58 protein-coding genes and 1 tRNA gene (2 of these 59 cut by a window edge) are annotated in these 56,128 nt (G+C 65.3%); 36 read left to right on the top strand and 23 right to left on the bottom strand.

Annotation, left to right across the window (positions count from 1 at the left end):
- From ASG79_RS09155 to ASG79_RS09170, 4 genes are all read right to left on the bottom strand, one after another.
- Nucleotides 1–59: the 5' portion of a serine hydrolase domain-containing protein gene (locus ASG79_RS09155; protein ID WP_056390324.1), read on the bottom strand. It extends 1,051 nt beyond the left edge of the window; 59 of the gene's 1,110 nt are visible here — the first part of the coding sequence; the start codon lies at nt 57–59; the stop codon falls past the left edge of the window.
- 44 nt (nt 60–103) lie between these two features.
- The gene (locus tag ASG79_RS09160; RefSeq protein WP_056390326.1) at nt 104–1,156 is read right to left on the bottom strand and encodes a glutathione S-transferase family protein; all 1,053 of its coding nucleotides are present in this window, start codon (nt 1,154–1,156) and stop codon (nt 104–106) included.
- 20 nt (nt 1,157–1,176) lie between these two features.
- Nucleotides 1,177–1,929 (bottom strand): M50 family metallopeptidase, encoded by a 753-nt coding sequence (locus ASG79_RS09165; RefSeq protein WP_018771140.1) that lies wholly within the window; start codon nt 1,927–1,929, stop codon nt 1,177–1,179.
- A 150-nt stretch (nt 1,930–2,079) separates the two neighbouring features.
- Nucleotides 2,080–2,382 (bottom strand): DUF4193 domain-containing protein, encoded by a 303-nt coding sequence (locus ASG79_RS09170; protein WP_018761323.1) that lies wholly within the window; start codon nt 2,380–2,382, stop codon nt 2,080–2,082.
- A gap of 204 nt (nt 2,383–2,586) precedes the next feature.
- On the opposite strand from ASG79_RS09170, the gene ASG79_RS09175 reads away from it, so the two are divergent.
- The 4 genes from ASG79_RS09175 (at nt 2,587) to ASG79_RS09190 (ending at nt 5,340) form a co-directional block, all read left to right on the top strand.
- A complete protein-coding gene (locus ASG79_RS09175) occupies nt 2,587–3,729 on the top strand; it encodes a glycosyltransferase family 9 protein (protein WP_056390331.1) in 1,143 nt (380 codons plus the stop codon).
- Entirely contained in the window at nt 3,726–4,697 is a 972-nt protein-coding gene (locus ASG79_RS09180) for a glycosyltransferase family 9 protein (protein WP_056390334.1), read from the top strand. Before ASG79_RS09175 ends, ASG79_RS09180 begins: the two co-directional genes overlap by 4 nt.
- A gap of 74 nt (nt 4,698–4,771) precedes the next feature.
- Entirely contained in the window at nt 4,772–4,996 is a 225-nt protein-coding gene (locus ASG79_RS09185; protein ID WP_018771137.1) for a hypothetical protein, read from the top strand.
- A gap of 152 nt (nt 4,997–5,148) precedes the next feature.
- Complete coding sequence (locus ASG79_RS09190) at nt 5,149–5,340, top strand: three-helix bundle dimerization domain-containing protein (protein ID WP_018771136.1); 192 nt, start codon at nt 5,149–5,151, stop codon at nt 5,338–5,340.
- A 14-nt stretch (nt 5,341–5,354) separates the two neighbouring features.
- Here the strand turns inward: ASG79_RS09190 and ASG79_RS09195 are convergent, their stop codons facing one another.
- On the bottom strand, nt 5,355–6,380 hold the full coding sequence (locus tag ASG79_RS09195; RefSeq protein WP_056390820.1) for an NADPH:quinone reductase: 1,026 nt from the start codon (nt 6,378–6,380) through the stop codon (nt 5,355–5,357).
- Between the two features lie 49 nt (nt 6,381–6,429).
- Nucleotides 6,430–8,028 (bottom strand): phospholipase D family protein, encoded by a 1,599-nt coding sequence (locus tag ASG79_RS09200; protein WP_056390822.1) that lies wholly within the window; start codon nt 8,026–8,028, stop codon nt 6,430–6,432.
- Between the two features lie 299 nt (nt 8,029–8,327).
- On the opposite strand from ASG79_RS09200, the gene ASG79_RS09205 reads away from it, so the two are divergent.
- Nucleotides 8,328–8,789: a GatB/YqeY domain-containing protein gene (locus tag ASG79_RS09205; RefSeq protein WP_056390337.1), complete on the top strand. Its 462-nt coding sequence runs from the start codon at nt 8,328–8,330 to the stop codon at nt 8,787–8,789.
- Between the two features lie 427 nt (nt 8,790–9,216).
- Here the strand turns inward: ASG79_RS09205 and ASG79_RS09210 are convergent.
- A tRNA-Leu gene (locus ASG79_RS09210) sits at nt 9,217–9,299 on the bottom strand.
- Between the two features lie 169 nt (nt 9,300–9,468).
- On the opposite strand from ASG79_RS09210, the gene ASG79_RS09215 reads away from it, so the two are divergent.
- Together ASG79_RS09215 and ASG79_RS09220 are read left to right on the top strand one after the other, a co-directional pair.
- Nucleotides 9,469–10,773: a M20/M25/M40 family metallo-hydrolase gene (locus tag ASG79_RS09215; protein ID WP_056390340.1), complete on the top strand. Its 1,305-nt coding sequence runs from the start codon at nt 9,469–9,471 to the stop codon at nt 10,771–10,773.
- Between the two features lie 11 nt (nt 10,774–10,784).
- A complete protein-coding gene (locus tag ASG79_RS09220; protein WP_056390344.1) occupies nt 10,785–11,945 on the top strand; it encodes an acyl-CoA dehydrogenase family protein in 1,161 nt (386 codons plus the stop codon).
- Between the two features lie 24 nt (nt 11,946–11,969).
- Here ASG79_RS09220 and ASG79_RS09225 read toward each other — a convergent pair whose 3' ends face one another.
- Entirely contained in the window at nt 11,970–12,203 is a 234-nt protein-coding gene (locus tag ASG79_RS09225; protein ID WP_018771130.1) for a DUF5703 family protein, read from the bottom strand.
- A 40-nt stretch (nt 12,204–12,243) separates the two neighbouring features.
- On the opposite strand from ASG79_RS09225, the gene ASG79_RS09230 reads away from it, so the two are divergent.
- Nucleotides 12,244–12,510 (top strand): hypothetical protein, encoded by a 267-nt coding sequence (locus ASG79_RS09230; protein WP_018771129.1) that lies wholly within the window; start codon nt 12,244–12,246, stop codon nt 12,508–12,510.
- 18 nt (nt 12,511–12,528) lie between these two features.
- On the opposite strand, the gene ASG79_RS09235 is transcribed toward ASG79_RS09230, so the two are convergent.
- Complete coding sequence (locus ASG79_RS09235) at nt 12,529–13,464, bottom strand: aldo/keto reductase (RefSeq protein WP_018771128.1); 936 nt, start codon at nt 13,462–13,464, stop codon at nt 12,529–12,531.
- Between the two features lie 51 nt (nt 13,465–13,515).
- Here ASG79_RS09235 and ASG79_RS09240 point away from each other — a divergent pair, with 51 nt between their 5' ends.
- Both ASG79_RS09240 and mshC read left to right on the top strand, forming a co-directional pair.
- Nucleotides 13,516–14,349: an undecaprenyl-diphosphate phosphatase gene (locus ASG79_RS09240; RefSeq protein ID WP_018771127.1), complete on the top strand. Its 834-nt coding sequence runs from the start codon at nt 13,516–13,518 to the stop codon at nt 14,347–14,349.
- A gap of 15 nt (nt 14,350–14,364) precedes the next feature.
- On the top strand, nt 14,365–15,642 hold the full coding sequence (gene mshC, locus ASG79_RS09245; protein WP_056390347.1) for a cysteine--1-D-myo-inosityl 2-amino-2-deoxy-alpha-D-glucopyranoside ligase: 1,278 nt from the start codon (nt 14,365–14,367) through the stop codon (nt 15,640–15,642).
- A 76-nt stretch (nt 15,643–15,718) separates the two neighbouring features.
- Here the strand turns inward: mshC and ASG79_RS09250 are convergent, their stop codons facing one another.
- Nucleotides 15,719–16,624, bottom strand: coding sequence for a PAC2 family protein (locus tag ASG79_RS09250; RefSeq protein ID WP_018771125.1), 906 nt, complete (start codon nt 16,622–16,624; stop codon nt 15,719–15,721).
- A 151-nt stretch (nt 16,625–16,775) separates the two neighbouring features.
- On the opposite strand from ASG79_RS09250, the gene ASG79_RS09255 reads away from it, so the two are divergent.
- From ASG79_RS09255 to ASG79_RS09340, 18 genes are all read left to right on the top strand, one after another.
- Nucleotides 16,776–17,507, top strand: a complete 732-nt coding sequence (locus ASG79_RS09255; protein WP_056390350.1) for an HAD family hydrolase — start codon at nt 16,776–16,778, stop codon at nt 17,505–17,507.
- On the top strand, nt 17,500–18,705 hold the full coding sequence (locus ASG79_RS09260; protein WP_018771123.1) for a site-2 protease family protein: 1,206 nt from the start codon (nt 17,500–17,502) through the stop codon (nt 18,703–18,705). The genes ASG79_RS09255 and ASG79_RS09260 overlap by 8 nt, the downstream gene beginning before the upstream one ends.
- 96 nt (nt 18,706–18,801) lie before the next feature.
- On the top strand, nt 18,802–19,866 hold the full coding sequence (locus ASG79_RS09265) for a tRNA (adenine-N1)-methyltransferase (RefSeq protein ID WP_018771122.1): 1,065 nt from the start codon (nt 18,802–18,804) through the stop codon (nt 19,864–19,866).
- 82 nt (nt 19,867–19,948) lie between these two features.
- Entirely contained in the window at nt 19,949–21,700 is a 1,752-nt protein-coding gene (arc, locus tag ASG79_RS09270) for a proteasome ATPase (RefSeq protein WP_018771121.1), read from the top strand.
- Nucleotides 21,697–23,370 carry a depupylase/deamidase Dop gene (dop, locus tag ASG79_RS09275; protein ID WP_018771120.1) on the top strand — a complete coding sequence of 558 codons (1,674 nt, stop codon included), beginning with the start codon at nt 21,697–21,699 and terminating at the stop codon, nt 23,368–23,370. Before arc ends, dop begins: the two co-directional genes overlap by 4 nt.
- Before the next feature lie 84 nt (nt 23,371–23,454).
- Complete coding sequence (locus tag ASG79_RS09280) at nt 23,455–23,658, top strand: ubiquitin-like protein Pup (protein WP_018761343.1); 204 nt, start codon at nt 23,455–23,457, stop codon at nt 23,656–23,658.
- 80 nt (nt 23,659–23,738) lie between these two features.
- On the top strand, nt 23,739–24,560 hold the full coding sequence (prcB, locus tag ASG79_RS09285) for a proteasome subunit beta (protein ID WP_018771119.1): 822 nt from the start codon (nt 23,739–23,741) through the stop codon (nt 24,558–24,560).
- A 1-nt stretch (nt 24,561) separates the two neighbouring features.
- Nucleotides 24,562–25,272 (top strand): proteasome subunit alpha, encoded by a 711-nt coding sequence (gene prcA, locus ASG79_RS09290; RefSeq protein WP_018771118.1) that lies wholly within the window; start codon nt 24,562–24,564, stop codon nt 25,270–25,272.
- A 9-nt stretch (nt 25,273–25,281) separates the two neighbouring features.
- The gene (gene pafA / locus ASG79_RS09295) at nt 25,282–26,646 is read left to right on the top strand and encodes a Pup--protein ligase (RefSeq protein ID WP_056390354.1); all 1,365 of its coding nucleotides are present in this window, start codon (nt 25,282–25,284) and stop codon (nt 26,644–26,646) included.
- A gap of 115 nt (nt 26,647–26,761) precedes the next feature.
- Nucleotides 26,762–27,730: an FKBP-type peptidyl-prolyl cis-trans isomerase gene (locus ASG79_RS09300; RefSeq protein ID WP_018771116.1), complete on the top strand. Its 969-nt coding sequence runs from the start codon at nt 26,762–26,764 to the stop codon at nt 27,728–27,730.
- 64 nt (nt 27,731–27,794) lie between these two features.
- Entirely contained in the window at nt 27,795–28,190 is a 396-nt protein-coding gene (locus ASG79_RS09305; RefSeq protein ID WP_018771115.1) for an FKBP-type peptidyl-prolyl cis-trans isomerase, read from the top strand.
- Nucleotides 28,191–28,293: 103 nt separating this feature from the next.
- On the top strand, nt 28,294–30,279 hold the full coding sequence (locus ASG79_RS09310; RefSeq protein ID WP_056390357.1) for a helix-turn-helix transcriptional regulator: 1,986 nt from the start codon (nt 28,294–28,296) through the stop codon (nt 30,277–30,279).
- 10 nt (nt 30,280–30,289) lie between these two features.
- Nucleotides 30,290–30,637, top strand: a complete 348-nt coding sequence (locus ASG79_RS09315; RefSeq protein WP_026266053.1) for a hypothetical protein — start codon at nt 30,290–30,292, stop codon at nt 30,635–30,637.
- Nucleotides 30,638–30,669: 32 nt separating this feature from the next.
- On the top strand, nt 30,670–30,942 hold the full coding sequence (tatA, locus tag ASG79_RS09320) for a Sec-independent protein translocase subunit TatA (RefSeq protein ID WP_018771112.1): 273 nt from the start codon (nt 30,670–30,672) through the stop codon (nt 30,940–30,942).
- Nucleotides 30,943–30,990: 48 nt separating this feature from the next.
- The gene (gene tatC, locus ASG79_RS09325) at nt 30,991–31,785 is read left to right on the top strand and encodes a twin-arginine translocase subunit TatC (RefSeq protein ID WP_018771111.1); all 795 of its coding nucleotides are present in this window, start codon (nt 30,991–30,993) and stop codon (nt 31,783–31,785) included.
- Nucleotides 31,786–31,805: 20 nt separating this feature from the next.
- The gene (locus ASG79_RS09330; RefSeq protein ID WP_056390361.1) at nt 31,806–34,730 is read left to right on the top strand and encodes a DEAD/DEAH box helicase; all 2,925 of its coding nucleotides are present in this window, start codon (nt 31,806–31,808) and stop codon (nt 34,728–34,730) included.
- A gap of 58 nt (nt 34,731–34,788) precedes the next feature.
- Entirely contained in the window at nt 34,789–36,456 is a 1,668-nt protein-coding gene (locus ASG79_RS09335; RefSeq protein ID WP_056390364.1) for an amidohydrolase, read from the top strand.
- A 94-nt stretch (nt 36,457–36,550) separates the two neighbouring features.
- Entirely contained in the window at nt 36,551–37,294 is a 744-nt protein-coding gene (locus ASG79_RS09340; RefSeq protein ID WP_056390366.1) for a polyprenol monophosphomannose synthase, read from the top strand.
- Nucleotides 37,295–37,394: 100 nt separating this feature from the next.
- Here the strand turns inward: ASG79_RS09340 and ASG79_RS09345 are convergent, their stop codons facing one another.
- From ASG79_RS09345 to ASG79_RS09365, 5 genes are all read right to left on the bottom strand, one after another.
- Nucleotides 37,395–37,742 carry an RNA polymerase-binding protein RbpA gene (locus tag ASG79_RS09345; protein ID WP_026266052.1) on the bottom strand — a complete coding sequence of 116 codons (348 nt, stop codon included), beginning with the start codon at nt 37,740–37,742 and terminating at the stop codon, nt 37,395–37,397.
- A 243-nt stretch (nt 37,743–37,985) separates the two neighbouring features.
- The gene (locus ASG79_RS09350) at nt 37,986–38,927 is read right to left on the bottom strand and encodes an SPFH domain-containing protein (protein ID WP_018771106.1); all 942 of its coding nucleotides are present in this window, start codon (nt 38,925–38,927) and stop codon (nt 37,986–37,988) included.
- Between the two features lie 22 nt (nt 38,928–38,949).
- Complete coding sequence (locus tag ASG79_RS09355; RefSeq protein ID WP_056390368.1) at nt 38,950–39,423, bottom strand: NfeD family protein; 474 nt, start codon at nt 39,421–39,423, stop codon at nt 38,950–38,952.
- A 129-nt stretch (nt 39,424–39,552) separates the two neighbouring features.
- Nucleotides 39,553–40,434 carry a putative RNA methyltransferase gene (locus ASG79_RS09360; protein WP_056390825.1) on the bottom strand — a complete coding sequence of 294 codons (882 nt, stop codon included), beginning with the start codon at nt 40,432–40,434 and terminating at the stop codon, nt 39,553–39,555.
- Nucleotides 40,435–40,502: 68 nt separating this feature from the next.
- Nucleotides 40,503–41,183 (bottom strand): peptide deformylase, encoded by a 681-nt coding sequence (locus ASG79_RS09365; protein ID WP_056390370.1) that lies wholly within the window; start codon nt 41,181–41,183, stop codon nt 40,503–40,505.
- Nucleotides 41,184–41,236: 53 nt separating this feature from the next.
- Here ASG79_RS09365 and ASG79_RS09370 point away from each other — a divergent pair, with 53 nt between their 5' ends.
- Nucleotides 41,237–41,650 (top strand): nuclear transport factor 2 family protein, encoded by a 414-nt coding sequence (locus tag ASG79_RS09370; protein WP_018771102.1) that lies wholly within the window; start codon nt 41,237–41,239, stop codon nt 41,648–41,650.
- 34 nt (nt 41,651–41,684) lie between these two features.
- Here ASG79_RS09370 and ASG79_RS09375 read toward each other — a convergent pair whose 3' ends face one another.
- From ASG79_RS09375 to ASG79_RS09390, 4 genes are all read right to left on the bottom strand, one after another.
- Nucleotides 41,685–42,848, bottom strand: a complete 1,164-nt coding sequence (locus ASG79_RS09375; protein WP_056390373.1) for an FAD-dependent oxidoreductase — start codon at nt 42,846–42,848, stop codon at nt 41,685–41,687.
- Nucleotides 42,849–42,850: 2 nt separating this feature from the next.
- A complete protein-coding gene (locus ASG79_RS09380; protein WP_056390375.1) occupies nt 42,851–43,546 on the bottom strand; it encodes a class I SAM-dependent methyltransferase in 696 nt (231 codons plus the stop codon).
- Between the two features lie 14 nt (nt 43,547–43,560).
- Complete coding sequence (locus ASG79_RS09385) at nt 43,561–44,793, bottom strand: type III polyketide synthase (protein ID WP_056390377.1); 1,233 nt, start codon at nt 44,791–44,793, stop codon at nt 43,561–43,563.
- Nucleotides 44,794–45,025: 232 nt separating this feature from the next.
- The gene (locus tag ASG79_RS09390) at nt 45,026–47,203 is read right to left on the bottom strand and encodes a S8 family serine peptidase (RefSeq protein ID WP_162256823.1); all 2,178 of its coding nucleotides are present in this window, start codon (nt 47,201–47,203) and stop codon (nt 45,026–45,028) included.
- 514 nt (nt 47,204–47,717) lie between these two features.
- On the opposite strand from ASG79_RS09390, the gene ASG79_RS09395 reads away from it, so the two are divergent.
- Both ASG79_RS09395 and ASG79_RS09400 read left to right on the top strand, forming a co-directional pair.
- A complete protein-coding gene (locus ASG79_RS09395) occupies nt 47,718–48,119 on the top strand; it encodes a DUF3054 domain-containing protein (protein WP_043425344.1) in 402 nt (133 codons plus the stop codon).
- A 115-nt stretch (nt 48,120–48,234) separates the two neighbouring features.
- Nucleotides 48,235–48,516, top strand: a complete 282-nt coding sequence (locus ASG79_RS09400) for an Lrp/AsnC family transcriptional regulator (RefSeq protein WP_043456257.1) — start codon at nt 48,235–48,237, stop codon at nt 48,514–48,516.
- Nucleotides 48,517–48,531: 15 nt separating this feature from the next.
- Here the strand turns inward: ASG79_RS09400 and trpD are convergent, their stop codons facing one another.
- A complete protein-coding gene (gene trpD, locus ASG79_RS09405; RefSeq protein ID WP_018771095.1) occupies nt 48,532–49,587 on the bottom strand; it encodes an anthranilate phosphoribosyltransferase in 1,056 nt (351 codons plus the stop codon).
- A 112-nt stretch (nt 49,588–49,699) separates the two neighbouring features.
- On the opposite strand from trpD, the gene ASG79_RS09410 reads away from it, so the two are divergent.
- The 4 genes from ASG79_RS09410 (at nt 49,700) to ASG79_RS09425 (ending at nt 54,069) form a co-directional block, all read left to right on the top strand.
- Nucleotides 49,700–50,374 carry a heme-copper oxidase subunit III gene (locus tag ASG79_RS09410; protein ID WP_223991571.1) on the top strand — a complete coding sequence of 225 codons (675 nt, stop codon included), beginning with the start codon at nt 49,700–49,702 and terminating at the stop codon, nt 50,372–50,374.
- An 86-nt stretch (nt 50,375–50,460) separates the two neighbouring features.
- Nucleotides 50,461–51,249, top strand: a complete 789-nt coding sequence (locus tag ASG79_RS09415) for a c-type cytochrome (protein ID WP_056390383.1) — start codon at nt 50,461–50,463, stop codon at nt 51,247–51,249.
- A 101-nt stretch (nt 51,250–51,350) separates the two neighbouring features.
- Entirely contained in the window at nt 51,351–52,421 is a 1,071-nt protein-coding gene (locus ASG79_RS09420) for a ubiquinol-cytochrome c reductase iron-sulfur subunit (RefSeq protein WP_026266047.1), read from the top strand.
- Nucleotides 52,399–54,069 (top strand): cytochrome b, encoded by a 1,671-nt coding sequence (locus ASG79_RS09425; RefSeq protein ID WP_056390387.1) that lies wholly within the window; start codon nt 52,399–52,401, stop codon nt 54,067–54,069. The genes ASG79_RS09420 and ASG79_RS09425 overlap by 23 nt, the downstream gene beginning before the upstream one ends.
- A 106-nt stretch (nt 54,070–54,175) precedes the next feature.
- Here ASG79_RS09425 and ASG79_RS09430 read toward each other — a convergent pair whose 3' ends face one another.
- Complete coding sequence (locus ASG79_RS09430) at nt 54,176–54,946, bottom strand: GntR family transcriptional regulator (RefSeq protein ID WP_018771087.1); 771 nt, start codon at nt 54,944–54,946, stop codon at nt 54,176–54,178.
- 160 nt (nt 54,947–55,106) lie between these two features.
- Between ASG79_RS09430 and ASG79_RS09435 the strand changes: the two genes are divergently transcribed.
- The gene (locus ASG79_RS09435; RefSeq protein ID WP_082581715.1) at nt 55,107–55,400 is read left to right on the top strand and encodes an HPr family phosphocarrier protein; all 294 of its coding nucleotides are present in this window, start codon (nt 55,107–55,109) and stop codon (nt 55,398–55,400) included.
- A gap of 75 nt (nt 55,401–55,475) precedes the next feature.
- Here the strand turns inward: ASG79_RS09435 and ASG79_RS09440 are convergent, their stop codons facing one another.
- Nucleotides 55,476–55,877: a cytochrome c oxidase subunit 4 gene (locus ASG79_RS09440; RefSeq protein ID WP_056390391.1), complete on the bottom strand. Its 402-nt coding sequence runs from the start codon at nt 55,875–55,877 to the stop codon at nt 55,476–55,478.
- Nucleotides 55,874–56,128: part of a cbb3-type cytochrome c oxidase subunit I coding region (locus ASG79_RS09445; RefSeq protein WP_235509776.1), annotated on the bottom strand (this coding region is incomplete at its 5' end). The annotated region continues 734 nt past the right edge of the window; the window shows 255 of its 989 annotated nt. The genes ASG79_RS09445 and ASG79_RS09440, both read right to left, overlap by 4 nt.

Genomic DNA, 56,128 nt, shown 5'->3' on the forward strand with positions numbered 1-56,128 from the left:
TCAAACAGGGCCAGGACGTTTTCGTACCCTGGCGCCACGGAACCAAGAGATGTCTGCATGCCCTCAGTGTAGGCAGGAAAGCGATTTCCTGCCCGAGGTTTGTTTAGCGCAACGCGCCGTGTCCCGGCGCAACCTCTTCGCCTGGCCGGACCGGCCCGGGCGGCGTGCCGTCTCCAAACGGCCGGCCCCCCAGCGATTCCCTGCCGTGGTCCTGCAGCCAACCGCCCAGGTCCGGACCGGCCGGAACAATGCCCGTGGGATTAATGTCCTCGTGCACGATGTAGTAGTGCTGCTTGATCTGCACAAAGTCGATAGTGTCCCCGAAACCCGGCGTCTGGAACAGGTCCCGTGCATAGCCCCACAGATGCGGCATCTCACTGAGTTTCTGCCGGTTGCACTTGAAGTGGCCGTGGTACACGGGGTCGAACCTGGCAAGCGTGGTGAACAGGCGCACATCCGCCTCGGTGATGGTGTCGCCCACCAGATAGCGCTGCCGGGACAGGCGGTCTTCAAGCCAGTCCAGCGCAGTCCACAGCCGGTCGTATGCCGAGTCATAGGCTTCCTGGGAACCGGCGAAACCGCAGCGGTAGACGCCGTTGTTGACTTCCGTGAAGACGCGCTTGTTTACCTGGTCGATTTCGTCGCGGAGGTGTCCAGGGTAGAGCAGCGGCGCACCTGCCCGGTGGAACTCCGTCCACTCGGTCGAGAAGTCGAGGGTGATCTGGGGGAAGTTGTTGGTCACGACTTCACCGCTGCGTACATCCACGATGGCAGGTACGGTAATTCCCCGCGGATAGCCGGGGAACCGTTTGAAGTAGGCCTCCTGGAGGCGCTCTATGCCGAGGACGGGGTCCACTCCGCCGGGATCCAGGTCGAACGTCCAGGAGCGAGCGTCGTGGGTAGGGCCGGGCTGGCCCAGGGAAATCGCTTCTTCCAGGCCCAGCAGCCTGCGGACAATGACGGTGCGGTTTGCCCACGGGCAGGCACGGGCGGCGATGAGGCGGTAGCGCCCGGCTTCCACCGGCCACCCCGGTTCGCCCTTGCTGCCGGGGGAGGCATCCCTGGTGATCCGGTCCTCGATGTAATTGGTGTCCCGGGTGAACTCCGTGCCGCCGGTCACATAGGCTCCACGGGTGCTGTGCGTTTCCTGGCTCATGCCACAAGCCTATGTGCCGGCTAACCGATCCAGGCACCTTCCGCCAGGATCGCCGAGACGGGCTGCCAGGCAACCAGCCACGCTCCGGCAACCAGGAGGGTGAACAAAGCAATCCAGACTCCGGAGGGGACGGAGGTGGCGCGGTACAGAAGGTAGGCGTCGGAGCTGCCAAGGCTTCCGCGACGCCGGATGTGGACGTTCGTGAGTTTGAGCAGGTCACGGACAGCAGCCACCAGGAGTGCAAGACCGAAGATGACGGCCACATGCCCCACGACTGGCGCCGGTGCAAGGAAGGTAAGGGCAGCCGCGCCGGCGATGGCGGCGGCAGTGATGATGAAACCGGCAAGGTTGCGGAGGAAGATCAGCGACGCGGCCAGGACCAACAGGCTCACGGCCATGGCAGCCGGGCCCCACCCGCCAAGGCCGCAGCAGACGAAAGCGGCACCGACCATAGCCGGTACCGGATATCCCCAGAAGCAGGACCATGCTGCTGCAAGCCGGCTCCTGCTGTAAGTGGTGGTGGTTCCGGAATGGTCAAGCCTGAGGCGGATTCCCGACAGCCGCTGACCGGACGTCAAGGCCGCGAACGCGTGACCCAGCTCATGGGTGGTGGTAGCGAGGAGCCCGAAGTAGCGCCAGCTGCGGCGGGGTATGGACAGACCGATGGCTGCCGCCACGGACAACAGCATCTCGATCCAGGTGACGTTGGGTACGTTTGCCTGCGCGAACGCCGCACTGAAGGTGTTCCACAAGCTCGCGGAGCTGTCCAACATTGCCTCCTGGCTGCCGGTTGGCGTCGTAAATGTCCTACTCCAACGCTACGCACCCCAGCTGGGCGAAGGCTTAAAGTCGAAAGGCACGCCCGTTGCGGCGTGCCTTCGGCGTTGGTGGGACGTGCGAATCGCTGCCCGAAAGGTTCCCGACTAGCCTTCGCACTCAGTGCAGTAGCTGTGGCCGTCTTTTTGACGGGCGATCTGGGACCGGTGGCGGACCAGGAAGCAGGAATAGCAGGTGAACTCATCCTCAGCCTGCGGGATGACCTGGACTACGAGCTCCTCAGCGACGAATTCGCCGCCAGGGACGCCGGCGCCGTCCAGTCCGTCAGCCTCGTCCAACTCCTGCACAACACTGCGGGCGTCGGGAGCATTTGCTGACTGGAGCTGCTCGAGTGAGTTGTCCTGCGATTCCTTGACGTCGGAACGCAGTTCATCGTAATCGGTTGCCACTTTAGGTGCTTCTCTTTTCTTTGATTGGCTGTCGGGTATGAAACGTACAGCATCGGGAGGGTATTCCCCAACAGTGAGCGTGAATCCGCCGCCTATTGGGTAAAGGTCCTAAGGAGCAGCCGCACGTTCCAGGAGCGCATTGCGGCCGCGTGGGCAGTGGGGGGACTGGGTACTGGTCCCCCTGCATGACGGAAGGGGCAGTGTGTGGAACAACTCACCGCAGAGTTCGGCGGTGCAGGACAAATCGGCGTGGGCGTCGGTCCTGTGCTGGAGAAGTTCACCGACGTGTCCAGGATTGTCATCCTGCGCGGCGGAGGATTGGGCGACCTGATTTTCGCCATCCCGGCCATGGCGGCACTGAAGGTGGCTTATCCGGGATCAACCATCACGCTGCTGGGAACACCAATCCACAAGGCGCTGCTGGAGGCGGTGAAAAGCCCCGTGGATGAGGTGGTGGTCCTGCCTTTCGCCGAAGGAGTCAGGCCTGGGCAGGAAGAGGCAGCTGAACTGGACCGTTTCTTTGCCGACATGCGGGGCCGCACCTTCGACCTGGCTGTCCAGCTTCATGGCGGCGGCCGCTATTCAAACCCCTTCCTGCTAAGGCTCGGCGCCCGTCATACCGTCGGGACCCGGACTGCCGATGCAGCCAGCCTCGAGCGCACCGTCCCCTACCTTTACTACCAGCACGAACCACTCAGGGCTTTGGAAGTGGCCGGGTTCGCTGGTGCCTTCCCGGTCGATCTCGAAGCCCGGCTGGCGCCCGCCGGCGGGGGAGCCGCACACGAAGCCCTAGACGGCGCCGCCGGCCAGCCGCTGGTGGTGATCCATCCCGGCGCCACCGACCCCCGCCGTCGTTGGCCTGCTGACAAGTTCGCCGAACTTGCCGCTGCCTGCGCAGCGGACGGCTCGCGGGTGGTCATTATCGGTGACAGCAGCGAGCAGGACCTCGCGGAGGCGATCGCGGCCCGGGCCGGATCGGCGGCCGTCGATTCCGCAGCCGGCGCACTGGACATGGCAGGGCTTGTGGCCCTGCTGGCGGAAGCCGGCGTTGTGGTGGCAAACGACAGCGGTCCACGGCACCTTGCCCAGGCCCTGGGCGTTCCCACGGTCGGCATCTTTTGGGCCGGGAACGCGATCAACGCCGGAGCGCTGGGCAGGAGCCTGCACCGCGTGCATGCCTCCTGGGTGACGGCATGCCCCACGTGCGGGATAGACGTGACCCAGGTTGGCTGGACGGCACCCCGCTGCGCCCATGACGATTCTGCGGTAGCGGGCATCGGGGTGCCGGAGGTGTACGAGGATGTCCGCAGCCTCACCGCCACGGCCTACGCAAAGCAGGACGCATGAGCGGCACCGGGACGGCGGGCGTTGCCACCGATCCGCTTCCCGCTGACGGCAAACCGGAATTACTGGTCCTGCGCGCCCTGAAGCTTGGCGACCTGCTGGTGGCCGTACCTGCCCTGAAGGGTATCCGGCGGGCGTTTCCCGAACACCGGCTGCGCTATGCGGCGCAGGGATGGCTGGCAGAAGCTTTGGGGCTGGTGGGCGGTTATGAGCTGTTCCTTACGCATGGGCTGGACGAGCCGCTGGCGATGGAACCCGGCGTAGTGGACGTTGCCGTCAACCTGCACGGCAGCGGCCCGGAGAGCCAGGGAAGGATTGAGGCGCTGAAAGCCAGGCATACGGTTGGCCACCGAAGCGCCCACCGGGACGGCCCGCCGTGGCGGCCGGAACTGCACGAACGCGAACGCTGGGTAAAGCTCCTGGAGTGGCATGGCATCGAGGCGGATCCACTGGACGTAAAGCTGAATACGCCGCATGTCCCCAGCCCCGTCCCCGGTGCGACAGTCCTGCATGTCGGGGCCGCCTATGGCAGCAGGCTGTGGCCGGCGGACCGCTTCGCGGCGGTGGCAGCGGCCCTCGCGGAAGCCGGCCACCAGGTGGTTTTCACCGGCGGCGCAGGGGAGAGGGAACGCGCTGACGAAGTGTGCCGCCTTGCGGGGCTCCCGGGGACCACCGTCTTGGCCGGCGTCCTGGGCCTCGGAGAGTTCGCGGCCACCATCGCCGCCGCACGCCTGGTGGTTTCCGCCGACACGGGCGCCGCCCACCTGGCATCCGCTTACGGCACTCCTTCCGTGGTGCTTTTTGGTCCGGCCCCACCCGAAATCTGGGGTCCGCCCCCTGGGCCCCATGTGGTCCTGACCCGCACGGAGCTGCGGCGCGGGGACACGTTCGCGGCGCAGCCGGACCCCGCGCTGCTGGCAATCCAGGTGCCCGACGTCATGGCTGCGGTCAGGGGGCTGGGCCTGCTGTAAGCGCTGCGGATTTGCGCCCCATAGTGTGGGTCTGCAGGGGTCGGCTTGGGTCCCGGGGGCCTAAAATTGTGTGCATGAGCACTGAGCTGGAAATTGCCTTGGTGTTGGGGACGGCGTTGTTGTGGGTCATCGTGGCGCTGACCATCCTGTCTGCCATTGACCGGCCCGAAAGGAAGGCGCGCCGGCAGGAACGGCGCGACCTCCGGACGGAGAAGCGGCGGATCGAGTATCGCCCCGTCGCAGCGGGTTCCCATCCCCAAGGACGGGACCGGCACTCGCGTAGGCTGCACCCGCATTGACGACGGCGGGACGTGCCCGGGTGCATCGGCGTGGAGCACCCGGCCGGCATACCGCACCCGGCCTGGCGCCCGCCGTCGTCCGTTGACGGTGTTGCGCTGCTGCCTGCCAGTCAAGTCTTGACGGGCTTCTTCGGAACCCTGACACTTTCCCGATGGGAGTAAGCGAAGAGTTGCGGGCACTGACTGACGTGGTGGACCGGCTTGCGGCAAGGTTTCCCGCACTGCCCCGCGAACGCATCGAGGATGTGGTGCAGCAGGAGCACAGCCTGCTGGATGCAGGCAGGGTCCGCGCGTTCGTACCGGTCCTGGTTGAACATGCTGCCAGGGACCGCCTGGCCAGGTGAGGCCCAGGGGCTTTTCAGGGTGCCGGCGTGACGTCGATAAGCACTTTTCCGATGGTTCCCTGTTCCACGGCATCGTGGGCCGCCGCAGTGTCCTCAAGGGTGAACCGGGTAAGAGGCAGGCCATGTTCCTCGCCCACCCGAAGGGCACCTGCCGCGAGTGCCGCGGCAACGCCGGCTACCGCGTTCTCTTTCTGCCCGTCCGTGACCGTGTAGGTGAGGATGAATTGGTAGCGGACGTTCTTGGTCATGCTTTCGCGGATCGGAACCGTGAGCGATTCTCCGGGGTTGGCCGCGTAAATCGAGATGGTCCCGCCAGTCTTGAGAACGTGCAGGTCGGCATCGATGTTCGCCGGCGCGTTGACGTCCACGATGATGTCCACCCCACCGGGCGCTGCCTCCTGAACGGCGCGGACGACGTCGTCCTTCCGATAGTTGATGACCGTCCCGGCGCCTGCGCGGCGGGCGAGTTCGGCTTTCCGTTCTCCGCTGACGGTTGTGATGACGGTAGCACCGGCCCACCGCGCCAGCTGGATGGCAGCATGGCCCACGGCGCCTGCACCGCCGGTGACCAGCACGGTTCGACCCGCCAGGGCGCCGGGCGAGAGCCTGGCCGGACCGTCCTCATTCGATGTCAGGGCACGGTGGGCCGTGAGGGCCGGAATCCCGAGCGAGGCGCCGGTGTCAAAGGATTCGGCGTCGGGAAGTGCCACAACTTTGTGGGCCGGCACCACGACGTACTCCTGCGCCGTACCTTCGTTGCTGCCCCACGCCACGTCCCAGAGCCAGACACGGTCGCCGTGGCTGAAACCCGCCACCTCTGCGCCCACTTGGTCGATAACGCCGGCTCCGTCCTGGTTGGGAACCTTGGTGACGTCCAGTTTCCTGCCACCCGTTCCGGTACGAGACTTCCAGTCCGTGGGGTTCACGCCGGACACCACCAGCCGGACCCGGACCTCACCGGGACCTGGCTCCGTCAATGGCCTGTCCTGGAGCTGCAGCACCGAGGAGGGACCCGTTGCCTGGTACACGATTGCCTTCACGTCTTCTCCCATGTCCGGATGCTCATCCCTTACCGCTCCAACCTAACCGCTAGAAGCGGTCCGTGCCGCGGAGACCCCGGGGGCGGCCGTCCGGATCGACGATGAAGCGGTAGACCGGATCCGCCCAGAGGCGATGGAGTGGCCGGACGGGTTGCGTGGCATGGTGGCGCACCTGCCCTGGCGGTCGGGGCGTACTGCGGCCGGCCCGGTGCCACTGGTCCAGGGCATCGGCGGTGCTGTTCCACAGCTCCAGTCCTGCGGTGGTGGCCTGGAGCTGTGGGTCGTCCAGCTCCAGGCCCAGGTGTTCGGCCCAGAGCTGGAGCCTCAGCTCCGTGGCGAGTGGCCGGGTGGGCAGGGTGCCGGAGCCTGCAGGCAGCATGCCGTCGGCGGATGCGTCCATCACGGCGCAGGTGAGCTCACTGTCAGTGGTCCAGGAGCGCCGGTTGAAGTTGTCTGATCCGCAGGTGAACCAGGTGTCGTCGATGATGCAGATCTTGGCGTGGACGTAAATCGGGGTTCCCTGGCTGTTTTCCAGGTCGAATATGCCCACCCTGTCCGGCGCGGCCCGGCGGAGCATGCCGATGGCGCGCAGTTGCCCCAAGCGCTTGGGCGGTCCACTGAGAAAGCCATCAGTGTCGGGGTACCTGGGAACCACGATGATCACGTTCAGCCCGGGGTTGTGTTGCAGGGCGGCTGCGATCCCCGCTGCCACCTCTGTTGACCACAGATACTGGTCCTCGATGTAGATGAGCGAACGGGCCTGGGCGAACGCCTTTGCATAAGCCTTCGCTATGGTCCGTTCTCCGTGTGGGGCGAAGGGGAATGGCGGATGCTTCAGGCCGTAAGTGCGCAGCAGCTGCACGGCGTGCGGGCCTGCCGGAGGTGGGGGAGGAGCGGACTCGGGGAGCGGCTTGGGGTGCCTGGGCATCCGGGCCAGGCGCTGCAACAGCATCCGGTACGGGGTCCGCCGGTCCAGCGGGTGGGGATCGTTCCACCGTTCAGCGAATACGGCCAGCACATCTGCAACGACCGGGCCGCGCAGCTCAAGGGCGGCGTCGTGCCATGGGGGCCTCTGCCCGTAACGGGAATCCATCTCCACTGCCTGGGGGTCTCCCGCATGGCCGGCGTCATCACGGCGGCTGTGTGAGAGGTCCAGTCCCCCCACGAACGCCACATCGAGGGAAGGATCGGTACGCCGGCGGATGACCACCAGTTTTTGATGGTGCGAGCCGAAGAGGCGGACGCGCTGATCCAACAGTGCCTCCCCGCCGGAGTCGTTGATCTTCCGGCTGAGAAGTTCGTTGGAGCGGCCACTGATAGGGGCCGACACGCGCTCACCATGGGATCTCCAGACGAGGCCCCGTACCTCCACGCCGGACCGGGCCAGCCCGGCGAGCTTCGCGCCAATGGTCGTACCGTTCGCCTCCAACTGCTCATCGGCATCGCCACGCCAGTCGGTGAACCATACCTGGTCTCCCGCCTGCAGCGCAGACAGCTCCTCATGCAGCCTGGAGAAGTATGTTGCTCCGTGAATCAGGGGACGTACCAGGTTTCCTTCAGACCAGGGGCCGGATTCCGTACCAGCCCCTTGGACGTCGGAGGCAGGGTTTCCCCGCTCAGCCTGATTCAGAAACCACTTGCCAACCATGCTGTCCACGTGGCGCTCCTTCCGGGGCCCGGGGGCAGGCCACTGCGTTTCCAAACTAACCTACGCCCGTGCGTTTACCTCCGCCCCGTGCAGACGGCTCCAGACAGATTGAAACCAGCAACGCTCCACTGCCACGTCGGGAATAGGCTTGGGCAAGATCCTCCCTGCTGCAGTCCACTCGGCGGCGGCAAGCACCGGCGCGATGCGCAGGGCGGGATAAGGCCGCTCCAAGAGCCACGCCGTACCTACAGCTCAATCACCAACCAGCTCCATAACCAACGAAGGAATGAGTCAGGTCCATGTCACTGAAGGAAAAACTGAAGGGCGATGTCATCGTCCACATGAAGGCCGGCAACAAGCTGGGCCTGACCACTGTGCGCAACGTCCTGGGCGAAATCGAAACGCGGGAGAAGTCCGGCAAGACGCCGGTCGAGCTCGACGACCTGCAGGTCACGGCGCTGCTGCAAAAGGAAGCGGCCAAGCGCCGGGACACCGCCGCCACGTATTCGGCGGCCGGTCACGATGACCGGGCGCAGGCAGAGATCGCCGAGGCTGAGGTCATTGAGGCCTACCTGCCCAAAGCGCTGACCCGCCAGGAAGCCGAAGCCATAGTGGACGAGGTTATCGCCGGCCTGAAGGCGGACGGAACCGAACTGACGATGCGTTCCATGGGCACAGTGATGAAATCAGTAACCCCCAAAATCGGCGGCCGCTTCGACGGCAAGGCCATCAGCGAGATCGTGAAGGCCCGTTTGGCGTGATGGCATTCCCCTGGGCGTTTCCCCGAACGGCCTGCCGTCCCTGGAAAGTCATCGGGCGCCGCGTTGGGTTACAGCGCGCGCCTGACGTCCTGCAGGGGGTATGGGCTGGCGGCGGTTGGGGGGCGGCATCCGGTCTCAGAGATGCCATGGCCGCCGGCCCTGTCCCCATGTATAAGACCCTGCCCCAGCGGCAGGATCTTGTCCTTAACGGTAAAACCCGTTCCTAAATGACAGCCCACGTTGGCCGCAAGTTTCGCTCAAGACTGGCACGCAGTAGCCGCCGCGGTTATAACTTCCGGAACGCCCCTGCGCGCTCAGTGCGGCAAACGCCTTCGGCCCGAAGCTCCGGCCCGGAATCAGCACAAAGAAAAACACCCCGGTCCGAAGACCAGGGTGTTTACGGTGGTGACTCTACTCACCACTCTTGTGCGCGGAGGGGGACTTGAACCCCCACCCCCTTTCGAGGACTAGCACCTCAAGCTAGCGCGTCTGCCATTCCGCCACCCGCGCAGGTGGTATTCCGGGAAGCGTGTGCGCTTTTCAGCGTTTCGCGCCTCTCCGAAGCAGCGAGAAAAACTCTAACATGACTTTCCGGGAACAACGAATCGAGCCAAGTAGGTAGGCTGAGGGCAGCGATTCAGCTCGTGCCAACCAGTCATTCCCTACCAAGGAGCCACCAATGCCTGACGTCCTGCCCGAGGATGAAGTTGTCCGGATCTGCCAGGAACTCATCCGGATCGACACCTCCAACTACGGCGACGGGTCAGGACTTGGGGAGCGGGCGGCAGCAGAGTATGCGGCAGGCCTTATCGAGGAAGTGGGCCAGGAGGCGGAGATCTTCGAATCCGCCCCTGGCCGCGCCAACGTCGTGACCAGGATGGCAGGGGAGGACCCTTCCGCCAGCGCCCTGGTGGTCCACGGCCACCTGGACGTGGTCCCCGCCCTGCGTGACCAGTGGTCTGTGGACCCGTTCGGCGCGGAACTGAAGGATGGCCTGATCTGGGGCCGCGGCGCCGTCGACATGAAGGACATGGACGCCATGATTCTTTCTGTGCTGCGGGGTTTTGCCCGGGAGGGCAGGAAACCCAAACGGGACATCATCTTCGCGTTCTTCGCTGACGAGGAAGCCGGCGGCGTCTATGGCGCACGTTATGCCGTGGACAACCGCCCGGAACTTTTCGAGGGCGCCACGGAGGCCATTTCGGAGGTGGGTGGCTTCTCGGCAACAATCGGCGGCCAGCGGACCTACTTGCTGCAGACGGCGGAGAAGGGCATCTCGTGGCTGCGGCTGGTGGCCCACGGCCGGGCCGGCCACGGCTCGCAGATCAACACGGACAACGCTGTCACGCGCCTCGCCGCCGCCGTAACCCGCATCGGCGAATACAAGTGGCCCATTGAACTCACGCCCACCACCCGCCAGTTCCTTGATGGAGTGACCGAACTCACCGGCGTGGAGTTCGACGCCGACAACCCGGAGCTCTTGCTCAACCAGCTTGGCACCGTGGCCCGGTTCGTCGGCGCCACCTTGCAGAACACCACCAACCCCACGCTCCTCAAGGGTGGTTACAAGCACAACGTCATCCCCGAGTCTGCCGAGGCCCTGGTTGACTGCCGTACGCTGCCGGGCCAGGAGCAGCAGGTCCTTGAGATCGTGCGCGAGCTTGCCGGCAGTGGAGTGGACGTCAGCTACGTCCACAACGACGTCTCGCTGGAGGTCCCGTTCGCCGGCAACCTGGTGGACTCGATGATTGATGCCCTCCACAAGGAGGACCCCGGTGCAAAAGTGCTGCCCTACACACTGTCCGGCGGCACGGACAACAAGTCGCTCAGCCGCCTGGGCATCACCGGCTACGGCTTCGCGCCCCTGATGCTCCCCGAGGAGCTGGACTTCACCGGCATGTTCCATGGCGTGGACGAACGTGTGCCGGCGGACTCCCTCAAGTTCGGTGCCCGGGTGCTGAACACCCTGCTCACCAACTACTGAGGGGACCTGCCGTGACTCCAGAGGACCTGCTGCCGGACGGGCTCCTGGAACGCATCCGCGGCCGCGCCGCAGGATACGACCGGGACAACGCCTTCTTCCACGAGGACCTGCAGGAGCTTGCGGCTGCAGGGTACCTGAAGCTTTTCATTCCAGTGCCCGACGGCGGCGCGGGGCTTGGGCTCGAGGCGGCAGCGCAGTGCCAGCGCAGGCTGGCAACGGCGGCCCCTGCCACCGCGCTTGCCGTCAATATGCACCTGGTGTGGACCGGCGTCGCGCACGTCCTCGCAGCCCGCGGCGACCACTCCCTGGCCTTCGTGCTCGAGGAGGCGGCGCAGGGCGAGGTCTTCGCGTTCGGCAATTCGGAGGCCGGCAACGACTCAGTCCTCTTCGACTCACGGACCGCGGCCACACCTTATCCGGACGGAAGCTACTCGTTCACCGGGACCAAGATCTTCACCAGCCTCTCGCCGGCGTGGACCCGGCTGGGGATTTTCGGAAAGGACGCCGCAGCCCGGGACGGTTCCGGGGAACTCGTCCACGGGTTCATCAACCGTGAAGCGGCCGGCTACCGGATCATGGACGACTGGGACACCCTGGGCATGCGCGCAAGCCAGTCCGCCACCACTGTCCTTGATGGTGCGACCGTTCCGCCGGACCGGATCTTCCGCAAGCTGCCCGTGGGTCCCAACGCCGACCCGCTGGTGTTCGCGATTTTCGCGTGCTTCGAAAGCCTCCTGGCCGCCGTCTACACCGGATTGGGCGAACGGGCGCTGCACGTGGGTGTAGAAACTGTAAAGCGCCGCACGTCTTTCAAGAACGGCGGACGCAGCTACGCGCAGGACCCTGACATCCGCTGGAAAGTTGCTGAGGCAGCCATGGCCATGGACAACCTCTACCCACAGCTCAGGGCTGTCACCGCCGACGTCGATGCCCTGGCCGACCACGGGAACCAGTGGTTCCCCAAACTGGTGGGTCTGAAAGTGAATGCCACCGAAACGGCGCGGCGCGTTGTGGACCTGGCCATCCGCGTCAGCGGGGGATCGAGCTACTTCAGGGGTTCGGAACTGGAACGGCTCTACCGCGACGTGCTTGCCGGCATGTTCCACCCCTCCGACGACGAGTCTGCCCACAACACGGTGGCCAACGCCTGGCTGGGCCCGCTGGAGGACTAAACGGTCCGCTGGATCACACGACTCCTAAACGGTCCGCTGGACCTGCATCACCCGGCGCCGCAGCCAAAAGCGCCTGCCGCCGCCCACGTACAGCTTGCTGCGTTCCAGTTCCCACTTGCCGTATTCGGAGTGTTCCACCAGGCGGCGGCGTGCCTCCGGCAGGGAATCATCAGGGCTGACGGTTAGCACGAGGTACTCGTACTGCCGCAAATAATCCCGTTCCCGCTGGACCGAGCTGGTGAGAAATTGTTCCTTCATTTGCTCTCCATTTTCGTCCTTTTCCGGCTAACGTGAAGTCATGAGCATCGATCCGCGTGTCGCGCTTTCGTCCCTGACCACCGCTTTGGAAGAACACCTTATAGCAGCATCGAACCGCCGCGGGGACGGTGACCCCTCCGTTGAGGCAGCTTTTTTCGCAGTGGCCGATGCCTTCGAAGTTTACGAGGACGCGCTGTACGAGGCCTACAACGAGGTCACCCCGTTGCAGGTCTTTGACGACGAGGACGAAGAGGACGAGGAAGCCGACGTGGACGAGGACGAGGACCTGGAAATCGTCGAGGAATAGCCGCGCCGGGGCAGGAACTCAGAAGGCGGCGGAGACATCCTCCAAAGCCCGCGCAATCTGCGGTGGCAGCGGTGCGGGCTGGACGTCCAGGAGTTCCTTCAACTGCACCGGCGTGCGGGCGCCGACAATGGCGGTGGCAACTCCCTGCTGTGACAGCAGCCATGACAGTGAGACGTCCTGGGGAGTCCGGCCCAGGCCGTTGGCCGCCATGCATACCGCATCCACGATGCGCGACGGCTTCTCCTCCAGGTAAGGCTCCACGTAGGCCGATTCGCTGGCCGACGCCCCGCGTGACCCGGCGGGGATGCCGCCGCGATACTTCCCGGTGAGGACGCCGCGGCCCAGCGGAGCCCACGCCATCAGCCCAAGCCCGGCATCCTCCGCGGCAGGGATCAGTTCCGCCTCCGCCGTCCGCTGAAGGAATGAATATTCCGCCTGGACGGCAACCAGGGGCACACTGCTGGTGGCTGCGGCCTTCGCAGCCTGCCAGCCCCTGAAGTTCGAAATTCCGGCGTACCGCGCCCGGCCGGTGCGTACCGCAAATTCCAGCGCAGCCAGCGTTTCATCGAGGGGAACGTTGCCGTCCCAGGCCTCAGCAAACCAGAGGTCCACATATTCCGTGCCCAACCTGGCCAGGCTCGCATCAAGTCCGGTGAGCATCGCATTGCGTGACGTGTCCACCGCGCGCCGCCCGTCCGGCGTCGTCATCCCTGCCTTGGTGGAGATGGAAATTTCGGTGCGGGACACCACATCACCCAGGAGTGAGCCAAGGATGGCCTCCGAGCCCCCGCCCGCATACGACGCCGATGTGTCCACGTGCCGGCCGCCCGCATCAAGGAAGGTACGCAGCAACTCGGACGCGTCCTGTTCGTCAGTTTCCCCACCCCAGGACCGGGTGCCCAGGGAGAGGGCGGAAACTCGCAATCCACTGTTGCCGACGTAACGCTGCTGCATAGCAGCAAGCTTACGGGCAGATGCACCACCGCCATGCCGTAGGGTCTTAGCGTGAACTGGTTTGAAGCGGCCCTGCTGGGCCTTGTGCAGGGACTGACCGAATTTCTACCTATTTCATCGAGCGCACACCTGCGGATCGTGGGGGAGTTCCTTCCCAACGCGGAGGACCCGGGGGCGGCCTTTACGGCCATCACCCAGCTCGGCACGGAGACCGCCGTGCTGATCTTCTTCTGGCGCGACATCGTCCGGATCGTCAAAGCCTGGGCCGGCTCCCTCACCGGCAAGGTGCCGCGGCAGGATCCCGACGTCCGCATGGGCTGGCTGGTGATCCTGGGCAGCCTGCCCATCATCGTGCTGGGCCTGCTCTTCCAGGACCAGATCGAATCGGTACTGCGCAGCATGTGGATCGTGGCCACCATGCTGATCGTCTTCGGGCTCTTCCTCGCCGTGGCCGACGCCGTGGGGGCCCAGAAACGGGACCTGGCGCACCTGACCTACAAGCACGGCATCCTCTATGGGCTGGCCCAGGCCCTGGCACTGATTCCCGGCGTCTCCCGCTCCGGAGGCACCATTACCGCGGGCCTGCTGATGGGCTACACGCGCGAAGCCGCCGCACGGTACTCCTTCCTGCTCGCCATCCCCGCGGTCTTCGGCAGCGGGTTGTACCAGCTCTACAAGGTGGTGACCAAGGAAGGCATCTCCGGCCCGTTCGGCCTGCCGGAAACTGCCCTTGCCACCGTGATCGCCCTGGTGGTGGGCTATGTCATCATCGGCTGGTTCCTGAAGTTCGTATCCACGCGCAGCTACCGGCTCTTTGTCTGGTACCGGATCTTCCTGGGGCTGGCCCTGTACCTCCTGCTCGGTTTCGGCGTCATCAGCGCCTAGGACTAGGCTTGGCTTGTGAAATCCTGGACTTCCCGCCCCGTTCCTGCCCTGCCCGGAAACATGCCCGTCATCCGGCTGTTCGATACCGCGGCAGGCCGCGAAGTGGCGCTGGAACCGGAAGCACGGCCGTCCATGTACGTCTGCGGCATCACTCCCTACGACGCAACCCACATGGGCCACGCCGCCAGTTATGTGGCCTTTGACCTGCTGAACCGCGCGTGGCGGGACGCCGGCAGCGAGGTCTCCTATGTGCAGAACGTCACGGACGTGGATGATCCCCTGCTGGAACGCGCCACTGCCACCGGAGTCGACTGGCAGGACCTCGCGGCGGAGCAGGTTGAACTTTTCCAGACGGACATGGAGGCGCTGAATGTCCTGGCGCCGGACCATTACGTTGGCGCCGTGGAGTCGATTGGCCTCATCGTCCCCGAGGTGGAGCGGCTGGTCAGCCTGGGGCTGGCCTACCAGGTTCCCGGCAGCAACGGGGAACCCGACGGGGATGTCTATTACGACGTCGAAGCGGCCGGCAAGCAGTCAACGGCACCTGATGCCTGGTCCCTGGGATGCATCTCCCACCTTGGCGAAAGCACCATGCTGGAGCTTTTTGCCGAACGCGGCGGAGACCCGGGCCGCGCCGGGAAGCGGCAGGCCCTTGATCCGCTGCTGTGGCGGGTGGAACGGCCCGGCGAGCCAAGCTGGCCCGGTGGAAGCCTGGGCGCGGGCAGGCCCGGCTGGCACATCGAATGTACAGTGATCGCCCAAAAATACCTGCCCTCGCCCTTCACGGTGCAGGGAGGCGGTTCGGACCTCATCTTCCCGCACCATGAGATGGGTGCCGGCCATGCATACTCGTTGGCCGGGGTACCGCTTGCCCGGCACTACGCACACGCCGGCATGGTGGGGCTCGACGGGGAGAAGATGAGCAAGTCCAAGGGCAACCTGGTGCTGGTCTCCAGGCTTCGCGCCGCCGGTGAAGACCCGGCAGCAATCCGCCTTGCCATCCTGGCCCACCACTACCGTTCCGACTGGTCCTGGACGAATGAAGGCTTCACCGCTGCCAAGGCAGACCTTGCAGCGTGGCGGAAGGCCCTCGACCACGCCCCGGAAGGTTCGGGCCGCGAACTGCTGGCCGACATGCGGGCGGCGCTGGCAGCGGACCTCAACGCGCCCGCCGCAGTCGCCGCAGTCTCGCGCTGGGCACGTTCAGCGAACGACGGCGGTGCTGCCGCCAGCCCCGCCGACAGCAGCCTGGTCAGGGACGCGGTGGACGCCCTTCTTGGCATCCGGCTCTAGGCTTCGGCTCCACGTCAGCAAACAGACAGGGGCCGGGCCGGGATTCCTCCCGGCCCGGCCCCTGTCCCTTTTAATGTCAGGGCCGGTCCTGGCCCCGCCGCTTCAGGTACCGCTCAAATTCGCGGGCAATGGACTCGCCGCTGGCCTCAGGAAGGTCGGCGGTGTCCTTGGCTTCCTCCAGCTGCCGGACGTAGGCAGCAATTTCCGGGTCCTCGGTGGCCAGCTCGTCGACGCCGCGCTCCCATGCGTCCGCCTCCTCCGCCAGCTCGTGGGTGTCCAGCGGCACCTGCAGCAGTTCCTCGATGCGGTGCAGCAGGGCAAGCTGGGCTTTGGGGGAGGGGGCCTGTGCCACGTAGTGCGGCACCGCGGCCCACAACGATACGGTGGGGAGCCCGGCCAGCAGTGCCACCTCGGACAGGACCCCCACGATCCCCACCGGGCCTTCGTACTGCGAGGCTTCCAGGTTCATGCGTTCCCGGAGCTGGGCGTCATCGGACGACGTGCTGACCGGAATGGGGCGGCTGTGCGGAACATCCGCCAGCAGTGCACCCACCAGCACCACGTAGTCCACTTTCAAAGCCTCTGCATGGACCAGCAACTCCGCGGTGTAAGCGCGCCATTTATAGGACGGCTCGGTTCCCTGCACAAAGATGACGTCCACGTTGGAGTTGGGCGCCGAGGCTTTGTAGATCCTGGTGGAAGGCCATTTGATCTTGCGTTCACCGGCAGAGTTCCTGCGGACCGTGGGGCGCGTGAACTGGAAGTCGTAGTACTCGTCCGCATCAATGGATGCGACTTTCTTGCCACCCCACAACTTGTTCAGGTACCGCAGCGAATCGCTGGCCGCCTCTCCGGCGTCGTTCCACCCTTCAAAGGCGGCAAGCATTACGGTTACGCGCTGTCCGTCAGCCACCGGCTGCAGGAACCGTTCCCGCTCGGGTCCGGCACCTTGTTCGGCGGTGTCTCCCTCGAAGCTATTCATTTCTTCACCCTACGTCCAAGGTGCGCACTCGTGCATGGAATGAAGCGCCGCAAATCGCCGCTAACCGGCGCAAAGGGCACCCCGCCTGCGTCATATTCGCCAAGGGCGTAGCCCACAGCCTCCGCCCAGCCACGCCCCGTAGACTGGCGTCATGCGATTTCCTGCCACCGGTTCCCCGCTCAAAGCTGTCCTATGGGACATGGACGGAACCATCGTGGACACCGAGCCATACTGGATTGCCGCGGAGCGTGCCCTGGTGGAGGCCCATGGCGGCACCTGGAGCCACGACCAGGCCATGCAACTGGTGGGCCAGTCACTGACGTTCTCCGCCGGCCTGCTCCAGCAGGCAGGCGTCGAGCTGGAAATCCGCGAGATCATCGACGCCCTGACCGCCCAGGTCATCAGCAGCGTCCAGCAGCAGGTGCCATGGCGCCCAGGCGCCCGGGAACTCCTCGAAGAACTGCACCTGGCAGGCGTGCGCTGCGCCCTGGTCACCATGTCCGAGGGGCCGCTGGCCCGCCAAGTGGTGGCCAGCCTTCCCCGCCCCTACTTTGAAGTCCTGGTCACGGGTGACACCGTGACCCAGGGCAAACCGCACCCCGAGGCCTACCTGACCGCCGTCGAACTGCTCCAGGAAAGCGATCCTGATCTCGGAATCCACCACTGCGTTGCCCTCGAGGATTCCGTACCGGGCGTGGCCGCGGCCGTAGCCTCCGGCGTCGCCACGGTGGCTGTCCCGCACATCGTTCCACTGCCCGACGACGGCAGCTACGCACTCTGGGACTCCCTGGCCGGCCGCGGCCTGGTGGAGCTTGAAGCCCTGCTCCCCGGGGCGCAGGCAACGGTGCCGGCCACCACCGCCGCTGGTGACTCCCGTGGCTGATCCAGGCACTCAGCGGGACACCGAACCGGGCACCCCGCCGGGCACCACGGGACGACGCCGTGACGGCATCCCGCTGGGACGCATTGCCGGCGTTCCTGTCGTGCTTGCTTACTCCTGGTTTGTGATCGCGGCCTTCACCGTCATCGCGTACGGGCCCGTGTTGGCGCGGAACAACCCCATGCTGGGCATGAGCGCCTATCTCGTGGCCTTCGCCTACGCCGTCCTGCTCCTGCTCTCGGTGCTGGTCCATGAACTCGCGCACGCCCTCACGGCGAAAATCTACGGATGGCCCACCCAGAAGATCGTCCTCAACCTCTGGGGCGGGCACACCCAGTTCGAGAGCTTCACGTCTTCCCCCGGCCGGTCCGTCCTGGTGGCGTTGGCCGGACCGGCGGCCAATTTTGTCCTCGCCGGCGGAGCCTGGCTGGTCCTGGGCACCAACAGCCTGGGAAGTGTCGCCGAGATCCTGACGAACATCTTCATGTGGGCCAACTTCCTCATCGCCGTCTTCAATGTCCTGCCGGGCTTGCCGCTGGACGGTGGGCGCATTGTCGAATCCATCGTGTGGAAGGCCACCGGGAGCCAGGCGAAAGGAACCGTGGCAGCCGGCTGGGGTGGGCGCATCATCGTCCTGGCGATCGCTTACTGGTTCCTCCTTCGCCCCTACCTCGCCGGCGACCAGCCGGACTTCAGCCTCCTGATGATCACCATCCTGGTGGGCGGCTTCCTGTGGATGGGTGCCTCGGCTTCCATCCAGCAGGGCACGCTGCGGGCACGGCTGCCGCTGGTCAGCGCAGCGGGATTGTCGACGCCGGCCGTTGGGGTGCCTGCCTCGGGCACTGTCCGTGACGCCCTCCGCCTGGCGGCAGAAGGAACGAAGTCCGTGGTGGTGTGCGGACCGGACGGCCGGCCGCAGGGTGTGGTGGACCCCGGCGCATTGGCCTCGGTGCCCGACGCCGCAGCCGATTCGACGCCAGTCACCGCCATTTCGTTTCCCTTGGCTGCGGGAGCCTATGTTCCCGAGTGGTCCAAGGGGCAGGAGCTGATCCAGTTTCTTTCGCAGGTTGAGGGACGGCACTACGCAGTGGTGGACCACAATGGCAAAGTCACCGGGCTGCTCACCCAGGACGTTGTCCTCGCGGCCATCACAGGGAGGCGCCAGCGCACCGATAGGCACCCGCAGGGCCAGAACCGGTAGAGTTACCTGCCGGTCGTGCATTGCCGCCGCCAGGGGCCACAATATCCGTGGGCACTTTGGCCGCGGCACAAAAGGTTTACAGGAGCGAGGAACATCATGAGCAGCGAAACTGCCGTCAACGACGCCACCGGAGCAGCGCAAGCCGGTGCTGCCGCCAGCGGCTCGCAGCCGGTGGGAGCCGCCCGTCGCCGCGGCCCCTTCAGGGAAGGCGAGCGTGTCCAGCTCACCGACGAACGTGGCCGCATGAATACCATCACGCTTGAACGCGGTGGCGCCTTCCATACGCACCGGGGCTTCCTGAACCACGATGAGATCATCGGCAAGGTGGACGGCTCCGTTGTGGTGAACAACGTCGGCCAGCAGTACCAGACCCTGCGCCCGCTGCTGTCCGACTTCGTGCTGTCCATGCCGCGCGGCGCCGCCGTGGTCTATCCCAAGGACGCCGGCCAGATCGTGACCATGGCGGATATCTTCCCCGGGGCCCGCGTGGTGGAGGCCGGCGTCGGCTCCGGTGCCTTGTCCATCTCCCTGCTCCGCGCCGTGGGGGACAACGGCTACCTGCACTCCTTCGAGCGGCGTGAAGAGTTTGCGGACATCGCCCGGGGAAACGTGGAGACCATCTTCGGCGGCCCGCATCCTGCATGGCAGATCTCGCTCGGCGACTTCCAGGAGGAAGTGGTCAAGGCTGAAGAGCCCGGCTCCGTGGACCGCGTGGTCCTGGACATGCTGGCGCCCTGGGAATGCCTCGACGCCGTCGCCACCGTGCTTGCGCCCGGCGGCGTCTGGATCAACTACGTAGCCACGGTCACCCAGCTCTCCCGTACGGCCGAGGCGATCCGCGCCGACGGCCGCTTCACTGAACCTGACGCCTGGGAATCGCTGGTCCGCGGCTGGCACCTTGAGGGTCTCGCGGTCCGGCCGGACCACCGGATGGTGGCCCACACCGGGTTCCTGCTGGTCACCCGCCGGCTCGCCGACGGTGTGACGGGCATCTCGGTCAAGCGGCGGCCGTCCAAGACCGAATTCAACGAAGAGGATGTCAATGCCTGGACTCCCGGTGCTGTAGGGGAGCGGGCGGTGTCAGACAAGAAGCTGCGGCGGGCAGCCCGGGACGCCATCGCCGGAACGAATGTGGTGGACACGCCCGAGGTTACGAACTAGTCCACATTTCGGGAGTCTCCATCCCTACCCGGCATCTTGGGACTAATGTCTTAAGAGAAGCGCAGGAAGGGGCTGATACATCATGGAGACACCAAACCAGGACTCCGGACGTACACCGGCAGAGCAGTCTGCCGCCAACGACCTCTCGGTTGCTGACCGCCAGGTCAACATACTTCGGGACAAGCTCAGGCACATCGACCGCCAGTTGGCAGCGGCAACGCAGAACAACACCAAGCTGGTCAGCATGCTTGAGACGGCCAAGGCGGAGATTCTCCGGCTGAAAAACGCCCTTGACCAGGAAGGACAGCCGCCGTACAGCTTCGGCACCATCCTCCAGATCAACCCAAAGCGGCAGCCTTCCCCCGGCAACAGCGGACAGGCTGCCACGGAGGAATCGGTGGACATCTTCAACGCCGGCCGGAAGATGCGGGTGGGCATCAGCCCCCTGGTAAACATCAACCAGCTGGCGGTAGGCCAGGAGGTGCTGCTCAACGAAGCCCTCCTGATCGTTGCAGGGCTCGGCTATGAGCGCGCCGGCGAGCTGGCCACCCTGAAGGAGATGCTGGGACGGGACCGGGCCCTGGTGGTGGGCCGGGCCGATGAAGAACGCGTGGTCCGGCTCTCCGGCGCGCTGCAGGCCGAGAAGCTCAGGGTGGGCGACGCCCTCTCCGTGGATTCGCGGACCGGCTACGCACTCGAGAAGGTGCCGCGCTCCGAGGTGGAGAACCTGGTCCTGGAAGAAGTTCCGGACATCACCTACGAGGACATCGGCGGCCTTGGCCCCCAGATCGAGCAGATCAGGGACGCGGTGGAACTGCCGTTCCTGCACCCCGACCTCTACCGGGAGCACGGCCTGAAGGCGCCCAAGGGCATCCTGCTGTACGGGCCTCCGGGCTGCGGCAAGACCCTCATCGCCAAGGCTGTCGCCAACTCCCTCGCTGCCCGCGCCGCCGAGCGGTCCGGGAACGTGGACCTGAAGAGCTACTTCCTGAACATCAAGGGCCCTGAACTCCTCGACAAGTACGTGGGCGAAACGGAGCGGCACATCCGGCTGATCTTCTCCCGCGCCCGGGAAAAGGCATCGGACGGCAGCCCCGTAGTGGTCTTCTTCGACGAAATGGATTCCTTGTTCCGCACCCGCGGCACCGGAATCTCGTCCGACGTCGAAACCACCATCGTGCCCCAGCTCCTCAGTGAGATCGACGGCGTGGAACGCCTCGACAACGTCATCGTCATCGGCGCATCCAACCGTGAGGACATGATCGACCCCGCCATCCTCCGGCCCGGCCGGCTGGACGTCAAAGTCAAGATCCAGCGTCCCGATGCCGAAGCCGCCGCGGACATCTTCAACAAATACATCACGCCGGACCTGCCGTTCCACGAATCGGACCTCGCAGAGCACAACGGCGACGTCCAGGCCACGGTTGACGCCATGGTCCAGCGCACGGTCGAAGCCATGTACTCCACCGATAAGTCCAACGAGTTCCTGGAGGTCACCTATGCCAACGGTGACACCGAGATGCTCTACTTCAAGGATTTCAACTCGGGCGCCGTGGTGCAGAACGTGGTGGACCGGGCCAAGAAGTACGCCATCAAGGACCTGCTGACCACGCACCAGAAGGGCCTCCGGATCGAGCACCTGCTGCGCGCTGTGGTGGACGAGTTCCGCGAACACGAGGACATGCCCAACACCACCAACCCCGACGACTGGGCACGCATCTCCGGCAAAAAGGGCGAACGGATCACCTACATCCGCACCATCGTCCAGGGCAAGGCCGGCCAGGAACCGGGCAAGTCCATCGAGACGATGCCGACCACGGGACAGTATCTATGACGGGTGCAAAGGGACCCGCTGCCGGGGAAGCGCTCCCCGTCGGCGGGGCCATGCGGGTCATGGGGGCGGAAACCGAATACGGCATCCACGCCCCCTCCGCACCCTCGGCCAACGCCACCATGATGAGCGCGCGGGTGGTGCAGGCCTATGCCCAGGTCACCAGGCAGCGGGCGGCCGGCGGGGCCGAGACCCGCTGGGACTATACCGACGAAGAGCCGCTGCACGATGCCCGGGGTTGGACCGTGGACCGGGGAGCTGCACACCCCACCCAGCTGACCGACCAGCCACCAGTGCTTGACGCGGAGGCGGTGGCCCTGGCCTACGGGCGCGAGGAACTCGAACTGGACGGCCAGGACGAGTCGGGGACGCTGCTCATGAACATGGTCCTGGGCAATGGGGCCCGGCTGTACGTTGACCACGCCCATCCGGAGTATTCAAGCCCCGAGGTCACCAACCCACGGGACGCTGTGGCCTGGGACGCTGCCGGCGACCTTGTGGGGCTGGCGGCCGTGCGCCGGCTGGCGGCGGACCCGGCGCTCCCGCCGGTCAACCTTTACAAGAACAACACGGACAACAAGTCCGTGTCCTACGGTTCGCACGAGAACTACCTCATGCCCCGTTCGGTCCCTTTTGGCGACATTGTCCGCGGGCTCACGCCATTCTTCATCAGCCGGCAGGTGGTCTGCGGGGCCGGGCGGCTCGGGATAGGACAGGACAGTTCAACCCCGGGCTTCCAGGTCAGCCAGCGGGCCGACTTCTTCGAAGCCGAGGTCGGCCTGGAAACCACCATCCGCCGGCCCATCATCAACACCCGCGACGAGCCCCATTCCACCGCCGACAAGTACCGGCGCCTGCACGTCATCATCGGTGACGCCAATCTCAGCCAGGTGTCCAACTACCTGAAGTTCGGCACCACGGCCATGGTCCTGAGCCTCATTGAGGCAGGGCTCGCCCCCAAAATCGAAGTCTACGAGCCGGTGGCAGCGCTCAAAACGGTGAGTCACGATACCTCGCTGACAGCAAAGCTGCGCCTGTTGGACGGACGGCGGGTCACGGCGCTGGACCTTCAGTGGATGTACCACGAAGCCGCAGCCAAACTCGCCCAGGACACCGGCGTCGGTGACGCCGTGGACGGTGACGGGCACACACACGAGGTCCTGGAACGGTGGGCTGCCGTTCTCACCCAACTGGACAGTGACAGGGCCGCGGCTGCCAGTTCCGTGGAGTGGCTGGCGAAACTTACCCTGCTTGATGGGTATCGCCAGCGTGATGGACTGGAGTGGAGCGATGCCCGGCTTGGCCTGGTGGATCTCCAGTGGTCCGATATCAGGCCGGAGAAAGGCCTCTACTACCGCCTGTTGTCCAGGAACCGGATGCAGCGCGTGGTGGACGATGCTGCCATCTCCGCTGCCGTGGCCGAGCCCCCCGCCGACACCCGGGCCTTCTTCCGCGGAAAGTGCATCAGCAGCTTCGGCAAGGATGTGGTGGGGGCAAGCTGGGACTCGGTCATCTTCGACGTGCCCGGTTACGGACGGCTTCAGCGGGTGCCTACCAGGGAACCACTGAGGGGAACCAAAGCCCTGACCGGAGCGTTGTTTGAGCGCTACCGGGAAGCGGGACCGTTCCTCGGCGAACTGCTGGGACACAACAGTACTCCGCCTGCGGCGTAAACCGCGCCGGAACGCCCGTCCCGTGGCAGGATGGGCATATCGGAGGATCCGCCGGATCCACCGGAGGAAAAAGGAGGGAATCCAATGGCAGGCCAGGAGCAGCAGCAGCCGCAGTCACGCGACAGCCAGGTCGAAGACGACATCCCCGAGGCACCCCCGGCACCGCCCGAGGCGCAGGCTTCGGCGTCGACCGAAGGCGTGGACGACCTGCTCGACGAAATCGACGGCGTCCTGGAATCCAACGCCGAAGAGTTCGTCCGGGCATTCGTGCAAAAGGGCGGCCAGTAACCCGGACCCGGAAGGTGGCGGAAGCCGCGGACGGCCGGAATCTGTACCGACGTTGAAGTACCACGTTCAAGGAGTGATGAGTGCAGGAATCAACCGCCAACCAGGTAGCCGCCAACGCCACCTCGTCCTTTACGGAGCACCTGCAACGGGACCGGCCCGAGCTACTGCCCTTTAGCCGGTCCCTCCAGGGCGGCGTGTCCGGGGCTGCGCCGTTGCAGGTTCCGCACGCCACCACGATCGTGGCCATGAGTTACGGCGGCGGTGTCCTGATGGCGGGCGACCGGCGCGCCACCATGGGAAACATCATTGCCAGCAGGCACATCGAGAAGGTCTTCCCGGCAGACCACTTCTCTGTCCTTGGCATAGCCGGCACAGCCGGAATAGCGATCGACCTGACGCGGCTCTTCCAGGTTGAACTTGAGCACTACGAAAAGATTGAAGGAACCCAGCTCAGCCTCGAAGGCAAGGCGAACCGGTTGGGGGCCATGATCCGGGGCAACCTTCCCATGGCCCTGCAGGGCCTTGCCGTGGTGCCCCTGTTTGCAGGGTTCGACACCAGCGCCGGTGTCGGACGGCTGTTTTCCTATGACGTCACCGGGGGCAGGTACGAGGAACACGAACACCATACCGTGGGTTCCGGTTCCGTCTTCGCCCGCGGAGCCCTGAAGAAACTCTGGCGGCCCAACCTCACCCCGGCTGAGGCGCTGTCCGTCGCCGTGGAGTCCCTGTACGACGCCGCCGACGACGATTCCGCCACGGGCGGCCCGGATACCGTCCGGCAGTTGTGGCCCGTGGTTTATACAGTGGACAGGACGGGAGCCCGCCGGGTGCCCGAGGCCGAACTCGCGGCTGCTTCGCGCAGCGTGATCGAAGCGCGCACCATCGCCGGACGGGAGGCCTGAGATGACCCAGCAGTTTTATGTCTCGCCCGAACAGCTGATGAAGGACCGCGCGGATTTCGCGCGGAAGGGCATCGCCCGCGGCCGGTCGGTGGTTGTCATCAGCTGCGCCGACGGCATCGCACTCGTCGCCGAGAACCCATCGCCGTCCCTGCACAAGATCGGCGAAATCTACGACAAGATCGCGTTCGCCGCCGTGGGCAAGTACAACGAATTCGAAAGCCTGCGCCAGGCCGGCGTCCGCTATGCCGACGTCCGCGGGTACTCGTATGACCGCGAGGACGTCACCGCCCGCGGCCTGGCGAGCGTATACGCCCAAAGCCTGGGTGCCGTCTTCACCGCAGAGCAAAAGCCGTTTGAAGTGGAACTGGCAGTAGCCGAAGTGGGCTCCACGCAGGCCGAAGACCACCTGTACCGGCTGACCTTCGACGGTTCCATCGCCGATGAGCACAGCTTTGTGGTCATGGGCGGCCAGGCAGACAAGGTGTCGTCAACCATCGAGGCAGGATGGCAGGCGTCCCTGGGCTTCGCCGACGCTGTCCGGCTGGCTTTGAAGGGTCTCACGCCTGCCCAGGAGGGTGACCAGCCGGCAGCACCTCTGCCGCCCGGCGCCCTCGAGGTGGCAGTTCTGGACAGGCTTTCCGAAAGCTCCCGCGGCTCCCGGCGTGCTTTCCGCAGGCTGAACGACGCGGACATCACAGCACTGCTGGCCTAGGAGGACGACATGGACAAGAGAATCTTCGGCATCGAAACCGAGTTCGGGATCTCTTACTCGAGCCCCGACTCGAGGCCGCTGGCCCCGGAAGAGGTGGCCCGGTACCTCTTCCGAAAGGTGGTCAGCTGGGGGCGCTCGTCCAACGTGTTCCTCACCAACGGTTCGCGGCTGTACCTCGACGTAGGATCCCACCCGGAATACGCCACCGCCGAATGCGACGACCTCGCCCAGCTGATCGCCCATGACCGTGCGGGTGAGCTCATCCTGGATGACCTGGTTGATGAGGCCCAGGCCCGGCTGGCGGCCGAGGGCTTCAACGGCACCGTATACCTTTTCAAGAACAACACCGACTCCGCGGGCAACTCGTACGGCAGCCACGAGAACTACCTCATTCCCCGCCGTGGGGAATTCTCCCGCCTGGCCGAAATCCTGATCCCGTTCCTGGTCACCCGCCAGCTCATCGCCGGCGCCGGAAAGATCCTGAAGACGCCGCATGGCGCCACCTATGCGTTCTCCCAGCGGGCCGACCACATCTGGGAGGGAGTGTCCTCAGCCACCACACGGTCGCGGCCCATCATCAACACCCGTGACGAGCCGCACGCGGACGCGGAGTTTTATCGGCGGCTGCACGTCATTGTGGGCGACTCGAACATGTCAGAGGCGACCGCCCTGATGAAAGTCGGAACCGTTGACCTGGTCCTTCGGATGATCGAAGCGGGCGTGATCATGCGCGACATGCGGATGGAAAACCCCATCCGCAGCATCCGCGAGATCTCCCACGACCTCAGTGGCCGGGCATTGGTCCGCCTGGCCAATGGACGCCAGCTCACCGCCCTTGAAATCCAGCAGGAATACCTCACCAAGGTGACGGCCTTCGTCAATGAACACGGCGCCCACAACCCGCATGTACCGCTGATCCTGGATCTGTGGGAGCGGACGCTGCATGCCATTGAATCCGGTGACACCAAGGGCATTGACACCGAAATCGACTGGGCCATCAAGAAGAAGCTGATGGATAACTACCGCGAACGCCACGGCCTTGGCCTGGACGCGCCCCGCATTGCCCAGCTTGATCTGACGTACCACGACATTTCCCGCAGCCGGGGACTTTACTACCTGCTGCAATCCCGTGGAGCGGTCCGCCGCATCGTGGACGACACTGTCATCAAGGGGGCGGTGGACGCGCCGCCGCAAACCACCAGGGCCAAGCTGCGCGGCGACTTTGTCCGCCGCGCGCAGGAGTTGGGACGCGACTACACGGTGGACTGGGTGCACCTGAAACTGAACGACCGCGCCCACCAGACGATCTTGTGCAAGGATCCGTTCCGCAGCGTCGATGAGCGCGTCGATGCGCTTCTGGACTCTATGGGCTGACGTCCAGCTTCAGGGTCTATTCTGGATAAGGTCCTTTTAACGGGACCTCTTCACGGCATGCTCCGCCGCCATGCGGAGTGTCGTATCCACCCTGCCCCGACGAAAGTTTTCCTACGTGCGCCGACTACTAGCAATCCTCCTTCCCGGCCTGCTGCTCCTGACCGCCTGCGGAGGCACCGCCTCCCAGCCAGAGCCCAGCAGCCAGTCCGCCGGGGAGACTGCAAAGTTCGACTCCCTCAAGCTGACCGACAACGGGGACAAGAAGGCCCCTGGCGTGGACTTTGACAAGCCACTGGCCGTGACCCAGCCAACCATCAAAGTGGTTTCCGAGGGCAAGGGCGACGCCGTAAAGGCCAACCAGGTTGCCAAGATTTCCATCCTCGCCCTGAACGGCACGGACGGCTCCCAGCTCGAGGATACGTTCCCCAACGAGCCGGAAAGCCTGGAGCTGAATGACGAGCTCAAGACCAGCAGCGCAGTCATCTACAACGCTTTCGTGGGCGCCAAGGTTGGATCCAGCCTTGCACTGGCCGTTCCCGGCCAGCAGAGCGCGGCATCGGCCAGCCCCAGCCCTTCCGACGGCGCCAGCCCCAGCCCGAGTCCGGAAGCCGGGCCCACCCAGCTGCTGATCATCAAGGTGCTCTCCGCATCCGATCCCACCCCGGTCCTGGACAAGCCCCAGGGCGAAACCGTGACGCCGCCGGCCGGGCTGCCTACCGTTACTGAAAAAGACGGCGTCCCCGAAATCAACGTTGCCGGTGCGGCTGCCCCCACATCCCTCGTGTCCCAGGACCTGATCAAGGGCTCCGGCGCCACCGTCAAGGAGTCCGACACGCTGACCGTGAATTACGTCGGCGTCAACCTGGCAGACGGCACCAAGTTCGATTCCAGCTTCGACCGCGGCCAGCCGGCCACCTTCCCGCTGACCGGGGTCATCAAGGGCTGGACCCAGGGCCTCGCCGGCAAGACCGTTGGGTCCCGCGTCCTGCTGGTCATCCCCAAGGACCTGGCCTACGGCGACGCCGGCCAGGGGCAGGCAAAGGGCGACCTGGTCTTCGTAGTGGACATCCTCGGGGTCAAGTAGCAAGACTTACATGGACGCCGCGTCCCTCGCGGCACCCCATCAGCATTTACGCATAGGAGCAAGCATGTCTTTTGGACAGCGGGAATTTGACCGCCAGAAGCCCGAAATCGATTTTCCGGAGGGCGACGTCCCCACGGAACTCGTCATCACAGACCTGATCGAGGGTGACGGCCGGGAAGCCAAGGCAGGGGACACCGTCTCCACCCACTACGTCGGCGTTGCCTGGTCCACAGGCGAGGAATTCGACGCCTCCTGGGGCCGCGGTGCACCCCTGGACTTCCGCGTCGGCGTCGGCCAGGTCATCCAGGGCTGGGACCAGGGCCTGCTGGGCATGAAGGTCGGTGGCCGCCGCCGCCTGGAGATCCCCTCCGAGCTGGCCTATGGCTCGCGCGGTGCCGGTGGCGCGATTGCTCCCAACGAGGCACTGATCTTCGTCGTGGACCTCGTGGCCGTGCGCTGACCCAGGCGCCAACACAGCCGGGAGCGCGGCAGTACTGGAGGAAGTTCCTCCGGTACTGCCGCGCTTTCTGCTTTCATCGGGGGAGTTTAGTAACGTAACGAGCGTGTCCCTATCCCGCACCGAACGACTCCTCAACCTGCTGATTGCGCTGCTCAACACCCGCTACGGGCTGCACCGCAGCGAACTGCGCGAAAAGGTCTACCACGACACCTCCGGCAATGACGTTGCGTTCGGACGGATGTTCGAGCGGGACAAGAATGACCTGCGGGCAATGGGCTTCGACGTGGAGACACTGACGGACATGGGCTGGAGCGAGGACGACCCCGCCACCACCAGGTACCGGATCGGCAAGGAGTCCAACCGGCTCCCGGACGTCCAGCTGGGGCCCGACGAGTGGACCGTCCTGCTGCTGGCCTCCCAATTATGGGAGCGCGCGGCACTGGGCACCGCCGCCCAAAGCGCGCTCCGCAAACTCCAGGCCGCCGGCAGGATGGCGGACGTGGAACTGCCGGCCGGGGTCCAGCCCCGGATCAAACCCGCCGGCCAGGCCTTTGATGACATCGTGGCCGCCATGCACGCCCGGCATCCGGTCACTTTCACGTATCTCGCCGGCACCACCGGCAAAGAGGAGGAACGCACCGTCGAGCCCTGGGGCCTGGGCAGCCGCTTCGGCCAGTGGTACCTCATGGGCTACGACCGGACACGCGAGGCGCCCCGGCATTTCCGCCTGTCGCGCTTCACCAGTGCCGTGACCACATTGGCGAAGGAGCAGTACACGCCGCCGGTGGACTTCAGTATCCGCGCAGAGCTGGACCTGTTGCCGGAACTGCCGCTGCGCACCGCCGTCGTGGACGTCAAGGAGGGGCACCTGCTGGCCCTCCGCCGTCGTGCTGTTCAAGCCACCCAGGACCAGGCCACAGGCCGGCCAGGTGCGGGCTGCGACAGGCTCTTCATCGAGTACCGGGACCCGGAGGTGCTTGCCGAAGAGCTGGCCTCCTACGGACCCGATGCCCTGGCAGTGGAACCGGCTGAACTTGCTGCCGCCGTGAGGCGCAGGCTCCAGGCAGCGGCCGCGTTCAGCGACGCACCTGTCCCCGACTACACGTTCGCCGATGCCCGTGCCCGGACCGCCCGGAAGGGAACGTCTGAGGACCAGCTCAAGCGCATGCTGCAGTTGGTCCCCTTCCTGGTCCACAACCAGGGGCTGCACATCCAGGACGTCGCAAAGCACTTCGGCGTCACCCGTGAAGAGCTCGAGGCAGACCTCCGGATCCTCATCTGCTCCGGGCTGCCGGAGGGTTATCCGGACGACCTGCTCGATATCCAATGGGAAGACGACCACGTCTTCATTACCCAGGACCTTGACCTGAAGAAACCTGTCCGGTTTACCGTGGCGGAGGCATGCGCTTTGCTGACAGGTCTTGAAACGCTCAACGGCCTGCCGGACCTTCCCGGCGGCGGCGCGCTGGAGTCGGTTACCTTGAAGCTCCTGGCGGCCGCAGGCGAGGAAGGGCTGCAAGCTGCCTCCATTGCCGGGCCGGAGGTTGCACCTGCCGACGCCGCAACCCATGCCACGGTCCGCCAGGCCATCGAGACCCGCTCCCAGCTCCACCTGACCTACCTTTCACCCCAGCGTGACGCCGTCACCGAGCGCGACGTTGACCCGCTGCGGCTGTATTCCCTGGACAACACCTGGTACTTCGAAGCCTGGTGCCACCTGGTGGACGGGCTGCGGAACTTCCGCCTGGACCGTGTACAGGACGTTCACCCCAACGGAGCGCCTGCCGCCCCGCACGGGATACCGGAGGGCGGGGTCCCGGCCAAGCTTTTCACCGCGAACGACGACGACACCACCGTCACCGTCCAGCTCACCCGGCAGGGGAGGGGGCTGGCGGAGGACTACTACGCGGAGCGTACCGCGGAGTTGCCCGACGGCGGCCTGGTGGCAGAGATCCGGTTCGGCAACACGGCGTGGCTGCCGATGTTCGTGGCCCAGCATGGCGGTTCAGCCCGGATTCTGGCCCCTGCGGAGCTGGCTTCCGCCGCGCGGGACTGGCTTGCGGCCTCGCTGGCCGGATACGACCGATAGACTTCTCACCATGCCTTGGTGGTCCTGGATTCTCATATGGGTGGCGCTTGTCGCCGTTGCCCTGCTGTTCTATGTTCTGCTGGGCATCCGTCTCTTCCGACAGTTCATGGCCACGGTGAAGGACCTCGCTGCAGCGGGCGAAAAGCTGGGACACCTGAGCCCGGTCGAGGTGGCGGGTGAACCCGCGGATCCGTCCGGGCCCCTGCCGGGTTCTGCCGTTTTTGCCTCGCCCGCCGTCATGCGACATGATTACGAGGCATCCAAATGGGCCCGGCGCGAGGAACGCCGCCGTCGGCGAGTGCAGCGTAAAAAGGACCGGGGCCAGCCGCAGGCGCTCGGAGATCTCGACTTCACATAGAAGTAGGATGTACTTAGAGGAAAGGATTTCCCGTGGGAAGACTCTTTGACGGCCCCTGGCCGATCGTAATCATCATCGTTGTAGCTTTGCTTCTCTTCGCCGCACCCAAGCTTCCGGCCATGGCCCGCAGCCTGGGACAGTCCATGCGGATCATCAAGTCCGAGGTGAAGGAAATGAAGAACGACGGCAAGGCCGACACCACCGACGCAAACGGTCCGGTGGAAGGCACCATCGTGAACCACCCCAAGGCGAAGCCCGGTGAGCCGACAGACGGCACTGACGTTCCGCCGTCGACCCGCGCCTGACCTCCCGTGGCACTGTCGCGGGCCCGTAAAGCCAATCCCGAGGGGCGGATGTCACTTTGGGAGCACCTCAAGGAGCTGAAGAACCGGCTGATCAAGTCGGCCATCGGCGTCGTCATTGGCGGCATTGGGGGCTGGATACTTTACGATCCGCTGCTGAAGGCCTTGGCCGAACCGGTTAACCGCATTTCCGATGAGACCGGCGGCCTTGCCGCCATCAACTTCGGGACCATCGCATCACCGTTCGACTTCAAGCTCCAGATGTCGCTCCTCATTGGCGCCGTCATCTCCAGCCCCATCTGGATCTACCAGCTCTGGGCCTTCATCACCCCGGGGCTGACGTCGAAGGAACGGCGCTACACCCTGGGCTACATGGCTGCTGCCATCCCGCTCTTCCTGGCCGGAATCTGGGTGGGGTGGCTCGTGGTGCCGCAGGTGGTCCACGCGCTGACCCAGTTCACCCCGGCAGGCTCCTCCAGCGTCATCGATGCCCGGACCTACATCGAGTTCGTCACCCGGATGGTGCTCATGCTGGGCCTGGCCTTCCTGGTGCCCGTAGTGCTGGTGGGCGTCAACATGGCCGGGCTCGTATCCGGCCACACCATCCTCAAGGCCTGGCGCATTACAGTCTTCCTGGTCTTCGTCCTGGCCGCCATTGCCGCGCCGGGCGCGGATGCGATTTCGATGTTCATGCTTGCCGGACCGCTGCTGGCGCTGTTCTTCGCGGCAATCGGCATCTGCATCATGAACGACAAGCGCCGCGACCGCCGCCAGGCCCGGCAGGTCGAGGAAACCGAGGCCACAGCGGACGTCGCAACCCCCAGCAGTGAACTGAAGAAGCTCTAGCCTGCCGTTAGGCTTGGGGTATGTCCTCCACCACCGGACCCTTCTCCGCCGGGCCCATCGATCCTGAAGAAATGTCGCCGGCCGAGAGGTACCGTGCCAGCGCCGAACGCCGGGCCGAGGCCGCCACCTACCTCGGGGCGTTTATCCGGACCCTGGACTTCGAGCTTGACGACTTTCAACGGCAGGCCTGTCTTTCCCTGCAGCAAGGCAAGGGAGTCCTGGTGGCTGCCCCTACCGGTGCCGGGAAGACCATCGTGGGGGAGTTCGCCATCTACCTCGCGCTGCAGCGGGGACTGAAAGCCTTTTACACCACACCCATCAAGGCGCTCAGCAACCAGAAGTTCAGTGAACTCACCGCTAAATATGGTGCGGACAATGTGGGCCTCCTGACCGGCGACACCAGCATCAACGGGGATGCCCAGGTGGTGGTCATGACCACCGAGGTCCTGCGGAACATGCTCTACGCTGATTCGGCCACTCTGGGCGACCTCGGCTACGTGGTCATGGATGAGGTGCACTACCTCGCCGACCGGTTCCGCGGGGCTGTCTGGGAGGAAGTCATCATCCACCTGCCCAGCGAGGTCCAGGTCGCCTCACTGAGTGCAACGGTTTCAAATGCCGAGGAATTCGGGGCCTGGCTGGACACCGTCCGCGGCGACACAGACATCATCGTCTCCGAGCACCGCCCGGTGCCGCTGTGGCAGCACGTCATGGTGGGCCGCCGGATCATGGACCTGTTTGCCGGAGAAACCACCTTCGACGAGATCGCTCCGCCCGTGGAGGAAGACGACCTGCGGCCGGCCTTGTCCGGCACGTCCCACGATGCCGGCAAGGGACGTGGTTTCGACGTCAACCCGGACCTGCTGGCAGTGGCCCAGAGCGAGATGCGGCAGAGCTTCCGCAGCAGGCCCGGCCCCGGCGGAAGGGGCCAGCGCGGCCGGCGCGGAAACGACCGCCCCGCCCGTGGCGGCGAGAACACGGGAGTGCGCCCCGCCAGCCGCCCCCAGGTCATCGCCAGCCTGGACCGGATGGACCTGCTGCCTGCCATCACCTTCATCTTTTCCCGCGCAGGCTGTGAGGCTGCCGTGGCCCAGTGTGTCTCGTCCGGCCTCTGGCTCACCACCGAAACAGAGCAGCGGATCATCGCCCAGCGTGTTGACGAGGCGGGGCAGGACATCCCGGCCGACGACCTTGACGTCCTGGGCTTTTGGACCTGGCGCGACGGATTGCTCCGGGGGTTCGCGGCCCACCATGCCGGAATGCTGCCGACCTTCAAGGAGGTGGTCGAGAAACTCTTTGCCGATGGCCTGGTCAAAGCTGTCTTCGCCACGGAAACCCTTGCGCTGGGCGTCAACATGCCTGCCCGGTCCGTGGTGCTGGAAAAGCTGGACAAGTTCAACGGCGAAGCGCATGTGGACATCACCGCAGGGGAGTACACCCAGCTCACCGGCCGTGCGGGCCGGCGAGGCATCGATGTTGAGGGCCACGCCGTGGTGCTGTGGCAGCCCGGTACAGACCCGACGGCGGTCGCGGGACTGGCATCGCGGCGCACCTACCCGCTGAATTCCAGTTTCCGGCCCACCTACAACATGAGCATCAACCTGCTGGCGCAGTTTGGCCGGGCCAGGGCCCGCGAGATCCTCGAGTCCTCCTTCGCCCAGTTCCAGGCGGACCGCTCCGTGGTGGGCCTGGCCCGCCAGGTGCGCAGCCGCGAGGAATCCCTGGCCGGCTACGCAAAATCCATGACCTGCCACCTGGGTGACTTCACCGAGTATGCGCGGCTGCGCAGGGAACTTTCCGACGCCGAGAACGCCACGTCCCGGACCAAGTCACGCGTCCGGAAGTCCCTTTGCGACGATTCACTGGCGCGGCTCCTGCCTGGGGACGTGGTAAACGTTCCCGGTGGCCGTGCCCCCGGGCCCGCCGTCGTCCTTAGTTCGGACCACGCCAGCCGCGAGCCGCGGCCGGCCGTGCTGACGCTGGACAACCAACTGCGCAGGATCGGCGCTGACGACCTCGAGGGTCCCATCGCGCCGGTTACCCGGGTCCGCATCCCCAAGTCCTTCAACGCGAAGGTGCCCAAGTCCCGCAGGGACCTGGCGTCCTCTGTCCGGAACGCGCTTCGAGAGAACCGTCCGCCCGCCCCGGGCCAGAACCGCAACCATGACTTCGGCCGGGCCGCTGCCTTGCCCAACCAGGAAAGGCGCATTGCGGATCTTCGCCGGGCCCTGAAGGCACACCCGTGCCATGGGTGCAGCGAACGCGAAGACCATGCCCGGTGGTCGGAGCGCTGGTGGAAGCTAAGGCGCGAAACGGACGGCCTGGTCCACCAGATCCAGGGCCGCACCAACACCATTGCCAAGACCTTCGACCGGGTCTGCGACGTCCTGTCCGTCTACGGTTACCTGGAAGACGCGGGAGACGGCCGGCTGAATATCAGCGCGGACGGCCAGCGGCTGCGCAGGATATACGGCGAGAAGGACCTGTTGATCTCGCAGTCCCTGCGGCTGGGCGCATTCAATGACCTCGACGCCGCCGAAGTTGCCGCGCTGGCCAGCGTACTGGTCTACCAGGCCAAACGCGAGGACCGGGGCCTGAGGCCGCGCATGCCCAGCGTCTCCTTGGAGACCGCCGTCGACACAGTGGTGAAGGAATGGTCCGTCCTTGAGGATGTGGAAGAGGAACACAAGCTCCCCCTGACCGGTGAGCCTGAACTGGGACTTGTCTGGCCGCTGTATAAGTGGGCCCGTGGCCGCCATCTGCAGGATGTCCTCAGCGGCACCGATCTTGCCGCGGGCGACTTTGTCCGCTGGGTGAAGCAGGTGGTGGACCTTCTGGACCAGCTTGCCAAGATCCCCGGACTGGACCCGCGGCTGGCACGGCTCTGCGCCGAAGCGATCAACCTCATCCGCCGCGGCGTCGTGGCATATTCTTCCGTCCTTTAGCCCCGATGACACCCGGCCGGCCCACGCCGGCACCCCCACACCCCAGGAGTCTGCCCCCATGCCCCGCCCCGATGCCACTTCCCACTCTGATGCCGCCTCCCGGCCCGCCCCGGTCCTGTACCGCAATGGGTCCGTTTACACCGCGGCGGATCCATTCGCAACGGCCATGCTGGTGGACGGCGGCACCGTCGCCTGGGTTGGATCTGAGCAGGCCGCATCCTCCATCGCAGACAGTTCCATGGAGATCATCGACCTCCGTGGCGCCCTGGTTGCACCCGGCTTCGTCGATTCGCACATCCATCTGACGGAAACCGGGATCGCCCTGGAATCGCTGCAACTGGGCACGGCCACGTCGGCACGCGCGCTGCTGGACGCCGTCGCCGCGGCTGGAGGGGAAGGGCCGGTGCTCGGCCACGGCTGGGACGAAACCAGGTGGGCGGACTCCGCCCTGCCCAGTGCCGAGGAACTGGAGCGGGCGTCAGGGGGCCGCCCGGTCTACCTTTCCCGGGTTGATGTGCACTCGGCCCTGGTTTCGACGTCCCTTGTACACTCCGCGGACCTTCGCGGCAAGGACGGGTACGACGGCGGCGCCCGGGTCACGCGGGCAGCCCACGACGCAGCGCGGCTGGCAACCCGGCAGCTGCCCCAGGACGTGCTGAAGCGGCACCAGGCCCGTGCCCTGGCGGAGGCTGCGGCGAACGGGTACGTTGCGCTGGCCGAAATGGGCGCACCGCACATCGGCGGGGCTGAGGACCTGAGGCTGGCCGCAGGATGGAACGACGCCGCCAAGGACGCGGCGCGCTTTCCTGAGGTGCTGCCGTACTGGGGGGAGCTGGTTTCGTCCGAGGCGCAGGCCCGGACCCTTGTGGAGCAGCTTGGTTGCGGCGTCCGCGGACTGGCGGGGGATTTGAACATCGACGGGTCGCTGGGTTCCAGGACCGCCGCCCTGCGCGCCGGCTACAGCGATGCCGCGCAGGAACGCGGCAGCCTGTACCTCAGCGTCGACCAGGCGGCTGCCCACCTCGCCGCCTGCTCCCTTGCCGGGATCCAGGGCGGTTTCCATGTGATTGGCGACGCCGGGCTGGACGCCGCGCTGGCGGCGCTGGACGTGGCGGCCAAGGAAGTCGGGGAGCAGCGGGTGCGGGCGGCGGGCCACCGCTTCGAGCACGTGGAGATGGCTGATGCCGCGGCCGTGGCAAGGCTGGCGCACTACTCGGTGACCGTCAGCGCCCAACCGTCCTTCGACGCAGCGTGGGGCGGAGCCGGGGGCCTCTATGAGCAGAGGCTGGGGGAGCGGAGCCGGTCGATGAACCCTTTCGCTGCCTTCTATTCAGCCGGGGTTCCTGTCTGTTTCGGCAGCGACAGCCCGGTCACGCCCCTCCGGCCCTGGTCCAGCGTGCGTGCCTGTGTGGAACACCACAACGTGGACCAGCGCATTTCCGCGCGCGCAGCGTTCCTGGGGCACACCCGTGCGGGCTGGAGGGCCGCACGGCACGCCAACCCCATGGCCGGGCAACTGGTTCCCGGCGCACCGGCCAGTTTCGCCGTCTGGGAGGTGGAGGAGCTGATGGTCCAGGTGGCTGACGGCAGGGTGCAGTCATGGAGCACCGATCCGCGGGCCAGGACCCCACTGCTGCCCGCACTGGACACAGGCTCCGACCCGGTATGCCTGCAGACCGTGAAAGACGGTGCCGAACTCTACGCCAGCCCGGCCCTGCGTTCCTGACCCATAATCCTCCGCCCTATAATGGGGAGTTGCGCCCGCCGCCGGCCAGCCCGGCATCAGGTGCTCCGACCACTTCCACCAGGAAAGGCCCTTCGTGCGCGTCCTTACGATCATTCCCACCTACAACGAACTGGAATCGCTGCCCAAGACGCTCCAGCGCCTTCGGACGGCCGTTCCGGCGTCGGACGTGCTGGTGGTTGATGACAACAGCCCTGACGGCACCGGCCAGCTTGCCGACGGCTTCGCCGCCGAGGACTCCCAGGTCCACGTCCTGCACCGCAAGGGCAAGGAAGGCCTGGGCGCCGCCTACATCGCCGGTTTTCGGTGGGGCCTGGACGCCGGATACGACGTCCTGGTGGAAATGGACGCCGACGGCTCACACCAGCCCGAACAGCTTCCCCAGCTGTTGGAAGCCGTGGACAAGGGCGCGGACCTGGCCATGGGCTCGCGCTGGGTTCCCGGCGGCAGCGTGGTCAACTGGCCGCTGTACCGCCAGGCGATCTCCCGGGTGGGCAGCACCTACGCCCGGCTGATGCTGGGGCTGCGGATCAAGGACGTCACCGGCGGCTACCGCGCCTTCCGCAGGACCACCCTGGAAAAGCTCAACCTGGACCAGGTGGATTCCGTGGGCTACGGCTTCCAGGTGGACCTGGCGTGGCGCGTGGCCAAACTGGGCCTGCGCATCGAGGAGCGCCCCATCACCTTCGTTGAGCGCGAACTGGGCGCCTCCAAGATGAGCGGCAACATCGTCATCGAAGCGATGGTCAACGTCACCCGGTGGGGACTGGCCGCCCGCTGGAACACCTTGACCGGCAGGCTGAAGAACAAGCAGCCTTAGCTTTTCCCTGGGCCGCCCTCCGCGGCCTTCTGAGGACACAGGAAAAAGGGGGCGGCCCCGCACCAAAGTGCGGGGCCGCCCCCTTCTTTTGCGGCTGGCCTTATGCCGAGCGGCGCTCTCCGCGGCGCTCCCGCAGGATGGTCAGGCGGTCCTCGAGGATCTGTTCAAGTTCAGGAAGCGAGCGGCGTTCCAGCAGCATGTCCCAGTGCGTGCGGACTGCCTTGTCATTGCTGGTGTCCGGCTTTTCGCCGTCAACCAGGAGCGCTTCCTTGCCGGTCTTGGAGACCCACACCGGAGGAATTTCCGCCTCGGAGGAGAACGTGACGAAAACCTGCTCGCCATCTGCGCAACGGTATTCGACCCGCTGGCGCGGAGCCGGCTCAACTCCGGACTCGGTCTCCATGCTCTGCGCACCAAGGCGCATGCCCCGCAGGCTGCGATCGCTCATGATTTCTCCCTCTGGTCGGTTCGCGGATGAAATCTCCGCGTTAGCCGGTGGCGACGTTGCGCCGCCGGACTAGTGTGTGCACTGTGCTGCATCATAAGATTCAACGCATTGCGAAGCTTGGTTGTTCCAGCTGGTCTTCTCCTGCCGGACAAATACCCAATTATACGGGCTTTAACACGTCTGCACCAAAACAGGGAGGGTTCGGCGGCTAGCCACCGAACCCTCCCTGTCTTGGTCAAGAGCCTAGGGCTGCGTGCGCTCGATGGGCGCCTCGTCGAAAAGTCCGCCGGCAGGCTCCGCGCTGGTGCCGCCAAGGGCGTTGCCGATTCCCTTCAGGGCTTCCCCAACTTCACTCGGGATGATCCAGAGCTTGTTGGCCGAGCCCTCAGCCAACTTGGGCAGCGTCTGGAGGTACTGGTAGGCCAGCAGTTTCTGGTCCGGGTTTCCCTTGTGGATGGCGTCGAAGACCTTCTGGATGGCCTGCGCCTCCCCGTCCGCACGGAGGATGGCGGCCTTGGCTTCGCCTTCCGCGGCGAGGATGGACGCCTGCCGCTGGCCCTCCGCGGTGAGGATGGCTGACTGCTTGGTCCCCTCCGCGGTGAGGATGGCAGCGCGCCGGTCGCGTTCGGCCCGCATCTGCTTCTCCATGGAGTCCTGGATGGAGTGGGGCGGATCGATGGCCTTCAGTTCCACCCGCGAGACGCGGATTCCCCAGCGGCCCGTGGCCTCATCGAGGACTCCCCGAAGCTGTCCGTTGATCTGGTCGCGGGAGGTCAGGGCCTCCTCCAGGTTCAGTCCACCCACCACATTGCGGAGGGTGGTGGTGGTGAGCTGCTCCACGGCCTGGATGTAGTTGGCGATTTCATACGTGGCTGCGCGGGGATCGGTGACCTGGAAGTAGACCACCGTATCGATGGAGACCACCAGGTTGTCTTCGGTGATGACCGGCTGCGGCGGAAAGGACACCACCTGTTCCCGCAGGTCCAGCAGCGGCAGCAGCCGGTCCACGAACGGGATGAGGATCGTCAGCCCGGGGTTAAGCGTGCGCTGGTACTTCCCGAGCCGTTCCACGACGCCGGCACGGGCCTGCGGAATAATCCGGACGGACCGGACCAAAACTATGATGACAAAGACGATCAGAACGACCAGCACAATGGCCAGTGCGGTTCCGCCTGCGTTTTCCATACAACTCCTTGTTCCCCAATTGTCAGGCTGTATCCGGACCGGCAGCCGCCGGCGGCGGTACCGAAACTACTGCTGTGGCGCCGTCGATGGCCGCCACCACCACTTTCTGGCCAGCGGGAAGGATTCCCGCCGCGGAGCGCGCACTCCAAATATCGCCGCCGATTTTCACCAGTCCGCCGTCGGCGGTCACGGCCTCCATCACGACGGCCGGTTCACCGATCAGCCGGTCCACGTTGGTCCGCTGTTCGGCCGGCCCCTTCTTGAGATGCGAAAGGGCTACCGGCCGGACGAAGGCGACCATGAGCAGGGACACCACGCAGAAGACCACCACCTGGAGCCAGGGCTCTGCACCGGCGAAATCGGCAACCAGTGCGGCAAGGGATCCGCCGCCGAGCATGATGAAAAACAGGTCAAGGGTGATCATCTCGATCACCGCAAACGCCAGGAAAGCCGTGAGCCACAATGCCCACCAGTTTTCGCCAAGCCACTCGAACATCCCTGTTTCCCCCTTCGCCACGGGGGAGCCGCACGCGCGGACCCGCCAGTAACTGTCTTTTCATCGTAGTCCGCGGACTTACCGTGTGGGCCGGTTCATACCGGCCGCAGGGGGATAGTGGCCAAGTCGTTACGGGGCGCCGTGGGTCCTGGGCCTGAACACCAGGAGCCTGAACTTTGCGTCGGCTGTCACCGGCTCCGGGGAGTGTTCAAGCCGCACAGCGATCTGCCCCAGGTCCAGGTGGTGGCCGGCCGGGCCCATGAACGCCAGGTCCGCGGCGGCGGCCCGGCCCAGCGCCAGCGGGATGTCGACGTCGACGCTGCTGGCCGGCTCGAAATGCCCCGCCATCGCCCCGGCCAGGCGCTCATCCTTGCCCTCCTCAATGCCAAGCATCCCGGTGAGGGCGGCGATGTCCCCAAGGTGCCCGCTCCGTGGCGTCACCACCACCAGCACGCCGGTGGGACGAAGGACCCGGGCAAACTCAGCCGGGTTCCGCGGAGCGAAGACCACGGTGACCGCATCCACCGAGTTTGCTGCTACCGGCAGCGGCTGCCAGATGTCCCAGACCAGGTTCACGGCCTCGGGATTGAGCCGGGCAGCGCGGCGAAGGGCAAATTTGGAAATGTCCAGGCCGACGGCGGACGCGTGCCGCCCGCTGGCCGCCGCCGTGTCGAGGATCTCCCGCAGATAGTGCCCGGTCCCTGTCCCCGAGTCCAGAACCACGGCACCTTCCTGCGGCAGGTTGGGCACGACGGCGGAGGCCACCGCCCGCGCCAGCGGCAGGTAGTGGCCGTTCCCCAGGAAGTTGAAGCGCGACGCCACCATGGCGGCACTGTCCGGTTCGAAGGGCGTGCCCTTGCCCACCAGGAGGTTGAAGTAGCCCTGCCGGGCGGCGTCGAAGCTGTGGCCGTTCGGGCACACCAGGCGGGGCTGGCGCGCGGCCGTTGCCTCCAGGTGTTCCAGCGGATGTGAGCAGACGGGGCACAGGAGGTGGAGATCCGCGGCAGGCATGGGAACCATCTTAGGACGGGCCGCCCTGCGCCCCTGCCGTTCGTCACTGCCCCGGGTGACGGCGAAGGTCAGCCGAGCGATATGCCTGCCGGCCCGTCGTCGAAACCCAGCCCTTCCCGCGCCTTGCTGATGCCGGGTTCAGTCCAGTGCGCCGCATACTCGGCGTTGCTGCTCAGGGACCGGAGTTGGGCACGGTCTATGTACAGGATGCCGTTGAGGTGGTCCGTCTCATGCTGGACGATGCGCGCCTGCCAGCCGGAAAATGTCCGCCGCTCCGCCGCGCCGTCGGGCGTCTGGTACTCCAGGACCACGGTGTCGGGCCGCGCCACCACCGCCTGGAGCCCGTTGAGGGAAAGGCACCCCTCATAGAACGACGCCAGTCCCGTCCCCGCCGCCGTGTACCGGGGGTTGAGGATGGCCAGGAACTCCAGCGGGCTCCGGTTCCGCAGTGCCGCGGCGTCGGGATCGACGTCGAACTGGTCCTCCAGGACGGCGAGCTGCAGGGGGATGCCCAGCTGAGGGGCAGCGAGGCCCACCCCCGGGGCCTCGTGCATGACCTCGCGCATGACCCCGATAAGGCGGGCCAACTGGCCGGCGGACAGCTGGCCGTCGAAGGCGGCGGCACGCTGGCGCAGGGCGGGGTGGCCGGCCTGGACGATGGGCGGGAGGGACCCGGCGGACAGGATCCGCTCAACAATCTCACGGATGTCGTCGGCGCCGGCGGTTGTTGGGGGAACAGTCTGGGTCATGGGGACAGCCTACTGGCGGAGCGGCGCAGGACCCTTGGACTAGGGTCTACTGCATGGCTGATGATTCTTTCCCGCAGGCATCCCCGCTGGAGCACGTCCTGGAATTCATCCGGGTCCTTGAAGCCGGCGGCGGTGCGGAGGATATCCGGCCGTTCCTGTCGGAATCATTCCTGTTGACGGAGGCTCCGCACCTTTTGGCCCCGGAAGGGTCCACCCGCCCGCTGGCGGGAGTGCTTGCCGGTGCGGACCAAAGCCGCGATGTGGTGAAGGACCAGCAGTTCACGGTCCGGCGGACCACCTGTGAGGGAAGCCGGGTGGTGGTGGAAGCCGACTGGTCGGCCACCGTGCTGATGGATCTGCCCTACTGGGACCGTGGCGAGACGATCCGGGCCAGGACATCGTCGGTGTTTGAGGTGCGCAACGGCGTCATCGTCAGCCAGGACAGTTACGACTGCTATTTCCGGTAGCCCTGCAGCCGCTGGTTCCTGCCGGTTCACCTGGTTACTGCATGGTGAAGCGCCGGGCGGCCCACTGGTTCACGGCAGGCACGGCGGCGGCCGCGCCAATGGCGGCCGTACGGACACGAAGGAGCGGCCCGGGCAGCGGCCTTCCAAGCATCATGTTGATTTCGGCTTGCCGCCGGGCCACGGCCGCAGCCCGGCGCCGGCTTGCCTCAAATTCGCGAAGCCGCCTTCCCGTTGGTTCGCCACCCAGTGCGGCGCAGATCACGGGCACCAGCGCCCTGGCATCCAGCCAGCCCAGGTTCATGCCCTGCCCGCCGATGGGGCTGATCTGGTGGGCGGCATCCCCCACCAGGACGGAGCGGCCGGCCACCATGCGCCGGGCAATCGTGGATTGGACGCTGAACGCGCTCAGCATGGAGTTGGTGTCCGGCTCAGGACGGAACCCGGTCCGGCGTTGCACAAGTTCCGCCAGCTCATCCGGTCCCGTGCCCGGTTCGGCGGGTCGTCCAAGCCGCACCACCCAGCGGCGCACCCGGCCGGGCAGCGGAAAGGACTCGACGATTCCTTCCGGCTCGAGGAACAGGACGGCTTTCTCCCCGTACCTGCTGCCGTCGTCGAAATCCCCCATGAGGTAGTGGTCGGGATAGGACTTCCGGTCCACAGGGACGCCCAGCGCGCCCCTGATCCGGGACCGGGCCCCGTCTGCCGCGACCAGCAAGGCGGCCGTGGCGCTGCCGTTGTGGTTGCCGCGCCGGTTCGCGGCATCCGGGCTGGACTGGACCGCGATGGTGACCTTGCCGCCGTCGTTCCTGGCTTCGGTGACGTTGGCACCCCGGACCAGCGCCGCGGGGTCCAGGGTGCGTACGCGGTCCTCCAGGAGTTCCTCTGTCCTGAACTGTGGCAGTGCCAGGACGAAGGGGTAGTTTTCCGAGACGGCGCCGAACGCCATGGTTCCCACTGTCTTCCCGCCGCTGACCGCCATGCCGGCCCTGATCCGGATGCCGTCCTGGACCATGCTGGACGCAACGTGGATCCCGGCGAGTGCCTCCAGGGCCGGAGGGTGGATACCGATGGCGCGGGTATGCCGGTTGCGGGACTGCCGCTGCTCAAAAACCCTTACCGATACGCCTTCCTGCAGCAACGCGGCAGCCAGGTACAGGCCAACAGGACCGCCGCCGGCGATCAGGACATCGGCGTCCATTGTCAGCCCCGCCGGTAGGCGAGGAGCTGGTGAAAGGCTGATGAGCGCTCCACGGACCAGCCCGGGGGAGCGGAGGCCGCCAACTCGACCGGCCTGTAGCTCCGGCGGATGGAGGTGAGGCCGTCTTCCCGGATGAAGGACTGCCGGAACGGCAGGGCGGCAACGCTGAAAAGGGCGAAGGCGGCGGGACTGCGTATCAGGTCGTTGTGCAACGCCTTTACCGCGGTCAGGATCTCCGAATCCGCCAGCAGTTTCCGGAGTTCCTCCGGGCCAAGATGGTGCAGGACGTGGTTGGAGATGACGACGTCGAACCGGGCACCCTCGCGGACCAGCTCGCCGCTGTGCGCCTTGCGGAATTCCACACCGGCCATGGACGGGCGTTGCTGGGCGAACCGGGCCGCACGGGGATCAGGATCGATGCCCGTGATATGCACCGCTTTGCCGTCTTTGGCCGCCCAGCGGGCCAGCATCACGGCCAGGTCGCCGCCGCCGGAGCCGATGTCCAGCACCGTCAGCGGGCGCTGGTCGGGAGGGGCCATGGTCCTGAGTTCCCTGGCATACAGTTTCCGCCAGCCGGACAGCACCCGGTTGATGACGGCGAACTGCCGGTACGTGTTGTCCAGGAGACGGGCATCGCAGTCCGGCCTGTCCATCTGCTCCACGTCCGTGGTGGCTCGTCGGCGCAGGAGGATCCCCATTCCGCGGACCGCTCTCAGGCCACGGGCGCTTCGGCCGGCGTCCGGCTTTGGAGCTGGCCCAGGGCATCCTCTGCCGCGCTGCCCTCCCACCCCGGAGCGCCGCCTGTTGGCTGCCGAATCTTGGTGAACAGGCCGGTTTCCACGGTCAGACCCGGGCCAAACGCCATGGAACAGATCCGCTCTTCCGCGGCCGGCCCTTCCCGGAGTGGTTGTTCAAGGATGTGCTTGAGGACGAAGAGCACCGTGGCGCTGCTCATGTTGCCGTAGTTGCGCAAGGTTTCCCGTGCGGGGATCAGCTGGGTGTCGCTGAGGCCGAGCCTGGACTGCACCTTGTCCAGGATGCTCCGGCCGCCGGGGTGGATGGCCCAGTGGGGGATTGCCGTGTAGGGGAGTGGCACCAGTTCCGGCTCCCTGGCCAGAAGGGGCTGCAGCGCGCCGACTATGTGGTCATCGATGATGTGGGGCACGTAGTTGCCCAGGACCATTTCAAAGCCGTTGTCACCGATGTTCCAGGCCATGGAATCCTCACCCACCGGTGTCAGGACCGTCTCGAAGTGGTCCAGCTTCATCAGTGCGGTGTCCGCCATGCCTGGGCGCGCGGCCACGACGGCGGCGGCGGCACCATCGGCGAACAGGGCCGAGCCCATGATGGTGTCCGGGTCGTTGGAGGTGCGTACGTGGAGCGAGCACAGTTCAGCGCAAACGACCAGGACCACCGCATTCGGGTCCGCCTCGCAAAACAGTTTCGCGGCACGCAGGGCAGGAAAGGCGGCGTAGCAGCCCATGAAGCCGAGGTGGTAACGCTGGACTGCGGGATTAAGGCCGAGTTCACGGACCACCTTGTAGTCGGGGCCCGGATTGAAGAAGCCGGTGCAGGAGACCGTCACGAGATGAGTTATGTCAAGTAAATCGACTTCCGGGGCGGCCTGCAGGGCAGCCCGCGAGGCCGCCACAAACAGCTTGGTGGCCTCGCGGGCGAAGATATCGTTGCGGACTTTGGTGCTGGGGTTCAGCAGGAGCCCGGTTTCCTGGTCGTAGAACTGCGGATCTTCGGCGCGGGACGTGTTGGTGAGTTCCTGGACGGCGGTAAACCTCGTCTCGATGGCAGCACCGTCAAAACAGGTGTTCACCAGTCGCGAGCCTAAGCGCGACAAGCCAGGCTGCGCGGCAAATACGTCACGGGCCTCGGACTGGATGAGCTTTGTCTCCGGAACTGCAGTTTCAAGTGAACGTACGTAGACCGTCATTGGTTCATTCTTGACGGGCGCCGGAATAAAGACAATGGGACCGCCGGTTTGACCAGCGCTTTTACGCAGGTGTTCGTGTTGGCTTGGTGCGCCCCGCTCCGGAGCAGTCCCAAAGCGCCGATAATCTACATTATGTCAACTAGCTCTTTGGGAGCGCTGCCCTGCTCGCCGATGCCTTCGCAACGGACAAAGGCCGCCTTCGCCGGGAAAGTACAGCATGCGGCCGGCTGGGTCAGGAGATGTAGGAACCGCCTGGGCTCCAATGGATGACGCCGCCCTGGTAGTTTTGCGCGACGCCACCGTCGTTGCCCGTGGAGTACTCGTCACTTGTCGGGTAGCCGAGGCGCCCTGATTCGTACCCTGTTGAGGCCCAGATGGAGCGAATGCCGCCTACGGACATATGCGCTCCGGTGGCTGGGGACCAGACGATGGCACCGCCCTGGTAGTTCTGGTAGACACCCCCGTCGCGCAGCCCGCCCACTTCGTTTGATACCGGGTAGCCGAGCTTGCCGCCCTCAAATCCCGACACCGCCCATTCGCCACGGATGGCGCCAACAGAGATATGCGCTCCGGTGGCTGGGGACCAGACGATGGCACCGCCCTGGTAGTTCTGGTAGGCACCCCCGTCGCGCAGCCCGCCAACTTCATCGGTCACCGGGTAGCCGAGGCCACCATTCTCAAATCCTGTCTCCGCCCACAGGCCGCGGATCGCCCCCACGGAAATGTGGGCCCCCGTCGCCGGTGACCAGACGATGGCGCCGCCCTGGTAGTTCTGATAGGCACCTCCATCCCGGAGCCCGCCAACTTCATCGGTCACCGGGTAGCCGAGGCCACCAGCCTCAAATCCTGTCTCCGCCCACAGGCCTCGAATCGCGCCGGTGGAGACGTGAGCCCCGGACGCCGGCGAATAAAGGATGCAACCGTGCTGGAAACACTGGTACCCGCCGTTATCCCTGAGCCCATAGATCTCTCCCGTAGTGGCAGCTCCGAAGGCCCCGTTCAGGGACGCTGCCTTTACGGCAATCGGAGTCTGCGGGGCCGGAAACGCGACGGCGGCCAAGGCATCGATCAAGCCGGCGCCGCAGCCTCCTGGGCAGGTTCCCGGAAGGGGCCTGGCCGTTGCCTTCAGCTTCGCCTCGATCCGGGCTGGCGTCAGGGAGGGATCAGCGGCTTTCATCAGTGCGCCGACGGAGGCCGCCATCGGCGTCGCCATCGACGTTCCCATCAGGTAGCCGTACGCTTCTGCGCCTGGAGTGGTTGATCCGGCGTTGAAGGTGGACAGGATGCCGGCACCTGTGTCGCCTCCCGGGGCCATGACGTCGACGGCGGCACCGAAGTTCGAGTACGAGGCTTTGGATCCGGACTGGTTGGTGGCACCGACCGTAATGACGTTGTTGCAGTTTGCCGGCGCATTGTTTTCGGCGAGCTGGCTTTCGTTGCCGGCAGCCACGAATACGGATGAGCCGCGGCTGACCGCCCCGTCAATGGCGGCCTGCAGGGTGGGAGGGCAGGCAGCCGCTCCCCCGACGCTCAGATTGATGGTTTTCGCCGGGTTAGCATTGGCGGGCACGCCGGAGACTGCTCCTCCGGAAGCCCACGTAATGCTGTCCGACACGTCCGAGAGGTAGCCGCTGCCGCAGTCACCAAGCGCGCGGACCGGCTCGATCTTCACGCCCGGAGCGGCGCCGCTGACTCCTTCACTGTTATTGGCGACAGCGGCGATAATCCCGGCGACATGGGTTCCGTGCCAGGAAGAATGGGCGGATGAGGTGGAACCGCAAGTTCCGGAGGTCCGGTAGTCCCCCGGGTCGGAGGCGTCCGGATCCCTGCCGTCGCCGTCACTTGAAACGGTTGGGTCGGCGATCATGTCGTAGCCTGCCATGACGTTCGCGTTGAGATCGCTGTGGGCGGTTATGCCGGTGTCGATCACCGCGACGATCTGGCCCGTGCCCGTGGTTTTGTCCCAGACAGACGGAACCCTGATGCCGACGCCAGGGTCAGACAGAGCCCACTGCAAGGAGTAGTAGGTGTCGTTCGGGGTGTACGACGGATGCATGAGAATGTCAGGCTCCACGGATTCGACTTTGTCGTCCGCAGCGATGCTCTCCAGCACGCGCCTGGACTCCCCGGCATTGAGCCTGTGGCTTGTCTTGACCACCTTGGCGTCGCTGGCCGTGGTCTTGATCTCCCGCACGCCGATGGAGGCATGCCCGGCAGCCCTGGAATAGGTCTCGTCCCGCTCCGCGGCGCTGCCGGCCGCTGAGGGTTTGAACTTTACGATGAACTGGTCGGTGGGAGCTGGGGCATCGGGCAATTTCTCTGCGGCTGAAGGCCCGGGCAAGACGGGTTTGTCTGCGGCGTTTGCGGCTGGTGCGGTGGCTACGCCGGCGATCGTGGCTACCAACACCACCCCCATAGTCCGTAAGTACGTGTATCCCTTCGTCACACCAGTCTTCATGCTCAGATTCACTCCCCTTGGCCTACGGTTCCACGGTGAGCTTACTAAGGCTTGGTGAACTCAGGGACCCCACCATCATCCAGCCCCAGGGGAGGCTGACCGGTGGGCTGCTGACGCCGGGACAGCTGCCGGTGATCCGGACGGGGTCAAGGCAACCGCAAGGTCCTGCCTTGCCGGCATGCTAACGGCGGCGCTGCATTGAGGCCCCAACGACCGCGCCGATTCCCAACCCAAGCGCACAGCCCCAAAAAGGAGTATGGAACACCGCCAAACCCACACTGATCCCGACGGCGGCACCAACCAGGCTGCAAATCCACAAAGCTTTATTCACACATGTCTATAGTACAGCGGGACTGACCTCTGCTCCTGCTGAGACCATACTGCATGCCGATTCCGCCTCCGCTCCCCCGCTTCATGTGAGGTCCTGGGTCAAGCTCGAGGAGGCGTGACGGCTAAGCTCGAAACCATGAGTTCCTTGAAAACGAAGGCGGCAGCCACAACGTCCGGAAAAACGGTGCTGGCAGCGGCGGCTGCCGATGTCGTGCTGATCCTTGCGTTCGCCGCCATCGGCCGCGACGCGCACCACCGCGAGGAGCCCATCCTGGGTGTGCTGCTGACTGCATGGCCCTTCCTTGCCGGCGCGGCAGCGGGATGGGTCGTTTCCCGCGCCTGGCGCAGCCCTTTGTCTGCCCTCCGGGCGGGTGTTCCGGTCTGGCTCGGCAGCCTCATCGGCGGCATGCTTTTGCGCGCGCTGACCGCACAGACGGTTGTCCTCCCCTTCGTCATCGTTGCCACGCTGGCCCTCGCAACGTTCCTCGTGGGCTACCGGCTCCTGGCTGCCGGTGCCGCGCGTCTCCGCCGCCGATAGGGGCTCTCCGCCCGAAGGGCGGGCTGCCGGGAAAAGGACGCCCGTGTAATAGGCTGGCAGTAGAGAGAAACCTGCCGTGACTTGCTGCGGCGGAACTGATCGAAGGGGTACAAACGTGGTCACCGCATTTGTTCTGATCAAGACTGACGCCGCCCGCATTCCCGAGACTGCGGAGGAAATCTCAGCCATCGAAGGCATCAGTGAGGTGTACTCCGTCACTGGAGAATGGGATCTGATTGCGGTGGCGCGCGTCCACCGGCACGAGGACCTGGCTGATGTTATCGCCGACCGGCTCTCCAAGGTTCCTGCAGTGGTCCACACCACCACGCACATCGCATTCCGGGCGTACTCACAGCACGATCTCGACGCTGCCTTTTCCCTGGGCTTCGAGCAGTAACCCGCCAAGCCGTCCTCAGGCGCGGGACAGGGACACCCAACGGTCCAGGACGGCTGCAGCGGCGCCGGAATCTATCGATTGCGCAGCCCGCGCGTAGGCCTTCTGCATCCTCGCCAGGAACGGGCCTTCCGCTTCACGGTCGAAGGCAACCAGGCCTGCCGCCGCATTCACCAGGACCGCGTCCCGGGCAGGACCCTCCTTGCCGGCAAGCACGTCACGGACAACTCCTGCGTTTGCCACTGCATCACCGCCGCGAAGCTGCTCAACGGTGGCCAGGCTGATGCCAAGGTCCTCCGGGGAGAAGAACAGTTCAGTGACGCCCCCGCCGCGGATCTCCCACACGGTGGACGGGCCGGTGGTGGTGAGTTCGTCCAGGCCGTCGTTGCCCCGGAACACCAGCCCCCTGCTCCCCCGCCGGGCCAGGACGCCTGCAACGAGCGGCGCCATCCGCGCATTGGCCACGCCGACGGCCGACGCCTGCACCTTGGCAGGGTTGGTCAGCGGTCCCAGGAAGTTGAATGCGGTAGGTATTGCCAATTCGCGCCGGGGTACCGCGGTATGGCGGAATGACGGGTGGAACACCTGCGCGAAACAGAATGTGATACCCGCCTCTTCGGCGTTCCGGGCCACCTGCGCAATGGACAGGTCGAGCCGGACGCCGAGCGCTTCGAGCACGTCAGCGGATCCCGACGACGACGACGCGGCCCGGTTGCCGTGCTTCACCACCTTTGCGCCGGCCCCGGCGGCCACAAGCGCGGCCATGGTGGAGATGTTGACGGTGTTAAGTTGGTCACCACCGGTGCCGACGATATCCAGCTTCTCGCCGGAAATTTCCACCGGGTTGGCATGCGCCAGCATCGCCTCAACCAGGCCGGAAAGCTCATCCACGGTTTCGCCCTTGGCGCTGAGGGCCACCAGGAATCCGGCGATCTGGGCCGGCGTGGCTTCGCCGGACATGATGGTGTCCATGGCCCAGGACGTGTTCTCCGCCGTAAGGTCATTGCCCTTGATCAGTGCCGAGATCAGCCGGGGCCAGGTGTTGCCGGACGCTGCAGATGCCTGTGAAGTCACCTGCTGATGCTATCGAGCGATGGCAGGCACTGACCAATGTGAACGGTGCCGGGAACTTTTCCGGGCAATTTCGCGTCTTTGTAGAAAAAGTCCTCCCAAAAGGCGGTTTGCGTTGGGCAGCACGGACTTTTACAGACATAATGTCTATGTGACATCTGCGACCCATGCCCCCAGTACCCCGGCGCACCCAACGCTGAACCGCCCCAACATGGTTTCTGTCGGAACCGTTGTGTGGCTGTCCAGCGAGTTGATGTTCTTCGCCGGTCTTTTCGCCATGTACTTCACGCTCCGCTCTACGAGCGGTGAAATGTGGGCTGAAGAGACAGCCAAGCTCAACTTCCCCTTTGCGCTCGTCAACACGATTGTCCTTGTGGCCAGTTCCTTTACTTGCCAGATGGGCGTCTTCGCCGCAGAGCGGCTGCAGCCCCGGCGTACCGGAGGTGCCCTTCAGTTCGCCCGTTGGGGAATGAACGAATGGTTCACCCTGACGTTCCTCATGGGTGCGTTCTTCGTTGCCGGCCAGACCACCGAATACGCGATGCTGGTTTCCGAGCACGTCTCGCTTTCCTCCAACGCCTACGGCTCTGCCTTCTACATGACCACCGGCTTCCACGGCCTGCACGTCATCGGCGGGCTTATCGCCTTCCTGCTCATCATGGGCCGGTCCTTTGCCGCGAAGAAGTTCGGACACTTTGAAGCTACGTCCGCGATCGTCACCTCGTACTACTGGCACTTCGTTGACGTCGTGTGGATCGGCCTCTTCCTGGTCATCTACGTACTCAAGTAGCCAGCTTTGATTCTTTTTCTACAAGAGGCAGAATTTCAGGTAGCGGCTCCCGGAGCCGGCGCAGGATCGAATAAAGGAACCACCACGTGAAGGCACTCTCACAAAAGCGGCGTCACCCACTGGCAGCAATAGCGCTGCTTCTGATGGGGCTCCTCATCACGGGTGGGCTGTACGCCGTGGCAACCTCCATGAATGAGGCCAAGGCGAGCACCACCACCGCAAGCGCAAGCGACGTCGAAGAGGGCGGCAAGCTGTTTGCCGCCAACTGCGCCACCTGCCACGGCATGGGCGCCAGTGGTTCCAAGGATGGCCCCTCCCTGGTTGGCGTCGGCGCTGCCGCTGTTGACTTCCAGGTGGGCACCGGCCGCATGCCGATGCAGATGAACGGTCCCCAGGCAATGAAGAAGCCGGTCCAGTTCAACGAACAGCAGACCTCACAGCTTGCAGCCTACGTCGCTTCGCTGGGAGCCGGCCCGGCAATTCCTGCAGAAGACCTGACAAACGGCGGCGGCGACGCCGCAGCCGGCGGGGAGCTCTTCCGCACCAACTGCGCCATGTGCCACAACGCCGCCGCAGCCGGCGGCGCGCTGACCCAGGGCAAGTTCGCGCCCGCCCTGGCCGACGTCAGCGGCAAGCACATTTACGAGGCCATGGCCACGGGCCCGCAGAACATGCCCGTCTTCAACGATGCCAACATCACCCCCGAAGGCAAGAAGGACATCATCACCTTCCTGAAGCAGATCGAGACCACCGGTTCGCCGGGCGGTGCCGACCTGGGTTCGCTTGGCCCCGTCGCTGAAGGCCTGTTCGTATGGGTTGCCGGTTTGGGCGTCATTATCGCCTTCACCATCTGGCTGACTTCCAGGACGTCCTGACTTTCCGCGGGAAGCACACAACTTCTGCTGCCCAGTCAGCAGCTTGAAATTAGAAACTAACCCGGCACAACCGCCGGGACGAGAGAAGGATGAGGCGAATTATGGGCAACCATAGTGACGGCAGTCCGAACCACTCGGGCACCGTAGCTACGGCTGGTCAGAATGAGGTGGAGAAGTTCCAGGATCCTGGAATTCCCCCGCATCGTTTGCGCCTGGCTGACACGGACCCGAAGGCCGCAAAGCGGGCAGAACGGCAGGTCGCCTTACTATTTGGCATCTCTGTTGTTGGAACCCTGATCTTCCTGGTGGCGTACTTCGCCATTGATTTGGGTGATGACTCCAGCATCGCCACCATCCGGCTCCAGAACGCCCTGCTCGGTGTAGGTACTGCCTTTGCCATGCTGGGTATCGGTACCGGCATCGTGCACTGGGCCAAGGCCCTGATGCCCGACCACGAAGTCTCCGAAGAACGCCACGCCATCCGCTACGAGGAGGACCGCCAGGCGGCTGTCCGCATCGTCGACGACATCGTGGAAGAGACCGGCATCAAGCGCCGTCCGCTGATCCGCAACACCCTGCTCGGTGCTGTGGCGCTCGCCCCGCTTCCCGCCGTCGCCATCTTCGGTGACCTCGGACCCCGTCCGGACGACAAGCTCGCACACACCATGTGGGCCCCCCAGGACGGAAAGCGCAAGCGCCTGACCCGTGACCCTGACGGAACTCCCATCAAGGCTTCGGACGTCACCATCGGCTCGGCCTTCCACGTCATCCCGGAAGGCCTGAACGAACTCGAGGAAGGCAAGCTTAACGAGAAGGCAAAGTCCGTTGTGCTGCTCATGCGCCTTGATCCCGCATCGCTCAACCCGTCCAAGGGCCGCGAAGAGTGGGGCTACAACGGCATCGTTGCCTACTCGAAGATCTGCACCCACGTTGGCTGCCCCGTTGCTCTGTACGAGCAGCAGACGCACCACCTGCTGTGCCCGTGCCACCAGTCCACCTTTGACCTCACGCAGGAGTGCAAGGTGATCTTCGGCCCCGCCAGCCGTCCTCTCCCCCAGCTGCCCATCGCAGTTGATGACGAGGGCTACCTGGTCGCTACCAGCGACTTCCATGAACCCGTAGGACCAAGTTACTGGGAGCGTGATTCGCATGAGCGCAGCATCAACAGCTGAGCCGGCTTTCGTCGCCAAAACCAAGACAGGTCGGATCACCGACTTCGTCGACTCACGAGTCGGCGGTTCGGGGATCCTCCGCGAGTTCGGCCGCAAAGTCTTCCCGGACCACTGGTCGTTCATGTTTGGTGAAGTGGCGCTGTACTCATTCGTCATCCTGCTGCTGTCGGGTACCTTCCTGACGTTCTTCTTCGACCCGTCAATGGCGGAGACGCACTACGACGGCGGCTACGTTCCGCTGAAGGGCGTGGAGATGTCGGTGGCGTACAGCTCATCGCTGAACATCTCCTTCGATGTCCGTGGCGGCCTGTTCATGCGCCAGGTGCACCACTGGGCAGCACTGCTGTTCGTTGCGTCGGTGGCAGTACACATGCTGAGGGTCTTCTTCACCGGTGCGTTCCGCCGGCCGCGTGAAATGAACTGGGTTGTGGGCTGTGTCCTGCTCATCCTGGCGATGGCTGCAGGCTTTACCGGCTACTCGCTCCCCGATGACCTGCTGTCCGGCAACGGCCTGCGCATTATCGACGGTGTCATCAAGTCCATTCCGGTCATCGGAACGTACATCTCGTTCTTCCTGTTTGGCGGGGAATTCCCGGGAACGGCCATCATCAGCCGCCTGTACATGCTGCACATCCTGCTGGTACCGGCCCTGATCCTGCTGATGATCGTGGCCCACCTGTTCATGGTGGTGGTGCACAAGCACACGCAGTACCCGGGTCCGGGACGCAACGACAACAACGTCGTCGGCTACCCCCTCGGTCCGGTGTACGCAGCGAAGGCCGGCGGATTCTTCTTCATCGTCTTCGGCGTCATTGCCCTGATGGCCGCGTTCTTCACCATCAACCCGATCTGGAACTACGGCCCGTACGACCCCTCCCCTGTGTCGGCCGGTACGCAGCCTGACTGGTACATCGGTTTCGTCGACGGCGCACTCCGGTTGATGCCGGGCACCTTCGGCAACTGGCACGTGGAGCAGATCTTCTTCGGACACGTCTTCACATTCAACGTCCTGCTGCCGGCCCTCGTGCCGGCCGGGATCCTGTTCACCGTGATGTTCACGTACCCGTGGATCGAGCGCTGGGTGACCAAGGACGACCGTGAACACCACGTCCTGGACCGCCCCAGGAACGCGCCCACCCGTACCGCCATCGGCATGGCAGGTTTCGTCTGGTACTGCGTCATGTGGGCCGCTGCTGGTTCGGACCTCATCGCCACGCACTTCCACGTTTCCCTGAACGACGTCACGTACTGGCTGCGGGCCCTGTTCTTCATCGGTCCGGTGATCGCATTCGTGGTTACCAAGCGCGTTGCCCTGGCGCTTCAGCGCAAGGACCGGGAGATCGCCCTCCACGGCCGTGAAACCGGACGCATCGTCCGTCTTCCCCACGGTGAGTTCATCGAGGTGCACGCGCCCCTGGATGAGTACAAGCGGTACAAGCTGGTGGGCTTTGAGTCACCTCAGGTCCTTCCTGCGGTCCCCAACGAGCATGGCGTGGTCACCCGCAAGGAAAAGCGCCGCGCATTCCTCTCCCGCTGGTTCTTCGAGGACCGCGTAGCCCCGGCCACGCCCGCTGAGCTGGAGGCCACACACGGCCACGGACACGAGGCTGTTGAAGCGGCAGAAGGAAGCAAGAGCCTGACCCACTAGGCTTCTGTTCCAACAGGAAAGGCCCGATCCATCCGGATCGGGCCTTTCCTGTTTTCCTGGGCTGTGCTGCCCACGCCCCCCGCAGGGGAACGGATGGTTGGGGCGGCTAGTGGTTGCGGGCCCTCCTGGCTCCGGGCCGCTGCAGGGGCACCCACAGCTTGTACCGGTCCGCACGGTAGTAGGAGACCGAGTAGTCAACCATTGCCCGGGCCACAAAGGCATGCCGCTGGATCTTCAGCAATGGTGCCCCCACTTCGACGTTGAGGAGGCGCGCCGTGGACGGTGACGCCGCCGTCGCCTCGATCATGTCCTCCCCCCATTCCATAACAAGCCCGTACTGCTCGCTGAGGACGTTGTAGAGCGACGTGGGCGGCTCGCCGTCCAGCAGTCCCGGGACCCGATGAGCCGGTATGAAGTTTTCGTCCACGCTCATGGGCTCCCCGTCCGCAAGAAGCAGCCGGCGGAAGCGGACCAGCGGGGTGCCCTCGTCCAGCTGCAATTCACGGGCCAGGAACGCACTGGCACCGATCTGTTCGAAGCTGAGCACTTTGGCGGCAGGCACCATGCCGCGCCGCTGCATTTCTTCGCTGTAGGACGTGAGCTTCACCTGCAGGTCGACTTTCGGCCGCCGGACGAAGGTTCCCAGGCCCACCACCCGCTCGATGACCTCCTCCCCCACCAGTGCATCGATGGCTTGCCGCACCGTCATCCTTGCAAGCCCAAACCGTTCGGCGAGGTCCCGTTCCGAGGGCAGGGCTGAACCCGGCGGGCATGACTCCGCGATGTACGCGCGAAGGATTTCCCGGAGTTGGACGTAGATGGCCGTTCCGCTGCTGCGGTCTATTTCCCCCGTGATTGCGGCGGCGCCAGCTGCCATGATCGTTCTCCTGCCGTTGGGTGTCCCCTCAATTTTAGAACGGTCTAGACCAGCCACGGACCGCGGCAATCTTTCGCGCCGCATCCGTGCAGGCAGCTATATTTGGTCTGGAAATTTTGCCACGAGACGGAGGGGGCCGTCTTTCACAGAAGGAGTCCCTTTGCCAACAGAAAAGGCCGTGGTGGCAGCGCCCGCGGGCCTGCATGCACGTTCCGCCGCGGTGTTTGTCCGAGCCGTCACCGACACGGGCCTGCCGGTGACCATCAGCAAGGCAGGCGCAGACAAGGCCGATGCCCGTTCCCTGCTTCAGGTGATGACGGCTGACTTCCCACAAGGCTGTGAGGTGGAGCTGTCCATTAGCGACAGTGCGCTGGAAGGCGGCCTGGGGCGCGAGCAGGCCGAGAACGCGCTGCGGGAGCTTCGAGGACTTTTAGAGTCGCAGGGAGCCATCTAGGGGCTTCCAAAAGCGTAATAACGACGTCGGGCCCCACCGGAAGGTGGGGCCCGACGTCGTTATTCGTTTGCTTGCTTAGTGCGCGTGGTCACCGCGGCTGTACTCGTACACCCAGCCCACGAGGGCCACGATGGCGAGGCCACCTGCGATGAAGATGACCCAGGCGCCTACGGCCAGGCCCAGGAAGCCGGTGGCGCAGGCGATGCCCAGCACCAGGGGCCACCAGCTCCAGGGGCTGAAGTGCCCCTGCTCGCCGGCGCCTTCGTGGATTTCAGCGTCGCTGCGGTCCTCGGGACGAAGACCGACGCGCCTTCCGGTGAAGCCGAGGTAGGCCCCGATCATGCCGGCGAGGCCACCCACAAGCAGGATGCCCAGGATGCCGACCCACTCACCCCAGCTGGTCAGGAATCCGTAGACCAGAGCGACGGGAACGAAGAAGAAGACTCCAGAACCAAAGATCCAGGATTCGATTTTCACTGTGCGGTGTCCTTCTGGTCGGCGTTGCCGAGGACCGCTGCTGCGGGTGCCGGCGACTCAACGGTGTGGACCTGGCGAAGTTCCGGGTGGTGCAGGTCCAGGGCGGGACGCTCCGAACGGATCCGGGGCAGGGACGTGAAGTTGTGGCGCGGCGGCGGGCAGGACGTGGCCCACTCCAGCGAAGCACCGAAGCCCCACGGATCATCAACCTGGACCTTTTCGGCGCTGCGCCAGGTGATGTAGACGTTCCA

Source organism: Arthrobacter sp. Soil761 (assembly GCF_001428325.1).
Lineage (GTDB): Bacteria > Actinomycetota > Actinomycetes > Actinomycetales > Micrococcaceae > Arthrobacter.

Excerpts from the sequence above, each read along its gene's own strand:
- ASG79_RS09160 (WP_056390326.1), bottom strand. The coding sequence starts at position 1,156 with ATGAGCCAGGAAACGCACAGCACCCGTGGAGCCTATGTGACCGGCGGC.
- ASG79_RS09165 (WP_018771140.1), bottom strand. The coding sequence starts at position 1,929 with ATGTTGGACAGCTCCGCGAGCTTGTGGAACACCTTCAGTGCGGCGTTC.
- ASG79_RS09180 (WP_056390334.1), top strand. The coding sequence starts at position 3,726 with ATGAGCGGCACCGGGACGGCGGGCGTTGCCACCGATCCGCTTCCCGCT.
- ASG79_RS09185 (WP_018771137.1), top strand. The coding sequence starts at position 4,772 with ATGAGCACTGAGCTGGAAATTGCCTTGGTGTTGGGGACGGCGTTGTTG.
- ASG79_RS09190 (WP_018771136.1), top strand. The coding sequence starts at position 5,149 with ATGGGAGTAAGCGAAGAGTTGCGGGCACTGACTGACGTGGTGGACCGG.
- ASG79_RS09200 (WP_056390822.1), bottom strand. The coding sequence starts at position 8,028 with ATGGTTGGCAAGTGGTTTCTGAATCAGGCTGAGCGGGGAAACCCTGCC.
- ASG79_RS09205 (WP_056390337.1), top strand. The coding sequence starts at position 8,328 with ATGTCACTGAAGGAAAAACTGAAGGGCGATGTCATCGTCCACATGAAG.
- ASG79_RS09215 (WP_056390340.1), top strand. The coding sequence starts at position 9,469 with ATGCCTGACGTCCTGCCCGAGGATGAAGTTGTCCGGATCTGCCAGGAA.
- ASG79_RS09225 (WP_018771130.1), bottom strand. The coding sequence starts at position 12,203 with ATGAAGGAACAATTTCTCACCAGCTCGGTCCAGCGGGAACGGGATTAT.
- ASG79_RS09230 (WP_018771129.1), top strand. The coding sequence starts at position 12,244 with ATGAGCATCGATCCGCGTGTCGCGCTTTCGTCCCTGACCACCGCTTTG.
- ASG79_RS09235 (WP_018771128.1), bottom strand. The coding sequence starts at position 13,464 with ATGCAGCAGCGTTACGTCGGCAACAGTGGATTGCGAGTTTCCGCCCTC.
- ASG79_RS09250 (WP_018771125.1), bottom strand. The coding sequence starts at position 16,624 with ATGAATAGCTTCGAGGGAGACACCGCCGAACAAGGTGCCGGACCCGAG.
- ASG79_RS09255 (WP_056390350.1), top strand. The coding sequence starts at position 16,776 with ATGCGATTTCCTGCCACCGGTTCCCCGCTCAAAGCTGTCCTATGGGAC.
- ASG79_RS09265 (WP_018771122.1), top strand. The coding sequence starts at position 18,802 with ATGAGCAGCGAAACTGCCGTCAACGACGCCACCGGAGCAGCGCAAGCC.
- arc (WP_018771121.1), top strand. The coding sequence starts at position 19,949 with ATGGAGACACCAAACCAGGACTCCGGACGTACACCGGCAGAGCAGTCT.
- dop (WP_018771120.1), top strand. The coding sequence starts at position 21,697 with ATGACGGGTGCAAAGGGACCCGCTGCCGGGGAAGCGCTCCCCGTCGGC.
- ASG79_RS09280 (WP_018761343.1), top strand. The coding sequence starts at position 23,455 with ATGGCAGGCCAGGAGCAGCAGCAGCCGCAGTCACGCGACAGCCAGGTC.
- prcA (WP_018771118.1), top strand. The coding sequence starts at position 24,562 with ATGACCCAGCAGTTTTATGTCTCGCCCGAACAGCTGATGAAGGACCGC.
- pafA (WP_056390354.1), top strand. The coding sequence starts at position 25,282 with ATGGACAAGAGAATCTTCGGCATCGAAACCGAGTTCGGGATCTCTTAC.
- ASG79_RS09305 (WP_018771115.1), top strand. The coding sequence starts at position 27,795 with ATGTCTTTTGGACAGCGGGAATTTGACCGCCAGAAGCCCGAAATCGAT.
- ASG79_RS09315 (WP_026266053.1), top strand. The coding sequence starts at position 30,290 with ATGCCTTGGTGGTCCTGGATTCTCATATGGGTGGCGCTTGTCGCCGTT.
- tatC (WP_018771111.1), top strand. The coding sequence starts at position 30,991 with ATGTCACTTTGGGAGCACCTCAAGGAGCTGAAGAACCGGCTGATCAAG.
- ASG79_RS09330 (WP_056390361.1), top strand. The coding sequence starts at position 31,806 with ATGTCCTCCACCACCGGACCCTTCTCCGCCGGGCCCATCGATCCTGAA.
- ASG79_RS09335 (WP_056390364.1), top strand. The coding sequence starts at position 34,789 with ATGCCCCGCCCCGATGCCACTTCCCACTCTGATGCCGCCTCCCGGCCC.
- ASG79_RS09345 (WP_026266052.1), bottom strand. The coding sequence starts at position 37,742 with ATGAGCGATCGCAGCCTGCGGGGCATGCGCCTTGGTGCGCAGAGCATG.
- ASG79_RS09350 (WP_018771106.1), bottom strand. The coding sequence starts at position 38,927 with ATGGAAAACGCAGGCGGAACCGCACTGGCCATTGTGCTGGTCGTTCTG.
- ASG79_RS09355 (WP_056390368.1), bottom strand. The coding sequence starts at position 39,423 with ATGTTCGAGTGGCTTGGCGAAAACTGGTGGGCATTGTGGCTCACGGCT.
- ASG79_RS09360 (WP_056390825.1), bottom strand. The coding sequence starts at position 40,434 with ATGCCTGCCGCGGATCTCCACCTCCTGTGCCCCGTCTGCTCACATCCG.
- ASG79_RS09365 (WP_056390370.1), bottom strand. The coding sequence starts at position 41,183 with ATGACCCAGACTGTTCCCCCAACAACCGCCGGCGCCGACGACATCCGT.
- ASG79_RS09370 (WP_018771102.1), top strand. The coding sequence starts at position 41,237 with ATGGCTGATGATTCTTTCCCGCAGGCATCCCCGCTGGAGCACGTCCTG.
- ASG79_RS09375 (WP_056390373.1), bottom strand. The coding sequence starts at position 42,848 with ATGGACGCCGATGTCCTGATCGCCGGCGGCGGTCCTGTTGGCCTGTAC.
- ASG79_RS09380 (WP_056390375.1), bottom strand. The coding sequence starts at position 43,546 with ATGGGGATCCTCCTGCGCCGACGAGCCACCACGGACGTGGAGCAGATG.
- ASG79_RS09385 (WP_056390377.1), bottom strand. The coding sequence starts at position 44,793 with ATGACGGTCTACGTACGTTCACTTGAAACTGCAGTTCCGGAGACAAAG.
- ASG79_RS09395 (WP_043425344.1), top strand. The coding sequence starts at position 47,718 with ATGAGTTCCTTGAAAACGAAGGCGGCAGCCACAACGTCCGGAAAAACG.
- ASG79_RS09420 (WP_026266047.1), top strand. The coding sequence starts at position 51,351 with ATGGGCAACCATAGTGACGGCAGTCCGAACCACTCGGGCACCGTAGCT.
- ASG79_RS09425 (WP_056390387.1), top strand. The coding sequence starts at position 52,399 with ATGAGCGCAGCATCAACAGCTGAGCCGGCTTTCGTCGCCAAAACCAAG.
- ASG79_RS09430 (WP_018771087.1), bottom strand. The coding sequence starts at position 54,946 with ATGGCAGCTGGCGCCGCCGCAATCACGGGGGAAATAGACCGCAGCAGC.